Genomic DNA, 57,671 nt, shown 5'->3' with positions numbered 1-57,671 from the left:
CCCCAACTCCGCAAATGCCCGGCTGGTTACCTGCCGAATGGCTTCCGTATCCGTCACGTCCAGCGACGCCACCCAGAGGCGATCGCCGAATTGCTCTTTCAAGTCGTCGAGGGCGTGTACCTTGCGCAACGTCGCCGCCACGCGGTCGCCGCGCGCCAAGAGTTTCTCGGTCAGCACGCGCCCGAATCCGGAAGAGCTACCGGTAATAAACCATGTTTGAGCCATATGAATTGTCCCCAAAAGAGAGCCACGCCGCAGGTTTGCGACGTGCCTTGAAGACCATGCTAGACCTCGTCTATTCCTGATACTATCCGCACGATATTGGATGACTTGGTGAAAATTAGCCATGAATGACCGGCCCGCTCTGGGCGACCTGACCGCGTTGGCCGCGATCGTCACGCATCGCAGCTTCCGCAAGGCGGCGGACGAACTGGGGGTTTCGCCCTCCACGCTCAGCCACATGATGCGAACGCTTGAACTGAAGATGGGCGTGCGTCTGCTAAACCGCACGACACGCAGCGTCTCTCCCACCGAGGCTGGCGAACGTCTCGTCTCCCGCTTACACCCTGTGCTGAGGGAGCTTGACCTTGCGCTGGAAGAAGTCGATGCGGTGCGTAGTCGTCCTAGTGGATCGCTTCGTATCAACGCGAGTGAACCGGCCGCGCGCCTGCTCATGCAATCGGTTGTCCCGGCCTTCCTTGCGCGCTATCCGGACATGTCGGTCGATCTGGTAACGGAGGGCCGGCTGGTCGATATTGTCGCCGGTGGTTTCGACGCTGGTGTACGACTTGGCGAAGCACTGCCGCAGGACATGATTGCTGTGCGCTTCGGCGGCCCCGTGCGCTTTCTTGCGGTCGCGTCGCCCGCCTATCTCGCGAGACACAAGGCGCCGCTCGCGCCGGACGATCTCAAGGATCACGCTTGCATTCGCGTGCGCCTGCCAAGCGGCAAGTTTTATCGATGGGAGTTCGAGAAGCACGGCCAGGAGTTGACTGTCGATGTGCCCGGTCCGCTGACCCTCGATCATCCCGGGTTGATGACCGAGGCCGCCGCAGACGGAATGGGGATTGCCTACGTGCCGGACCACACTGCAAAGCCGTTTATCGATACCGGGAAGCTCGTGACGGTGCTGGACGACCGGTGCCCGTCCATCCCCGGATTGTTCCTCTATTACCCTGGGCATCGTCATGTGCCGTCAGGGCTAAAAGCGTTTGTCGACATGCTGCGGGAAATGCCGTGAGCAGGGTAGCCGGCAGCGCTCTGTTCTGGACGGACTTGGTGTCACGCTTCATGCGGTAGGATGCCAGATCGCAAAACGCGCTCAGCAGCGGCGCGCTGCGGCCTTAGCGGCACTTAACGCCGCGTTCTCCAATCGCTCATCTGCCGTCCGCATGACTGCCCATTCCACATTGCCTGATCGCCACCGTGTTTCATGCATCATTTGCGCATTTAACGAAGCCCCGCGGATCAGCGCGGTGCTGGCCGTTGCAACGGTACATCCGCTGCTCGCCGAGGTTATCGTGGTCGATGACGGCTCGACCGACGGCACCGCCGAGATCGTCAGGCGCTTCCCCTCTGTCAGGCTGATTACGTGCCCGGTGAACCGCGGTAAAAGCGCGGCGATGGCCGTGGGTATCGCCGCAGCCGAGAACGCGTTGCTGATGCTGCTCGATGCAGACCTCAAGGGGCTCGCCAGCGAACACATCACCGCACTCGCCGCCCCCGTTTTGAATGGCACCGCGGACGTCAGCCTGAGCCTGCGGCAGAACAGCCTGCTGCTGTTTCGCGCCATCGGCCTGGATTTCGTTTCGGGTGAGCGCGTGGTCAGGAAAGAACTGCTAAGCGAGGCGCTCAAGGAAATTCACCGCTTGCCGCGCTTTGGCATCGAGGTGTTCATGAACCGCCTGATCATCGAACGCAGGCTCTCGATTGCAGTCACCCACTGGCCGAAGGTAACGCAAGCGCGCAAGACCGAAAAACTCGGCTACTGGGCGGGCGTTCGCGCGGAATGGCGCATGATCGCCGACTTGTTGAAAGCCAGCTATCCGCTCGCGCTCCTGTCACAGACATGTCATCTCTTTTCGTTAAGGGTCGATCATGCCGGGCATGCGCCGTTCATTGTCAGAATCAGGAGCCCGCGCGACAACGTGGCTTGAGGTTCCTTTGAAGTACTCCTTCAAAGTATTCCTTTAAAGCATCAGTCGCGAGCGGGAACAGCCGTGGCCGCACGGCGGTGCCACGCAAGCGCGAGAAAGCCGACGACGCCCAGCATCAGCGGGCAGTAGAGTGTCGCGAATCGCCAAAGAACCAGGGCCGTCGCCAGGGCTGCCCGCGGAACCCAGGCCGCGAACGCGGCTGCAAGCGCCAGATCGCCACCGCCCCCACCTGCAGGTACGCCGGTCCAGAGAGCCGCGTGCAACACCACTGCCTGCACCGCGAGCACGAATCCAAGTGGCAACCGGTACCCGAGTTCCAGCAAGATGAACCATAGGGCGCTATAGCGAAGCAGCCATTGCAGCGTGGTCAGCAGCAACAGTGCGACTAAGCGGTCACGAGGCCCTGTGATGAGTAGCCGCCACTGCTGATGCACACTGTGGCGAAATTTGTCCCAGCGGGACCGCCGCGCCCTGAACCAGGGAACGAGATGGCCCGCTGCGCCAAGGGCGCGCGCGACATAGCGGCGGCACATCCAAAGAGCGCCCATCAATATGCCGAGACTTGCGAGCGTCGCGGTGACCGTGGATAAACTCACCCTCGGGAGCAGATAAGCCAGCGGGCCGATGGAGAACAAAAGCGCGATTGGGACCGCTACCCCGAAGAACGTCAGGTCGAGCGCCTGGTCAGCGCCGACAACCGTGGTGGCGATCGCCCACGACGCCCCCGCGCGCTGCAGCAAGGCGATATTAACCCCATACCCGGCGGCTCCCAGCGGTGACACCAGGAATGCAAAATCAGTCACGAGCGTGATCGCAAACGTGCGCATTAAAGGGATACGCACGCCAAGCGTGGTTTGCATGAGTTGCAGCTTGCCGGCTTTCGCTAGCGCGCTTACGGCGGCGCTTGCAGCCAGCACCAGGAATACATCTACGGGGACGGTGCTAAGGCCGGCCAGTAGCGCGTGCGAGCCCAATACCAACGGCACGCCCATTGAGAGACCGACCCCAAGCAAGGCAAACAGGATCGCGAGGTTACGTGTGTGCGCGGTCACAAGGACCGCCTGCAAACTTGCCGCTGGGGAGTGGGATTCGACGTGGGGGAACCGGATTGCGCTAACAACGCGATCGGCTTGTCGGTCACGATCTGAAGCATGAGAGGCCGAAGAATACGCATTCGATTGGATGATCCTTAAAGCAACGTCATTAGCTACGCGCGTGCGACTCAAGCACCCCAGGCTTGATATAACCGGGACACCGGTTGCGCTCGCACCCTCATTCTCCAGCACAATGATGTCAATCACGCTGCGATGCGTTTCGAAAAATGCAGGCTTGCCTTTCAACGAAGAGCCGATGGATTCTGCGCATTGCCTATGAGGTCATGTCTCAGCACGGGGCTTCCCCGACCACGTGGTCGGACGCCGAATTCTGCTGCGATGTATGTCTCGTTCAACGGCTAAGATTACAGCGCGCAGGCGTTCGCCGCCCGGCGCTTCGATTAGCCTGGAAGTCCTCACGTCACCGCGCGTCACATCCTGGTCGTCTGATCCGCGTAGCTTCATAAGACTGTCCGTTCGAGCGGTCTTATGTTCCCCCTTCAACACTTTAATGCCACGTTCAGCCCTCGCTCGCGTGTGCGTATCGGGTGAACGTGCCGATTATTCAGATGCGGGGCTTCTGCTTTTAATTATGTGCCTGACGCGGAAAATTAATATTTTTTTCAGCGAATGGCGGGACTACAGTGATCGAGGCTCGACAATTTATGAAAGGAGATGCAATGGTCTTTTATCATCATGGTGCGGCTATTCAACCGTCGGTAACAAGACTAGGCAACACGTTCCTCGCACGCGTTTCCATTCTGGAGGAGGATGGCGAAGCGACCTCGCTTGGCAATCTTGGACAGTTCGCCAATCGTGACTGTGCCTTCGAGTTTGCCGTACGTAGCGCCACGGCGTTCGTAGATGGCGAGCCCTTGCCGCGGTCCCCTTTTGAACAGCCAGGGACCAAGTAAATCAACGATTGGTTGCTACTCGGATGTCGCTTGCCAAGCGATATCCTGCGCCAAGCTGTAACGCATTCGCACGAGGCGTGCTAAGGCCTAACCAAGGGATCGTTGGTTCGGCCTTAGCAGGATCGACTGCCAGAAAGACAGTACGCGCTCGGAATAGTCACTGCCAGCTAACGAAGTCCTGCGCACAAGGAACCCCCATTAGACAAGCAGCGTCCCCACGCTATTGCATCGACAAGGAACCCGCGTCGCCTTTCATCCTCAATACCGCGGCTTGAGCCGGGGGCACCAGATTTTGCTCAGCAAGGCTGGCCTTAAGCACGGTAACCTGGTTTTCGCTTCCCTGATTGAAGTCCGCATCGAGCTCACTGATCCGACGGTTGTACCAGTTGATCACGCAGATCTTGTCCTTGCAGTTATGCTGACGCCACTGCCACTGCTTGACGCGGTCGTCCTCAAACGCTGCGGTGTCGGGCGTAACGTCTTTCGCGCGCTTGTAGGAGATCGCCAGTTTATCGTCAAGAGACGACAGTTCGGGATCGTTGCAAACGAGCTTTTCCGAGCTTGAAACCTTCTTGCCGCAATGGAAACTCGCGGCCTGCGCGGATCCGGAAAAGCCAGCGCCCAACAGCAATAACGCCAGCGTGGCAGTCCCGGCAGCACGCCTCACGTTGAACAGTTTCGATTCCAATTTTCCTGACCTTGTCATACCTGCCCCCGTTGATCCATCGTTGAAGTTGCGGTGATCGAACACGATGCCTTCCATTCGCCCGGCTAAGCTTTTTAAGCAGTAGTCTTGAAACGAACGGTCGCACGCCGACTCCCGGAAGCATGTCTGATGACGCGTCAAGGTTCACGTTTCATCGCCCACGTTTCCGATACCTGTCGACCATGCGCGGTTCGCCATCGCCTATGCGAGAGCGTCCTTTCGGCGCAGAACTAAAGGCTGAGTTCGTTAAGGGGATGATCCTAGTTTTCTAGCGAATGAACCGATCGAAAAGGAGGCGACCTTCTCAAGGCCTTACGCAATATTTCACGCGTGTATTGAGCACGCGAAATGACCCAGCGGTTCTAACGTGCCGCCGATCGTTTCGCATGCGTGGGTTTGAAGGGAGCAACGCAATACTTGTTGCTCCGGGAGCAATCTGCTCCGCTGTAGTGATCTCAGGCGACGTACGACCGCGACGCCAAGCCAGGCGTCATCCCACTCGTGCGTAATAAAGGTTCTGCGGATGCTTCGCCTCGGCGAAGAAGAACCATCGTTCCGCCACGAGGCCGGCGTACTGCACGAGACACGCCGCGCCCAGCAGGACGACCGAGACGCCGATTGAATGCACGCCAGCGCCCAACGCCATCAGCACAATGGGTGCCACGAACGCCGTCGCGAGAAATCCCCACTTGACCCCACGCAGCGTGCCTGCCGATTTACCGTGAAAGAACTCGCGCAGGTTGAATGCGCCGGCCGTGAAACCGCGTGATACCTGCACGACCTTGGCGTTCTTGATACCGGTTGCGCTCTGCACGGTGGACTTCGGCCGCAGTCGCGCATTGCGTACAAGCGATGCCGACCGGCTCGCGCAACCGGCAAGCGTCAGCGCGCACGCGCAGGCGGCAAGGCCGGCGGTCAGTGAAGGCGCGAACCACGCACTCAACGCAGTGACCGCCGTGAACCCGGACGCGCAGCCGAGCAGAACGAAGTTAGCCAAGGTAAGCGGCGTGGCCCACTCCTGCAGGAAACGCAGGCATGCATAGATCATGGCCGAGCACACGAACAGCGCAGCGCTCGCGAGCACACCCAGCGCCCCCAACGCGAGCGACCATGGCGAGGCGAACCAGTGCGCGACGCCGTAGAAAAACGCGCACGCAAGAAACGCCGGCAGGCAAAGGCATTCACGCGATAACCACGAGGTCCGCCACATGGCAACCGCTCGCCACGCGCGTTCAGGATGCCCGAGATGGAAGAACGAAGCGATGAGTCCAAGCCCGCCAAGTGCGACTGACAACGCGGCACCCGTGACATAGAACGCCGTTGGCGGCGCTGCGAGAAGACCAAGATGCGCTGCCGTCTCCACGCCGACGAGCGCGATCAACAGGCCCTGCGCAGCGCCGCTTAGAGTAGTGAGGAAGACGACTGAGAAAGCGGGGTTCATTGCGGAGTCCTTTAGATGCGCGTCGCGACCGACGCAAGATTCAATTGGCCACGCTCAAGTTGCGCGTCCACGGTTTGCGGCATGGACTCAGCCGAACCCGTCTTGCACGAGCAACCGCCTTCCCCACAACCCGAAGCCGACGTCATCTTGCGCGGCAAATAATGGTTCGCGGGTTTCGTGTCCCATTCAGGCATCAACTGATAACCGCCGCGCTCCTTGATCGCCTTCGATACCACGGATTCGGGATCGTGGATGTCCCCGAACAATCGTGCGGAGGTCGGACACGCGAGCACGCATGCCGGTTGCCGATCTCGCTCGGAGAGGTTTTCGTCATGGATACGATCCACGCACAACGTGCACTTCGTCATCTCCTTGCGCTCTTCATCCAGTTCGCGTGCGCCGTACGGGCACGCCCACGCGCAGTACTTGCAGCCGATGCATTTATCGAAGTCCACCAGCACGAGCCCGTCTTCCTTGCGCTTATAGCTCGCACCGGTTGGACACACCGGCACGCACGGCGGGTCCTCGCAGTGCAGGCACGACTTCGGAAAATGGATGGTCTCGGCGTTCGGATAACTGCCCGCCTCAAAGCTCTGGACACGATTGAAAAACGTGCCGGACGGATCGGCGTCGTAGGGATTCAGGTCGGCAAGACTGCCCGACTCGCCCGATGTGTTCCACTCCTTGCAACTCGTCACGCAAGCGTGGCATCCCACGCACACGTTCAGGTCGATCACCAGCGCCATCTGAGTCATTGCATGTCCCCTTGCTTCTTAGCGTCACTCTTGGAGTCACTCTTGGAATCACTACTTACGCCCTACCGCCCCGCGCAGCCGTGCCGCAAATTCGCCTTGCCCCGCGAAGTAGGTCTGGACGATCCGCGATATCACGCCATTCGAGCCCGGCAGCGCACGCATGGCGTCGAACTGCGGCAGCGTGTGCTGCGCGTCGGCCTCCGCTGGATAGATCCGCACACGCACGTCGTACCACGCGGCCTGCCCCGTCACCGGGTCCGAGTTCGAGACACGTCCGGCGGCTTCGTCCGCTTTGTCCGCGCCGGGCAGTTCATCGGTTATCAGGTGATTGAGCAGGAACCCACGTTGCGATTCACTCGCGTTCGGGCCAAGATTCCATGCACCCGATGCCTTGCCGATCGCATTCCAGGTCCATACCGTTCCGGGCTCGACCGTTTCACTGAAGCGAGCCATGCAGCGCACGCGGCCCCACTGCGACTCAACGTAAATCCAGCCACCGTCCGCAATGCCGTTTTCAGCCGCCATCAACGGATTCATGTATAGATAATTCTCGCCATGGATCTGACGCAGCCACGCATTCTGCGAGTCCCATGAGTGATACATCGCCATCGGTCGTTGTGTTACCGCGGCCAGCGGGAAGCGCTCAAGATCGGTCGAGTTGCTTTCAAGCGGCGCGTACCAGAACGGCAGCGGATCGAAGTATTTTTCGACGCGCTCGCGCAAGTGATCAGGAGGCTGCCTGCCTTTTGTTCTCCCTTGCGCGGCGAGACGAAACTTCTGCATGACATCGGAGTAAAGCTGGATGACGATAGGTTCGCGAAACTTGCGAAACCCGTTTTTCACCGCCCAGTCCAGATACGGCCCGTTGCAGTTGCGCATGTACTGCAGGTCTTCCGGCATCACGTGATGGAACACGCAGTTGTTCTTTGCGTACTGCTCCCACTGCTTCGGATTCGGCTCGCCGACCAGCGCCTTATCTCCGTCCTTGCCACGCCATCCAATCAGGAAACCCACCCCGGAATCGGGCGTCGTCGTGAAATTGACCACGAAGTCAGGGTAATCACGAAAGCGCCGCTTGCCTTCGGCCGTGGTAAAGGCCGGGAACTTCAAACGCGACGCGAGTTCGATCAGCACTTCCTGGAACGGCTTGCACTGCCCCGAAGGCGGCACGACTGGCACGCGTACGGAATCGGCTGGACCGTCGAATTCGGAGATCGGGCGATCGAGCATCGACATCGCGTCGTGGCGCTCAAGGTAAGTCGTGTCCGGCAAGATGAGATCGGCGAACGCCGTCATCTCTGACTGGAACGCGTCGCACACCACGAGAAACGGAATCTTGTAGTCACCGTTCGCGTGTTTGTCGACAAGCATCTCGCGCACCTTCGTCGTATTCATCGACGAGTTCCACGCCATGTTGGCCATGAAGATCATCAACGTGTCGATGGGGTACGGGTCCCCTCGCCACGCGTTGGTGATCACGCTATGCATCACACCATGCACGGCAAGCGGGTACTCCCACGAGAACGCTTTATCAATGCGAACGGGGCCACCGTTTTCATCGATGAACAGATCTTCCGGCGCCGCAGGCCAGCCCAGCGGTCCGCTTGCAAGCGGTGTGTTCGGCTTGACGGCGTCGGGACTGTTAGGCGGTTTCGCCGACGGCGGCACGGCACGCGGAAACGGCGATTTATGTCGAAAGCCGCCCGGCCGGTCGATCGTGCCCAGCAGCGACATCAGCACCGCGAGTGCGCGGATCGACTGGAAGCCGTTGGAATGCGCTGCAAGCCCGCGCATGGCGTGAAACGCGACGGGGTTGCCGGTCACGGTTTCGTGCGTCTCGCCCCACGCGTCGGTCCATCGAATGGGCAGCGTAATCCGGTGATCGCGGCTCGTCTGGATCATCTCCTGCGCGAGGCGACGAATGGTGCCGGCGGGAATGCCAGTAATATCAGCCGCCCACTCGGGCGTGCAATCCGCCACGCGCTCGCGCAGCAGCGTGAACGACGGCGCAACCGGCGTGCCGTCCTCGAGCGTATAGCGGCCATCGAGTGCGGGCGTCACGCCGGGTGAATGATACGGTACGGCGCGCGCCGTTTCAGCGTCCCACCACGCATGATTTTGCGGAAACAGCGGATTACCGGCAGGTGTATCGGGATCGCTCACGAACAGGCCGAAGTTCTCACTCTGTTCGTTCAGGTCGATAAGGTCGGCCGCGTTCGTATAGCGCCGCACGAACTCGTGGTCCCAGGCGTCGGCTGCAATCAGCTCATGGAGAAACGCCATGAATAGCGCGCCGTCGGTGCCGGGCTTGATCGGAACCCATTCGTCGGCAATGGCGGCGTAACCGGTGCGGATCGGATTGATCGCGATAAAGCGTCCGCCCCCGCGCTTGAACTTCGAGATGGCGATCTTCAGCGGATTTGAATGATGATCTTCCGCCGTGCCGATCATGAAGAACAGCTTGGCGCTGTCGAGATCGGGACCGCCGAATTCCCAGAACGAGCCGCCGATCGTGTAGATCATGCCGGCCGCCATGTTCGCTGAACAAAAGCCGCCGTGAGCTGCATAGTTAGGCGTACCGAACTGTTTGGCGAAGAGGCCTGTCAGCGCCTGCATCTGATCGCGGCCCGTAAAAAGCGCGAACTTCTTTGGATCGGTAGCGCGGATCCCGGCAAGGCGCTTCTCGAGGACATCGAATGCGACTTCCCACGACACCGGTTCGAACTGCGCGCTGCCACGCTCGGCGTCCGCCTTGCGCATCAACGGCTGCGTGAGGCGAGCGGGCGAATATTGCTTCATGATGCCGGACGCGCCCTTCGCGCAGATCACGCCCTGATTGAGCGGGTGTTCCGGGTTGCCATCGATATAACGCACTTCGCCTTCGCGCAAATGCACGCGAATGCCACAGCGACAAGCACACATGTAACAAGTGGTTGTCTTGATCTCAAGCCGCTCATCTTGCGTGCGGGCGTGATGTTCCATGCTGGGTCTCCCTTGCGGCTTCCGGTATGTCCAGGCGGTACTGATCCGATCCTGACCATCCTAATCGCCGCCAGTCGCCACGGGAAATCGTGATTTGCGAGAGGAACTATCCGCTACGCTGATGGTTTCAACTTGCCTTCAATTGTGCGATCAACGTATCGGGAATATCGACACCTTCCTGCTCCGACGCGTCGGCAAGACGTTCTCTTCTGTAACCGGGAAGCCGGACATCGTCGTCCATGAGCATCATTTCAATCAGTGTTTCCACGCGTGAAAGATAGGTGTCGTCGCCGGCCAGTGCGCCTGGATCGATCGCCCAGAATAAATGGCCGATGCGCGAACGTTCGCCCTCCTCCGTCAGGAACGAACCGGCTTCGTAACCGAAGTTCGCGCCGGTCAGCGCTGCTGCCAGCAACTCGACGACCAATGCCAGCATCGCACCCTTCGCCCCGCCGAACGGCAGCATCATGCCGTCGAGGGCAGCACGGGCATCGGTCGTCGGCTGGCCGTCGCGGGTGGTCGCCCAGCCTTCCGGAATTGGCTTGCCGTCACGGGCGGCAATGGCAACCTTGCCGCGCGCAATCTGCGAAAGCGCGAGGTCGATCACCAGCGGTTCCGCGTGACGACGCGGGAAGACGGCGGCGATGGGATTGGTGCCGAACAGCGCCCGCCGACCGCCCCACGCGGGCATGGCCGCAGGCGAGTTGCTGAACGCGAGGCCGACCATGCCCGCCGCGCCCAGCGCCTGCAGATGCGCGGCGCCAACGCCGAAATGATGGCTGCGCCTGACGCCCGCCACCGCGCTGCCGAACTGCCGCGCGCGTTCGATCAACGTGCTGATCGCGAGATCGCAGGCGGGATAAGCGAGTCCATCCGCGCCGTCGACGAGCACGGCCGCACCGCGATCCGAGACGATGACCGGTTGCGCCAACGGATCAACGCGGCCATTCCGGAGTTGCGCGCAATACATCGGCAGACGCGAGACCCCATGCGACGACAACCCGCGCAGGTCAGCATAAACAAGCGCACGGGCGGTTGATTCCGCAATCGCGGGCAATGCGCCGGCGGCAAGCAGCGAGTCGACAGCAAGCGTGGTGAGCGCATCGGGAAACAGTCGGGCCATCGATCATTCCTTTCAAGTTATAGATTTCAATCTGCAAGCGCGGCCGCGATTCATACCGCTACGAGCGAGCTCACGCATCCGCCGCCTTAAAAGTGCGCACGGTCGGTTGAGCCAGCGAAGTGATCAGCGCGGTTCTCAGGGAGCCTGGTTGAGAATCGCGTCCATGAGTCCCGGGAACCTGCTGTCGAGTTCAGCACGTCGCAACGTGTTTTGATGAACCGTGCCGGCCACACGCGTTTGAACGAGCCCCGCCTCGCGCAAGATGCGAAAGTGGTGGGACATGCTTGATTTCGGGCGGCCGCCGTCGAGCTCTCCGCAGGTGGCTTCGGAGACATGCGACAAATGCCGCACGATGTCGAGACGCACCGGGTCGCTCAAGGCGCTGAAGATCCGCTGGAGGGTGAAACCCTCGGGGCCAGGATGGTTATATATGCGCATACTGCAGATGGTACTGGTTTCTGTGATAATCGATAGTTCGAATTATATCGAACTATCGAACTAGATCATCCCACGGAGCCTGCCTGATGCCCACATTATTCGAACCGTTCAAGCTCAAAGACATCTCTTTGCGCAATCGCATCGCGATCCCGCCAATGTGCCAGTACTCCGCTATCGATGGCCTGATCAACGACTGGCACCACGTGCATCTGGCGGGTCTGGCACGCGGTGGCGCCGGCCTGGTTATCGTAGAAGCGACGGCCGTGTCGCCTGAAGGCCGCATTACCCCGGGCTGCACGGGCATCTGGAATGACGAGCAGGCACAGGCTTTTGTACCCGTCGTTGCGTCGATCAAGGCGGCAGGCTCGGTGCCGGGAATCCAGATCGCCCACGCGGGCCGGAAAGCCAGCGCCAACCGGCCGTGGGAAGGCGACGACCATATCGCCGAAGACGATGCACGCGGCTGGCAAACCATCGCGCCCTCGGCCATCGCCTACGGAGCTAACCTGCCCAAGGTGCCCGAAGCGATGACACTCGACGATATCGCCCGCGTGCGCCAGGATTTTGTGGCAGCTGCAAAACGAGCACTCGATGCCGGTTTTGAATGGCTGGAACTGCACTTCGCCCACGGCTATCTCGGTCAAAGCTTTTTCTCGACGCACTCCAATCAACGCGACGATGCGTACGGCGGGAGCCTCGAAAACCGCTGCCGTTTCATGCTGGAGACGCTCGCTGCCGTGCGCAAAGTATGGCCTGAGCACCTGCCGCTGACGGCTCGTTTTGGCGTGATTGAATATGACGGCCGTGATGAGGAAACCCTCGCGGAATCCATTGAGCTCACGAAAAATTTCAAGCGTGAAGGGCTGGACATGCTCAGCGTCAGCGTGGGTTTCTCCACGCCGACCGCCAAGATCCCATGGGCGCCCGCGTTCCTCGCGCCTATTGCTCAACGGGTGCGGCGCGAGGCGCAATTGCCCGTCTCTTCGGCGTGGGGAATCGATACGCCGGAACTCGCCGATACCGCAATCCGCGAAGGCCAGCTCGACCTCGTGATGGTGGGACGGGCCAATCTGGCCGATCCTCACTGGCCGTACTACGCCGCGAAAAAGCTCGGCATTGCGCGTCCTTCGTGGACGCTGCCCGCGCCTTACGCGCATTGGCTCGAACGCTACGCGCTCGGCTGATCACTCGCCCTTGCCACTGGCAATCGATTTGCTTTTTGCACACGGTTGCCGGAGAGAGGGACGAGAAACGCAAAAGCCGGCTTGCGGGTGCGGCGTTGTCTGCTGCCAACCCGCCGTTGGTGAAACACGGTCGTCACTCCCTGACCGGTCTTGTTCCTTCTGTTCGTATGACGAAGGATCAAAACACCTTCGTTGACGCCGCGCAGCCGTCTATGGGTATGGCGGTCTTACGCAGGAATACCGGTATCAACACGATGGTGGTTCCACGACGCATTCCTGATCTCAATGCAACGTGGCTGTTCCCAAAACGGCTCTCAAGTTTGTTCGGTCCGCGGCGCACGCGTGGACTCCATCACAATCAGTACATCGCCCTCTTCAATTGTGCGCGCCGCGTCCTCATAGAACGAGAACATACGGCCGTCGTGGACCAGCCCGACGATGAGCATGCCCGTTACCGCATTCGTCGCCTGACCGACTTCCCGCGGTGCGGCGGGCCGCTCCAGTAGCGTGACGCGTCCACGCGCCGACAACAGGTCGTTGACGAACGGAACGATATACCGGCTTTCCACGGCGTCAGCCAGAAGCAGTCCGCCGATCTTGGTCGACGACACAATCACGTCCGCACCCGCTTGCCGTAATTGCCGTTGGAATACATGCTCCTGAATCCGCACGACAATTTTTGTTTCTGGTGCAATGCTGCGAATGCTTAACGTGAGCAATATCGCGGTCGGGTCATCGGCGACCGCGACTATGACGGCCTTCGCAGAACGAATCCCCGCCTGTTGCAAGATGTCTTCGCGCGACGGGTCGCCGAGCAGACCTGCAACGCCCAGCGCCGTGGCCGATTCGAGCACCGATTGCTGCTGGTCGATCACAATGATCGAATTGGAATTCACGCCGCTTTCAAGTAACTCACGAACCGCGACCGAGCCAGTGAGTCCAAAGCCACACACAACGACGTGGTCCTGCAACCGCTTTTGCAGGCGTTTCATGTGAAGCTCCTCAATCACACGTTGAACGACGAATTGATACGCTGTGCCTAGAAAGACAAACCAGATGGTGATACGTATCGGCATGACGAGGAATGTGACGATCAGGCGCGCACGAGCTGTAACGGGCACTATGTCGCCATAGCCAACTGTTGCAACGGTGACCATGGTGAAATACATCAGGTCGATCACGCCGAGCGTCGGCTTGGTCGCATCGCGCAGCCCTTCTCGATCGATATACACCACGACAAAGGCAAGCACGCACAATCCGATCACAAGGCAAAAGCGAAGCAGCAGCACGCGTTGTGGGGAAGCCGTGGGCCGCATGAACAACGTTCGCGCACGCGGCGCGTGCCACGGTGAACGCGTTCGACGCGGCAAATGGAATCGACTCGATCTTCCGCGCTTCAAGCCCACGCGTGTCTCCTGAAAAAGGACATACGATTTTACGACACCGGTACTCGGGCCCAATGCCCTGTCCGCGCGGAGCGCAGCAGATTTTTAATCTGCGAGCACCTATATCTCAGGTTCACGAGCATGCTGCAAAATACGCAAATTGACCCGCACCACGAAAAGCAAAACGGTCGGCCTTGCGAGACAATAAACCGGTCTTGATCGGTCCGTGAACGCGACAACCTGACTGGCGCCGCCGTTCGCACGGCGAGGATCTATTATTAGCATTTCAATAGTGGTCCTTAGCCGATTGCTCCAATAAAAATATGTTTACTTCCTCCTTTTCGAGGCTTAGCTTGAAACCTTGATATGCAAACGTCTATGAGTCTTTTTAGGCTAAGGACACCGCTTGGCACGGCCGGGGTTTGTGACACCATCCCAGTCGTGCGCCCTTGGCCTATCACGAACACAACCATCGGACTGCCATGACTTACGCCAGCGAAAAGTGGGATCCGAAATATGCACTGTCGCGCGCATTGTTGATTGCAGTAGCCGTTCTCAGTTCGAGTCTTTTGCCTACGGCGGCACGAGCGACCGCAATGGTAACCGCGGAAGAAATCTGCATGCCTAAAGGGACCTATCCGACGGGAACCTATCCAACGACAGGCGACAGCACGACCACGTTCTCCCGCGACCAAACCTGTTTTAGCCGCCCCGTAACGAACCCCTTTGCGTGGGAGAAGAAAATCCCGCGCGCGAACAAGCGCACCCAGGATTCGTTCAACGGGGCGCGAATGATGCAGTACGACTACCACGACGCGCTGTATCACTGTGCGAAGCGTCATATGCGGCTACCGACGGTCGAAGAGCTGACTGCGCTGTTCGTTTACGGGAACACTGCCAACAATTCTGCACCGGGAGGCCAATACGCGATCGTCGCAGCAAAAGATGATCCGCGTTATCCGGGTGGTCTCTATGGATGGGGCGGTAGCAGCACCTATTGGTCACACACCTTCGCAGGCAAGGGCTTCCACAAGGTAGTCAACCTTGAAAACGGTCGAGTGAGCACTTACTACGATTCGCATAGGCGCTACGTGTCGTGTGTTCATTGACTTTATCCGTAAATGGGCAGCAGCAGAAACAACTTGATGACGATCGCGTTCGCAATGTCGATAAAGAACGCGCCTACCATGGGCACCACCAGAAAGGCCAGATGCGAAGGGCCAAACCGCTCCGTGATGGCCTGCATGTTGGCGATCGCCGTCGGCGTAGCCCCAAGGCCGAAACCACAATGCCCGGCAGCCAGCACCGCGGCGTCATAGTTGCGCCCCATGACCCGGAAGGTGACGAAGATGGCGTAGGCGGCCATGGCGATCGCCTGCACGATCAGGATGGCGAAGAGCGGCAGCGCAAGCGAGGCCAGGTCCCCCAGGCGCAGGCTCATCAGCGCGATCGCCAGGAACAGTCCGAGGCTGACATTCCCAAGGAGCGACACTTCGTCCTCGAAGACCTGATACCAGCCACGCAAGGCGAGACCGTTACGCAGAACAACGCCGACGAACAGGACGCACACGAACGCGGGTAACTCGAGTGCCGTGCCTGCCAGCCATACTGCAAGCGCCGAGCCGACCGCGAGGCAAACGGCAATCAGCGCTATTGTCTCGATGACAGCCATCGCCGTGATCGGGCGAACAGCCTTGGGTTGCTCAAAACCGCTCAGGCCGGCGGCGTTGGATTCCGGATTTGGGACCAGGCTGTGGCGTGTAATCAGAAAACGCGCGACCGGACCACCGATCAATCCCCCGAGTATCAAGCCGAACGTCGCGCAGGCAATGGCAATCTCCGTCGCTGACGCGAGCCCGTGACGTTCCGCGAACACCTTCGCCCAAGCGGCACCGGTGCCATGACCGCCGGAGAGGGTGACAGACGCCCCGAGCAGGCCCAGGAGACGCTCTTGTCCCAACGCCCAGGCAAGGACCAGACCCAGCGCATCCTGCATCACCAGCAAGCCCACTACAGCGCCGAGAAACATAATCAGCGAACGCCCGCCGGCTTTCAGCCCTGCCAGATCCGCATTGAGACCGATCGTGGCGAAGAACGTGAGCATCAGCGGCGTTTGCAGCGTTGTGTCAAAACGTACGTCGAGTTTAAAAACCGCGCGTAACGCGAACGCCAGGACGGCGACCAGCAGTCCGCCGACAACCGGCTCGGGAATACTGTAGGTCCGCAGTATCGCGGTCCTGGCGAGGATCATGCGCCCCAGCAAAAGAACGAGGGAAGCGGCCATCAGCGTTTCCAGGGTGTCGAGGGTCACGATGCGCTTCTCCTGTCGAGAGACCGATTAGTTTTCCATGCGCGATGGGGTCAACCTGGAATGACCCGGCGCGAACCTGAGCAACAGATAACCGGTCACACCCGATAGCGTAGAACCCGCGATCACGCCCAACCGGAGCGGCGTGAAATAGTCGGGGCTGTCGAAAGCGAGTGAGCCGATGAACAGGCTCATGGTGAAACCGACGCCACACAGCGCGGCAATACCAATCAGTTGGAGCCAACTGGCGTCCTCTGGAAGCTTGGCCAGGCCGAGCCGAATCAATATGGCGCTTGCCCCGCAAACGCCGCAGAGCTTTCCAGCAAAAAGGCCCACGGCAATGCCGAGGGGTAGTGGCTGTGCCAGCGCGCTCAGCGTCACGCCGGCGAACGAGACGCCCGCGTTCGCAAAAGCGAAGACCGGCAACACGCCAAAGGCCACCCAGGGGTGGAGACTGTGTTCAAGTTGGTGGAGCGGAGCAGTGCCTTGTGCGTTTTTCGTTTTCAACGGCACCGCGAAAGCGATCGCCACGCCTGCGAGCGTGGCGTGAACACCCGACTTCAGAACGAATACCCACAAGATCACGCCAACGATCATGTAAGGCGCAATTCGCGTGACTTTCCGCAGGTTCAAGGCGATCAGAACCGCTATGGCCACGGCCGCCAAAAAAAGCATTGCGATGGAAAGCTCAGCGGTATAAAACAGCGCAATGATGACGATCGCGCCCAAATCGTCCGCGATTGCCACTGCGGTCAGGAATATCTTGAGCGACACCGGGACCCGCTTGCCGAGCAGGGAAAGAACGCCGAGCGCAAACGCAATGTCCGTGGCCGTGGGAATCGCCCAGCCATTCAAGGCCGCGCCATTTCCGCGGTTGAAAATGAAATAGATGAGTGCCGGCACGACCATTCCGCCCAACCCGGCAACGACAGGCAGCACTATCTGCGCAGGCGTAGACAGTTCACCTTCAATCACCTCGCGCTTGACCTCCAGTCCGACCAGGAGGAAGAAGATGGCCATCAAACCGTCGTTGATCCACAGTAGAAGCGGCTTCGCCACCGCGAATGATCCGAAGCTTATCTGTACAGGGATTTTCAGCAGGTCGTCGTACGCGTGTCGAAACGGGGAGTTGCTGAAGACCAGCGCGAGTGCGGCTGCGGCCACGAGCAGCAAACCGCCCGCCGATTCCAGTTTAAGGAAGTCGGCAATGCCGTCGGTCCCCTTGCGAATCACGTTGCCGATCACAATACCCGGTCCGTTGTCTGCGCATCAACTCGTGAAGGCCAAAGCCGGCGCCGAGTGGTGTGTTCATTCGGGCGCAGCGTTTCTTCCAGACATGATGATAGTGCACCGGCGGAGTCATTGATACCGGTTTTCAATGTCGTTTGAAAGCGGCCACTGACCATCGTCAGACACATGAGGCAGGAGTGAAGCGAGATGGCATACGCGCAACGGTGGCGTGATCGGAGCGTACAACTGCGCATCGGCAGCATGGTGGCGCTCCTGGTGCTACTCGCGCTTAACGTGTTCGTCGTGCCCTTTACCATCGCACCGGGCAGCGTCTTCGCGCAAATAGTGAGAGACGTGCTCCTCTCAATGATCCTGATAAGCGGCGTAGCGACAGTATCGGACCATCATCGGCTGTTCGTGGCGATCGCGCTGGTCGCAGGCGTAGCGATCCTGGTGCGCTGGACAGGATGGTTCTATCCGCCGGGAAAGACGCCCGGGCTGCGTGATGAGACCGCGCTCTTTTCGCTTGCCATTCTTTGCCTGGTGATCGGCATCAAGGTCTTTGGCGCCGGCGTGGTGACGTTCGACCGGATCCTGGGCGCCATCGCGCTTTACGTATTGATCGGGGTTGTCTGGGCGGAGGCGTATCAACTTATCAACATCCATGTACCGGGAGCCTACGCCGGAAAGACGGACGACAGTGATTCACTGGATCGCTCATCCTGGATCTACTTCAGCTTCGTCACGCTTACCACATTGGGCTATGGCGACATCACGCCGGTCGCCCACGCAGCGCGGTCGCTTGCGATTCTCGAGGCGTTGATCGGACAGCTTTATCCGGCGATCGTGCTTGCGCGACTCGTGTCACTGCATGTTGCGGGCGGTGGCTCCGGTACGAATGAGGCTTGACGTCGCAAGGCCTGTATGTCACTCGTGCGACGCACCCTAAGTGTCCGGATTCTCGCGAACGGACGGTATCCGGAGTCGCTGATGGATGAGTAGCAGAAGCGGTGTCGTGACCATCGACAATGTGACCACCAGGGTCACGAGCGACGACAAGCGTTGGTCGATCACGTTCGCCGCCAATGATGCCGCCAGCACCACGAACGCAAATTCCCCGCCTTGTGACAGCAGCACTGCGAAGTAGGTACGTTGACCGGCCGGGACTTCGAAGCGGCCTGCGAGCAGCCACAGCGCAACCGTCTTGATGCCCACGAGCACCACCACCAGCGCAGCGACCAGCATGGGTTCCCGCGCCAGCACGCCGAAGTCGATCGACATCCCCACCGCAATGAAGAACAAGCCCAGCAACAAGCCCTTGAACGGCGCCATATCGATCTCGATCTCATGGCGATATTCCGAATCTGCAAGCAACATGCCGGCGACGAACGCACCGAGAGACATCGATAAATGGACGCTCTGCATGAGCAGCGCAATCCCGATCACCCAGAGCAAGGCAAAGGCGGTGAACACCTCGGGCACGCCGGTCCGCTTGATCACTCGAAGCAAAAAACGCAATAGGAAGCGTCCGGCGAGCACGACTGCCGCGAGCATCGCCAGCGCTTTCAATGTGACAAGCCAGCCTGGTTCGGCGGCGGCATTGGCCACCGCCGGTCCCAGCAGCGGCAGAAGCGCAATCAGCGGAATCGCGGCCATGTCCTGAAACAGCAGGATGCCAAATCCTGCCCGGCCGGCCGGCGTATCCATCAGCTTGTGTGTCTGGAGTTCAGCGATCACCATCGCGGTAGACGACAACGCCAGTGCAAGGCCGCCGGTCAGCGCAACGCGCCACGGCGAGCCGAAAACCAGGAACGTTGCTGTCAGGACCAACGCGCACAGGGCCATCTGCGCTCCGCCGTAGCCGAAGATCGTACGGCGTATGGCCCATAGCTTTTCGACCTGCATTTCGAGGCCGATCACGAACATCATCAATACTATTCCCAGTTCAGCGAAGTGGAGGATCGCGTCTACATCAGTGACGAGCCTGAGCACCCACGGGCCGATCGCCACACCCGCGAGCAGATAGCCGAGCACAGAGCCAAACCCCAGCCGCACGGACAGAGGGACGGCGATGAGCGCCGCTGCCAAAAAAATCACGACGTCGATCAGCATCCCTTCCATACATCAGGTCCCCTGGTCACGGCCGACGTATCGTGCGGATCGCTGCGGCGACGGCATTGCTGACCGCCGCCATCGCCTTGCTTTGGGCCGCAACGAGCGCGTCGTTACCCTGCGCGCCCGTCTGCACGCTGATTACGGTACGCCCGCTTACCGGCGCGCCCTCCTTCGGCGGCTTCACCGACCACAGTACTGAGACCGCCGCCACGTCGGGCGCCGACTCGAAGCTCTCTACATCGATGGATACGACGTACGTCACCGCGGGGTCCATATTTTGCGGAAAGGCGGACACGAGCGCGCCTGGAAACTGCACTGCAAGGTCAGCCGCGATAACCCGCCGGATCTGACTCTTCAGCGGCTCCGCCCATCGGGAGAACTCGTCGAGCGTGATCCGGTTGACGTCGGCTCGCATCACGAACTGCGGGCGATCGACAATCTCCGGTACCGTGACCGCGCCCATCACGATAGCCCACGTTGGAATGGGGGCCGGCGCGCTGTCTCCGGTCTGCACCTGCGGACCCTCCGCGCTCAACGTATAGAAGCTCGCCTGAGGCGAAGTCGTGCATCCGTTGGCAAGTGCCGCCGCGAGCACCACGGCTGTCGTTAAGAGGGTTCGCATCACTTCTTGTCCTCCGTCTTGCCGCGAAGCAGCGCTTCGGGATGGCGCTCAAGATAGTCGGCGAGCGCACGGAACGACGCGGCCGTGCGCGACAATTCACGCATGGTGTCAACGGTGCTTTGCGCCAGCGGGGAATTCGGTTGCAACGTGCTGTTGGCCGAGACGAGCGCTTCGTGCGCAGCGGCCAGCGTGGCACGCGCCTCCGGCGCGACTTGAGTGTTGAGCGTCTTGAGCAGACCGTCCGCGTCCGCCAGCGTCTGGTGCAAGTCGTTGCCGATCGTTTCGAACGGAATCTTGTTCAACTTCGCGACCAGACTGGTGATCGAATCCTGCAGCCCCTGCAGGTTGCCCGGAACGGTCGGCAATTCAGGCGGACTCTTGCTCCAGTCCATCGAGGCCTTCGAAGCAGCCGGAAAGAAATCTACGGCTACATAAAGTTGGCCCGTCAGGAGGCTTGCCGTTTTCAACTGGGCGCGCAAACCGTGAGCGACCAGATACTCGACGAACACCTTGCGATCCGGTGCGACCCGGCCGCCGTTTCCGGCCGCTTCTTCCTTCGTGTCCGAGTCATAGCGCGTGGTGAAGCGCTCGGGGAAAATACGTATCACGACCGGAATGCTGAACTCCTTTTTGACCGGGTCAAAGTGGGTATAGATCGCCGCCACCTCGCCGACGACGATACCCCGAAAATCGATGGGCGCGCCAACGGTCAAGCCGCGCACCGACTCCTTGAAGTTCAGTACATAGGTGTCGACGATAGTGTCGTGCCGCTTCATCGCCTCGGCGCGGTCGCTGAAAAGCTCGAACTGGCGCTGCGCCGCAGCTTCGGGCTTGACGGATTTGTCGGCCACGTTTGGCGGATCCTCGAATGCCAGGCCGCCAATCAGGATCGACACCAGTGATTCGGTATTGATCTTCACGCCGCTTGTATCCAGCGTCACGTCGACACCGCTCGCGTGCCAGAAGCGCGTGTTGTCCGACACGTATTTGTCGTAGGGCGCATTGACGAAGACGTGCAGCGTCATGCCGGCGCCGTCGGGGTCGAGTGCATAAGAGGTGATCTGGCCGACCTGCAGCCGCCTGTAAAACACCGGCGAGCCAATATCAAGCGAACCCATGTTCTCGCTCTTGAGCACGAACTCCCGTCCGGGTACGCCGGCCGAAAACACGGGTGGCGACTCCAGCCCGGTGAAATCGCGGCGAGTCTCGCTCTTCGAACCAATGTCCATGCCAATGAACGAGCCTGACAGCAGCGTGCCAATACCCGACACCGTGCCGCCGGATATGCGCGGGCGCACGACCCAGAAGCGGGTATCGTCGGCCAGCATGTTCGTGGCGTCGCGGTTCACTTCGGCGCTGGCTATGACCCGTTTGTGATCAGGCGACAAGACAACTTTCTTGATCACGCCAATATCCACGTTCTTGAATTTGATCTTGGTCTTGCCCGCTTCCAGGCCTTCACCGCTAATGAAGCTGATGGTGATCGTCGGACCTTTTTCGAGGATCGACTGCACCGCGAGCCAGCCGCCGATCAATACCGCCACCAGCGGCACGAGCCACACAAGCTGCACGCGCCAGCGTGAGCGAGGTGTGGCGACCGCTTCGGGGAAATCGGGCGGCCTATTCATGATCAGGCTCCATGGCGTCCCAGATAAGACGCGGGTCGAATGACATCGCGGCGAACATCGTCAGTACAACTACCGCACCAAATGCGATCGCGCCGGGTCCCGCCTTGATTGTCGCGAGCGCGTTGAACTGCACGAGGGCGACCAGGATGGTGATGACGTAGATATCGAGCATTGACCAGCGGCCGACCAGTTCCACCAGCCGATAGATGCGCGTGCGTCTCTCGGGCAGCCAGCGCCACCGCAATTGCGCCGTCAGGACGAGAAAGACAAGCGCGATGATCTTGAGCATGGGCACCGCAATGCTCGCGATGAAAACAATGGCCGCAAGCGGCCACGAGCCTGACGTCCAGAGATAGACCACGCCGCTCAGGATCGTGTCCGTTTGCGCGCCGAAGAGCGAACTCGTGTCCATCACGGGCAGCATATTGGCGGGGATGTAGAGGACCACCGCGGCAATGACGAACGCCCAGGTGCGTGCAATGCTGCCGGGCTTGCGAAAGTGCAGATGCGAGCCGCAACGCGGGCAGCGGCCTTCGTGCGCGTGCGATGCCGGCTTCGATAACAAGCCGCAGTCATGGCAGACGAACAGGCCGGCGCGGGCGGCCGTCGGTGCCGAGGCGCTGAACTGCGCGACGGGTGTGGCGGGTGTGACTGACGCCCTAACCGTGCTCCGCGCGATGTCGATGCGGGTCCAGATATCGTGATGATCGAAGGTAGCCGCAGCCGCGGCAAGCAGCAGCATCACCGCACCGAACGCCAACATGGCGATGCCGGGAACCACGGTTGCAATAGCCGCCAGCTTGACGAGCGCGACCAGCATTCCGAGGATCAGCACTTCGATCATGCCCCATGGCGTCACACGACGCAGCACCCGCAACACGATATCGGGCCGGCGCGGAACGTGCCCTGAGCGCAGAGGCAAAAGCACATACGTCACCGCCGCCATGTCGAGCAGCGGCATCAGCAGCGTCGTGACGAACACGAGGCCCGCGAGCGGCCAAACGCCGTCGTCGTACAGGATACGAGCCGCACCGAACAGCGTGGTCTCGACGAGCGTGCCGTTCACGGAAAGCCCGACGATCGGGAAGGCATTGGCCACCGCGAACAGGACCATTGCAGCAAGAGTGAACGCGAGTGCCCGGTCTACGCTTGCGGGCGGGCTTCGATACAGCGTCGCGCCGCAGCGCCGGCAACGCGCGACCGCTCCGCCGGTCAGCACCGTCTCGCGCTGCAGCAGGTCGCATTCGTGACACGCGATCAGGCGGGCGGCATTCATGGCGCAGCGCCACCGGTTTGCGAAGCGGCGGCGGGCGGATTCGCCATGGCCGTAGTCCCGTCGTAGGTGGTCGAGGTCATGCGTTCGGCGTCGGTGACCCAGCCGCCCCCCATGGCCTTGTAGAGGCTCACTGTCGACGTGAACACCGTACCTTGCGTCTGCGCGTAACTCAGTTGGGCATTGAAGAGACTACGTTCGGCATCGAGTACTTCAATGTAGCTCGTATAGCCGCCCTCGAAGCGCAGCCGGGCGAGGCGCGCATAGGTGCGTAGCGCATCGACCTGATTGCCCTGCACCACCAGTTGCTCACGCGTTTTCTGCAGCGACACGAGCGCGTCCGCAACTTCCTGGAACGCAACCTGGATCGCCTTCTGATACTGAAACAGCGCTTGTTGCTGCTGCGCTTCGGCTTGCTTTACCTGACCGCCGATACTGCCTGCCGTGAAGATCGGCAGCGTCACCGCTCCCGCATAGGACCAGACGCGCGCCGGACCGGTGAAGAGCGAAGAGAACTGTCCGCTTGCGGTGCCGAACAAACCGGTGAGCGAGATAGAGGGGAAATAGAGCGCACGCGCCGCGCCGATCAACGCGTTCGCGGCAACCAGGTCTTGCTCGGCCTGACGCAGGTCGGGACGGCGTTCGAGCAACTCGGACGGCAGCCCCGCTGGTACCGCGGGCAACGCGAGATCGTCCAGTTCACGGTCACGCACAATGACCTCGGGGTTGTGCCCAAGCAGGATGGACAGCGCGTCTTCCTGCTGCGCGATCTGCAACTCGATCTGCGGAATCGACGCGAGCGACGCCTGGTACTCCGACTGGCTTTGGGCCAGTTCCATTTGCGACACTTCGCCGCCCGTAAAGCGCAACTGAAACACACTCACCGAAGCGCCACGACTAGCGACCGTAGACTTGGCGATATCGAGCTGGCGGTCGAGTGAAAGCAAGTTCACATACGACGACGCCACCGATGACACCAGCGTCAGGATCGTTGCACGCCGGCCTTCTTCGCTTGCAAGGAGGTTCGCGCGAGCAGCTTCCGTCTGCCGGCGCAGCTTGCCGAAGAAATCGATCTCCCAGGATGCGGAGAGCGTCGCCTGATACTGGTTGAACACCGAACCGACTCCCGGCGGCAACTCCGTCGTGCCGAGCGGCACCCGCTGGCGTTGCGCGTCGATCCCTGCCGCCACCTGTGGGAACAATTGCGAACGCGTGGTCACGAATTGCCCGCGAAACTGCTCGACGCGGGCCGCCGCAGTCTTCACGTCCAGGTTGTCGGCCAACGCCGTGGCGATCAACGCGTTCAACCCCGGATCCTGAAACTGTTCCCACCATGCTGTATTGACGAGATCTTTCGCGTCTGACTCGGCAAAGCGGAACGAAGGCGGTGTATCGACAACTGGCCGCTGATAGTTCGGTCCGAGCAGGCAGCCACTGAGCGCAAGCAACGAAGACAACACCAGCAACGAGAGAGCGGAAGCACGCATGTCAGTCGCCCTCGCGTGGGGCAGACGGCGTAGCGGTCGGGGCGCCTGCGCCGTGATCTGGCGGGCTCACGGTCGGGCCTGGGGACTTCTTCCCGCTGCTGCGCTCCGACATCGTTTCGAGCACATAGAAGAACATCGGAATGAAGAATACCGCGATCACCGTAGCGCCAAGCATGCCGCCAATGACGCCGGTGCCAATCGAATGCCGGCTGTTCGCCGACGCACCCGTGGCGATGGCAAGCGGTACGCAACCGAGGATGAATGCAAGGGACGTCATCACGATCGGACGTAGCCGCTCAGTCGCCGCCGTCACCGCGGCGTCGTACACCGACTCACCCGACTCCCGGTTCAGCACCGCAAACTCGAAGATCAGGATCGCGTTCTTGGCGGCCAGTGCGACCAGCATCGTCAAGCCGATCTGGAAGTAGACGTCGTTTTCAAGACCTCGCAGCAGGATGGCGAGCAACGCGCCAAAGAGCGCGAACGGCACCGCCATCAGTACGCCCACCGGCAAGCTCCACTTCTCGTATTGCGCGGCGAGAATCAGGAACACCATGATCAGGCCGAACACGAACACGAGCCCCGAGGTACCGCCGGCTTGCCTTGCTTCGTACGCTTCACCGCTCCAGCCGACGTCGTAGCCCGCCGGCATCACCTCATGCGCTACCTCGTCAAGCGTGGAGAGGACCTGTCCCGAGCTGTAGCCCGGCGCGGCGTTCGCCGTGATCTTGACTGCGGGGAAATTGTTGAAGCGCGTCACCAGATCGGGACCGGTTGCGAATTGACTGGTCACCACGGCTTTGAGCGGCACCATGCTGCCGGTCCTGGCACGCACATAAATCTGATCGAGATCCTGAGGCTTGAGCCGATACGACGGCTCCGCTTGCAGGATCACCTGCCACAATCGGCTCGACCGGTTGAACTGCGATACGTACAACGAACCAAACATGGTCTGCATCGCGCTATAGACTTCCTCGATAGGAACTCCAAGCGTCTCCGCCCTGTCACGATCCACATTGACCAGCAGTTGCTGAGACGACGCATTGAACGTCGACGTGACGCGCGACAGTTCAGGCCGCTGTTTCGCTTTCGCTATGAAGTCGTTTACCACGGCCGCAAGTTGAGGGATGGTGGCGTCCCCCTTGCTTTGAATCCACATCTCGGTCCCCCCCGTCGTTCCCAGTCCTGGAATCGACGGCGGATTGACCGGCAGGATGATCCCCTCCTTCACCCCGGAGAGTTTTTCATATGCATCGATCAGGACGGCACGTGCGTTCTGCGTCCGGATGTTGGCGAACTTATAGCGCTCGTCAAAGCTCTTGAAACCGATAAAAAACGTCGATGCATTGTTCTTGCTCTGACTGTCCAGCAAGCTGTATCCATCGATTATGGTCACACTGCTCACGGCAGGCTGCTTCATGAAGTAGTCAGTGACGTGCTGCGACACAGCGCCGGTGCGATCAAGGCTCGCCGCATCCGGCATGATGACCGCGCCGAGCAGGTAGCCCTGGTCCTCCGGCGGGAGAAACGAAGTCGGGATCGACCTCATCATGATGACCGCGAGCGCGATCATCCCGGCGAACAGCAACAAGGCCACCACGAAACGCTTGATGGCCAGCCTGACCAAACGCGTATAGCCGGATGTCATCCGTCCGAACGCGTTATCGAACCATCTGAAAAAGCCCTTCTTTTCATGGTGTCCCGGCTTCAGCAGCAACGCCGCAAGCGCGGGCGACAGCGTCAACGCCACCACGCCTGAGAACACCACGGAGATGGCGATCGTGATGGCAAACTGCTTGTACAGTTGCCCCGTGATGCCGCCGAGAAACGCCACCGGCACAAACACCGCACACAACACAAGCACGATCGCCACTACCGGCCCGGAGACTTCGTCCATCGCCCGCTTGGCAGCGTCCTTTGGACTGAGCTTATGGACGTTCATGTTGCGTTCGACGTTTTCGACCACGACGATGGCATCGTCCACCACAATCCCGATCGCCAGCACCATGCCGAACAGCGTGAGCATGTTGATCGAAAAGCCCAGGGCCAGCATGCCCATGAAGGTTCCCAGAATGGACACCGGCACGGCGATCACCGGGATCAATGTGGCGCGGAAACTCTGCAGGAAGACGTAGACCACGATCACGACAAGCACGAGCGCTTCGAAGAACGTATGGATCACATCCGAGATCGACGCCCGCGTGAATTCAGTCGTGTCCATCGCAATGCTGTAATCCATGCCTTCCGGAAAGGACTTCTTCATCTGCTCGAGAGTTGTCCGCACCTGCTTGGATACGTCGAGCGCATTCGCGCCGGGTTGCTGGTATACCGCGATGATGGTCGCCGGCTTGCCCTGAAACTTGCTGCGAATCGAGTAGTCTTTTTGACCGAGCTGAGCCCGGCCAATATCCCTGAGACGCACGATCGCAGCATCACCACTCGCCGCCCGGATAATGATGTTTTCGAACTCGGCGGGGTCGCTCAGCCGACCGGTGGTCGTCACTGCAAATGATTGCTCGACCGGGGCGCCGGTTGGCGACTGGCCGATGCTGCCGACCGCGAACTGCTGGTTCTGATTCGATACGGCCTTCTGCACGTCGCTGGCGGTAACACCGAGCTGCGCCATGCGGTCGGGCTTGAGCCATATTCTCATTGCATAATCAGGTGTACCAAAGATACTAGACTGGTTGGCACCAGGCACTCGCTTGAGTGCATCGAGCACATAGATATTCGCGTAATTGGCTATGTAAGTCGGGTCGTAGCGGTCGGTAGGCGAATAGATGGCAATGACCATCATGAACGCCGATGACTTCTTCTGCACCTGGATGCCCTGCGCTTGCACCGACTGCGGCAATTGCGGCAACGCCAGGTTCACCCGGTTCTGGACATCGACCTGTGCAAGCTCGGGGTTGGTGCCGATCTGGAAAAAGACATTGAGCGTAAAGTTGCCCGTCGATGAACTCGACGAGTTCATGTAGATCATGTTGTCCGCGCCGTTGACCTGTTGCTCGATAGGCGCAGCGACATTGTTGGCGACCACGTCGGCGGTCGCACCGGGGTAATTAGCGGAGATCGTGATCTGCGGCGGGGTGATGTCCGGATACTGCGCGACGGGCAGGCTGAGCATCGACAGCGCACCACCCAGCGTGATGATGATCGAAATGACCGATGCGAAAATCGGCCGATCGATGCAGAAGCGGGAAATGTTCATTTCGGCCGCCGCTCAGTTCGTCGCAGTGTGTTCGGGCTGACGCTGTGCCATCGCCTGCGCGCCTTCGCTCTGTCCACCGGGCTTTCCGTCGTGCTGCTCGTCGGCGGTACTTGGCGCGGCAGGAGGCGCATCGGTAATCTTGAGCGGCGTGTCGGCAACTACTCGAATGGCGCCATCGACCACGATTCGCTCGCCAGGCTTCAGGCCGTCGGTGATGAACCAGTCGTCGCCGTGCCACGCGCCGGTTTCGACCACGCGTTGATGGCCTTTGGAATCGTTCTCGACCACCCAGACAAAATGGCTCTTCGATCCCTGCAACACGGCACGCTGCGGTACGAGGATCGCGTTCGGACGCACGGCCCCCGACACGCGTGCGCGTACGAATTGTCCGGGGCGCAAGCCGCCTTGCGTGTTCGCGAACGCGGCCCGCACGAGAAACGTCCCGGTTTGGGTACTAAACGCGGGATTGGCGAAATTGATGTGACCGCGAGCCGGGAATACGGTGCCGTCAGCAAGTACGACGGTCACTTCGAAGTCATCGTTCGCCGGAAACCGCAACTGCTTCTTATCGATCTGATCGCGGTAAGCCAGCAACTCATTCTCGGAAATGCTGAAGTTCACCCACATCGGGTCGAGTTGATACACGGTGGTAAGCAGGCCCGTTGCGGCTGCCGTTACGTAGCTGCCATCCTGCTGCCGGGCGAAGCTCGACAGACCCGTGAGCGGGGACTTGATCGTGGTGTAACTCAGGTTGAGTTCAGCAGTCTGGACCTGGCCTTTCGCAGCGATCACGGCGGCCTCTGCCTCCTTTTCGCTGCCGATCGCGTCGTCCCGTTCTTTCTGGCTCAACGCGTTCTGTGCGACGAGCGGAACCACGCGTGCGAGATTGGCTTTCGCCACCGTTAGCCTGGCCTGCTGCTGCGCGAGCTGGCCCTTGGCAGACTGGAGCACCGCTTCAAATGGCTTCGGGTCCATCATGAAAAGCGTCTGGCCGGCGTGCACCAGTTGCCCCTCGGTATAAACCCGCTTGTCCAGGAAACCGTCGACGCGTGCGCGGATCTCGACCTCACGCGAGCTTTGCGTCTGGGCGGTGAATTCGAAGTCGACCGGCGTATCACGCGTGGCGACCGTCATCACCGTCACATCAATCGCCTGACGCGGGAGTTCCGCTGCCGGTTTGCTGCAAGCAGCGAGCACCACCAGCACCGCACCGGAAAACAGACGATGCAACCCGGTGCAAATGCTTGCACACCGGCGATCACGATTCTTGATCCGCGAAGCTGACGTCACCATGTGAGTCTCCCATTGGGAACTCGGACTCGTGGAATACACCATGAGCAGGACCGGGCGCGTGGCCGGTTACGGCGTGCAATAGCCATAGACCACGTACGTGTCCTCGCGATTGACAAGCGTCATTGACAGGGCGCCGTCGGTCTTGTCGATGACAACCGTCCACGCATAGCCGAGCTCGGTGCCCTGCATCAGGATCTGATCCGCGCTGTTGTCGAGATAGCGGATCTGGGTCGTGCGCTTAGGCCCCGCGATCGTCTTTTCAGCGAAGTCGATGCGCATGAAACGCGGCACGCCAACGTCGTCCGGCAAGCCGCGAAGGCAGGTCTCGCCCGGGTCGCAAGCATGTGCGTCCACCGTCGCGCAGATCAGCCGCTTGCTGCCATCGAAGTCCGCGCTGAACGCGGCTGTTGCCGAGCAGAGCAACGCCACCAACGCGGTTTTTATTGCAGTTGTCGTTGTGATTTTCATTGCGGATTTCAACGCGCTCGCCAACGCTGTTCGCCTTAGTCTGGTCATCATGCTTGCATCTCCGCTGGCTGCGCTGGTCGACTCTATTGAACGGTGTATCCCCGGCCCGTCATGCAGGCGGCCACCGCCCGGCTGAACGTCGCCATCTGCTGCGATGCCTGTTGACTGTTAGCTTGCTGCTGGCCGGCAGCAGCCTCGTTCCTTCGGCGCTGACGCATCCCTCCCGCCGCCGTGCCGACCACCGCCCCGATCGCCGCACCCTTGCCCGCATCGCCTCCGATTGCACCGCCCATCGCACCCAGCGCAGCGCCGCCGGCCGCTCCCCTGAGCATGCCTCCTTGCTGTTGCTGAGGCGGCGGCTGGTTGGCGCCCTGCTGCGCTATCACGACCGGATCAACCCCTGTTGTTTGCTTCGCCCACAACTGGCATTCAGCGGTATCGGTGTTTTGCTTTTGCGCACTTTGCCCCCTGGCCGGATAGATGATCGGCTGCTGCGCGGCGGCTGCAAACGTCAGCGCCCAAAGCACCAGACCCATTGCGACTCGTTGCATTCGTTGTGTTTGCTCCATTCGCTGCATGGCTCTGCACCCTTTCATCAAATGAGCAACTCAACCGGTTCAATGCCTTTCGCCGCATGAAGCGTGGCCGCTGTTCAACGCAGACTTCCGTGTCACACGTGCATTGCGACCTAACTACCCGAAGCCAAGACGCTAAACGACGCTGGCGCCTCTCTTCGGGGTTAGCTTCGCTCTACTCGTCGAACTTGACGATCCGCTGCCCTTGTACGCCGAGTCCCGCCATCAAGCCCTGCTGACCGTAGATCATCGCGTAGACATCAGATTTAAGCGTCTCGGACGTCATCGATTTCGCCACGCCGGCATCCACCACCACGACGCTTGGGCCCACGCCGACAGACATCCCGGTACCACTGGTGACCGAATCAATTGCCGTGTCGGTCATCAGAAACAACGCTTCGGAGTACGTCTGACCGCCAGCCTGGAGGCCGTAGGACAGTCCGCGCACCCGGTAGTAACCAATGATCTTTCCATCCGGACTGAACATCACGCCTTTGCCGCCCTGCGCACCGACGATAAAACCCGCCTTGACGATGCTGGGAAATACCAGGACGGCCTTTGCCCGGTATTGCAGGCCTTGAGCTCGCGGGGCGTTCGCGAATAGTTGTTGAAGCGCTTCGCGAGCTTGCGCGTCCAGCTCTGGATCGCCGCCATTCGCGACAGTTGGGTTTGTCGAACACGCCATGGCAAACAGAAAGAGGGGAATCGCGAGAACCAGCCGAAGGTATCTGATCATGATGCGTGCTCCATTGGAAATGACTTCAAGAAGTAACCCTTTCGGTCGCCCTGATACTTCTTTAGGACTCCGTTTTTATGATGCAATCAATATTCATCTAAAACAATGGGACCTTGGTCCAATACCTTCGTTACAGGCGTGAGTGTCGAGCCTCAGGGCCTGGGTACGAGATCGATGGCGGAACGCACGGCCCTGATCAGAATTTCGTCATTGAATGGCTTGCGGAGGTAGCCTGCGGCGCCCGCCGCCAGCGCTTGCTCACGCACGACTCCGTCATCATGTGCCGTGATAAAAATGATCGGAATACCGCTGCTGGCCAGTCGCTGCTGGACCTCAAGCCCGTTCAGTCCAGGCATCTGCACGTCAAGCACGATGCAGGCTGGACGGTATGACGGTATCGAATCGAACATGTCCAGAAAATCGTTGCCCGTCTTGAAGGTGTCCGCTGAGAAGCCGGTAGAACGTAACAGCCGCTTGATGGCTCGACTCACCGATTCATCGTCATCCACTACTGCGACGAACGGCTTGACTTGGCTCATGGCGAATATCCCTAATACAGTCACCTCGGTACCAGACATGGTTCGACGCTGAATCCAGACTATGACAAATTGGGGGATCCTGATATGGGACCTTGGTCCAACATCAGCAGGGAGATATGCGCGGTTCGTGGCGACACCGGCTGTTCAGCGTCAGGCTGACTGGCCGTGTGCAAGGGGGATGCAGACTTTATCGATAACGCGCACCAGGTCGACAAGCGAGTGCGCCTCCATCTTCTCCATCACGCGGGCGCGGTGGACCTTGATCGTCTTTTCAGCCACACCCAATCTACACGCGACTTGCTTGTTGGGCCGGCCTTCAACGAGAAGCGCCAGCACTTCGCGCTCGCGCGGCGTAAGCCGCGCCATACGGCCGTGAATGCAGTCGAGTTCAGAGCGGCTCAAGAGAGCTCGCGAGGAGACCCGCAGCGCGTTTTCTATCGCTGGCAGGAGGTCAGAGTCGCTCACCGGTTTAGCCAGGAAATCAGTTGCACCGGCTTTCATCGCTCGAACTGTTGTCGCGATGTCGCTGTCGCCTGTGATGAAGATGATAGGCAATGCGCTGTTGGCGGCGTTGAGTTCGTTCTGCAATTCGAGGCCGTTGATGTCGGGGAGTCCGACGTCCAGTACAAGACAGGCACAATCTTCAAAGTGAGGATGGCATTCGAGGAATTCTTGTGCGGATCCGAAGGATTCAACGCAATAACCCGCAGCGCGTATCAGCCGCGTCAACGCGCGACATACCGCGGCATCGTCGTCCACCACAAAGACCGTTGACGTTGGCTCGCTCATGGCTGCCTCCTTGGAACGCTTCGCCCTGCCCTGGCGCCAGTGGGCAATGTGAAATAAAAGGTCGCCCCGTGATCCTCGTTGTTTTGCGCCCAGATGCGTCCTCCGTGCATCTCGACAATAGACCGGCTAATTGAAAGTCCAAGGCCCAGTCCGTCTCGCTTGGAGGTGAAGAACGGCAGGAACAGTTTGTCGAACGTGTTGCCGGCGAGGCCGGTTCCGCTGTCTCGTACCGCTACACGCAGGGTGTCGCCCTCTTCAAGGGTGACCGCAATAGCGACCTCACGATCGAGCGCGGGACGGGATTCCAATGCGTCGAATGCATTGAGCAATAAATTCAGCACGACTTGCTGCAATTGGACCTTGTCGCCGTCCACAGGCGGCAGCTCCGGGGTCACCGCCACCCGCATGCGAATTCCACGCACGATCGCATCGCTATGCACGAGCAAGGCCACGTCCCTGATGACGCTTGCCACACTCAGCGGTGCGGCTTCGAGGTCACCTTTTTTGACGAGGGCTCGAATCTTCCGGATGACTTCGCTTGCGCGATGAGTGTCATCCACAAGGTCATGCAATATCTCCCGCACCTCGCCAAGGTTGACCGGCTCTGTCGCGAGGAAGCGTTGCGCTGCCTGGGCGTTACTTAATATGGCCGTGAGCGGCTGGTTCAATTCGTGTGCGAGCGATCCGGCAAGTTCGCCCAGTGTGGAGACGCGAGTCAAATGGGCAAGCTGTTGGCGATTTCGCAGCAACTCGTATCGCTCAGTGCGATCGATCACGATCGTAAGCGTACCTGTTTCGCTTTCCCACGAAACTGGATTGATGGCGACTTCCGCCGGAAACTCCGTGCCGTCCCTGCGTCTCGCGACCAGGTCCCGGTGGCCGTCCGGCTCTCTGCCGCCGATCGCCAGTTCCACGCTGACGGAGTCCGCGCCGCTGACGTTGAGTTGCAATGCAGGAACCAGCTCGCGTACAGCTACGCCGATCAACTCTTCCCGGGAATAACCGAAGAGTTTCTCCGCTGCTGCATTGGCAAAGAGGGTTTTCCCTTGCGGATTAACCACCAGGATGGTCAGCGGCAACAGATCAAGGGTGGCGCCAAACCGTTCGTCGTACCGAGACTGCCGCTCGGCACTCCGCGAGCCACCGGCCGCCTCTGTGCGCGATTTGACGTGGCACGGTTGCAACTCGTTCTCATTCGCTGACGAGGTCCGACGAAAACGCCCCCTGGACAGCAGGGCGAGATGCGTGTGGACGATATGGCGGCCAGATAGTCTTGGCGGGCGGAGACCCGCACTGCGGCGAATGTTTGTCTGATCCAGACCAGGCTTGGCAGGCTGTTCCCTATCCGCCGCTTCATCAGCTGCCGCGAAGGCATAGTTGTTATATCTCTGCCGAGACAAATCAGCGTCGACAGGCGACCCAACCGCGGGCGCCAGCGAGTGTATTCGTCTAAGTTGCAAAACAATCAGTAGTACGATCAATACCGCCACTGCAACAGCAGCAGAAAACGTGGTCATGACGCCGTGCTCCCTCAGAAGCTCGAGCAGGCGTGCGAGAACCCGGGCGCGCCGGACTTCGAAAGGTCCGACTTCGCGAGGGCTTGTGTCCGCGCATGCACCTGCCGAACAAGCATCGTGCGACATCGCAACGAGAACGCCGTAGATTCCTGTTCCACGATGTCTCGAGCGGGGTATTTAATTTATTTCTTGCGGCGTGTTTGCTTGAAACCAATAGGCAATAACCGCCTACGACGCGAAACGGTGCGTCAGGAAAACCACTTCTCATGATCCGTATCTGACCGGCCTCATGCCGACGGGTAACGAATACTCATCCAGAGCTTAGACGCTGCATTTGTTTCCGTAAAGCGTTTCGTTGCATTCCGTAAAGCAATTTTTCTCAATCGGTCGCCGATACCGGTCGCTGGCGTTTTTCCGCCTCTGCAGACACATTAAACAAATAGCTAATGGCCCCCGTATAGGACCAAGGTCCAATTGCTTGAGCTCTGGCACTCGGCTATTTTGAAACAGGGACCCGGGCTCAAATAGTCGGTAAGCGCAGCCCCTTAAATGCGGGCAGGTCCGCAATGAACTGATGATAATCAAATTACTTAATACAAAACCTCGACAATCCGATCCGCGCTTCTCAAGCGCACCGTTATCCGAATTCGATTGACGCTGGGAGGCGCTTGAACATGGCGATGCTCGTAAAAAGCCGCTCAGCAAAGCGCATCGCTTTGGCGCTCACGCTCGTTGCGTCAGGTTTTCCCGGTCGCGCGATGGCAACCGATGCGGGTTGGCCCCGTGAGCGCGAACAAGACGGCACTCGCCTTGTGCTTTATCAACCGCAAATTGACGACTGGAAGCAGTTCAAGCAAATAAACGGTCGGATGGCCATTTCGCTGACTCCGAAGGGCGGGCAGCCGCAAATCGGCGTGGTGACGCTGCAGATGGACACCGAGACCGACATGGACAGCCGTACCGTTCTTCTCAGCCATCCCACCATTACGGGCACCTCATTCCCGGGGGCGGACCCGGCGGCGTCCGAAAAACTTGATCGACTGGTCCGGACCTTCCTTAAGCCCGACGCGACGCTGACGATATCGGTGGACCGTCTGGTCGCGAGCGTCGATCAGAAAAACGATTTGCCAGCCATCGCCGTCAAGAACGATCCACCGGCTATTTTTGCCAGTTTCGGACCCGCGATTCTTTTATTCGTTGATGGCGATCCCGTACTCGCTCCAGTCGCGGGCACTGATATGCAAGCGGTGATTAATGCGAGTTGGCCCCTCTTTCTCGATAGCGCCACGCATCAGTATTATCTTTTCACCGGGCAACGCTGGGTTATGTCGAGCGACCTGAAAAGTGGATGGAAAGAAGCACCAAACCTCCCCGCGAAAATGGCAAAAATTTCGGCCGACCCGCAATGGGCGTCGCTCAAACAATATATCGGCGCGACGTCCCATCATGCGGGAAAAGCACCGGCTGTGTATTACAGCCAAGTGCCAGCGGAACTTATTACCTTTTCCGGCAAACCCGTCTTTATTTCGATTCCCGGCACAAAGCTCACATTCGCTACAAACACCGACAGCGATTTGTTTATTGATTCGCCAACCGGCGCGTATTACTACCTGAGTGCCGGACGCTGGTTTTCGGCGCCTGGGCCCACTGGCCCATGGAGTTACGCGACAGACCAGTTGCCGGCGGATTTCGCCAGGATCCCGCCGAATAGCCCGGCGGGAAGAGTGCTGAGTTCAGTACCGGGAACACCGGAAGCGAGGGATGCGGTATTGCTCGCGCAGATTCCCACCACGGTCGAGATCAATCCCGCCGCAGCGGCGGCTGCAGTCAAGGTTTCGTACAGCGGCGAACCTACGTTCAGCCCGATTTCCGGAACTTCGATGTCCTATGCATCCAACACACCGGCGAAAGTGATCAAGGTGGAGCAACGCTACTACCTCTGCTCACAAGGTGTATGGTTCGATTCCAGTTCGCCGGGTGGTCCGTGGCAGACGACTAGTGTCGTACCGCAGGTGATCTACACGATCCCGCCCAGCTCGCCCGTCTACAACGTGGTCTATGTGACGCAACAGGTGACACCCACGGGAACGGTCCAGGCAAGCTATACGGCGGGCTACCTGGGTGTGTTTATCGCGGGAGCGGCGCTGGGTGCGATCGTCGCCCAGGGCAACGGTTACTACTACCCTCCTTACGTCGCCATCGGTCGTGGACCTTATCCGGTTTATTATCCGCGTCCCGCCCCTTACGGCTATCGCACCTATAACCCTTATACCGGTGCAAGCGGCGTACGGGGCGCGGCTTACGGCCCTGCGGGAAGCGCGCAATGGGGCAACTCATACAACCCCTACACCGGAACCTACGCACGGGGAGCAACCGCTTCCGGGCCTGGCGGAAGCGCGTCCGTGGGGCAGGCATACAACCCAAGGACGGGCGCGTACGGCGCCACGCAACAAGGCTCGAACGCCTATGGTCAGTGGGGAAGCTCGGTCGTCACGAAGGGCAACCAGTGGGCCGCGACACAACACACCACAACGTCGAACGGCACGGCCGGCAGCTTCCAGAACTCCGCGGGCGGCAAGGCGGTCGCTGGCCAAGGCGCCAACGGCAGTGCTGCCGCGGGCAAGACCGCTAACGGCAATATGTACGCAAGTAAAGATGGCAACGTGTACAAAAACACCAATGGCAGCTGGCAAAAATACGATAACGGCTCATGGTCTGCAGCCAACAAATCGAATGCGCCCGTGTCGTCTGCCGCGCAGCAAAAGTCTCCATCGACCCAGACACAACGCAGCGCGACGGCAGCGGGCGGCAATCCCCCGCAGGCTAGACCCGGTGCACCGGCGAATCAGCAACCGCGCCCCTCTACGGCCACCGGGGGAAAGACCGCTCAGGCAGCCTATCAGCCACAGCGCACCGCTGCTGCCCCGAGTGGGAATGCGCAACGCCCGACGCAAGCGCCGATGGCTCAACAGGGAGCCGCAGGCGGCCAAGCGCGACCGGCCAACACGGGCGGGGGAGCCTATGGACAGTTGAATCAGGATATGCAGAACCGGCAACGAGGAGCGGCCCAGAGTCAGCGTTTTTCGCAATCCGGGAATGGTGGCGGCAGAGGCGCGGCCCTTCGTCGATAAGTGAGCATGGCAACGCTCACGTCCACGCCGATATTGGACCAAGGTCCAATATCGGCATTCCGGCCCGTGTTCTAGTCTTCTCTTACCGAAGCATGCTTGATGACATCGTTTCGGGCGCGCAGCAGCAGCGGAAAAAGTTGCCCTCCCTTAAAAAGTGACGACCCCGGCGTGGGGACGCCCAGCACCCAGCGCGACACATTCTGGAGGAACTCATGAGCAGGCATCTCTTATGGTTTGCAATCCTACCGATGTTGCTAGCCAGCGAAACCGCCTCAGCTCAATATCCAGTGCTGGACGCGGTCGCCGGCAAGGTCATCCAGAAGTACCAGGGCTCGTCCTGCGAGCAGTTATGGCAAGAGAAAGCTCAGCAACAGGGGCGCCCGCGGCCTCCACGAGAGGAACAGGCCGTGCAGTTGCTGCGCAACGACCCTCAGATGCGCGCCCTGTTCATCGATAAAATCGCCGCTCCTGTTGCCAACAAAATGTTTGAGTGCGGCATGCTCCCGTGAGTATTGCCGGCGCGCCGCTAAAACGGGTTCAGTCAACGACGAGGCCGCGAGTGACCTACGAGAAATTGCTGTCGCGCATCACTGTTGCCGCGCTGTTGGCGTTCGTGGTCGCGAGCGGCAACGCCCAGCAGTCGCAGCCGGCGCACAAGACATCGAAAGCAGTCTCCACCAGAGCAGCTAATGCGGCCGGCCTTGCATTCCAGCCCGGCCTCGAGCCACGGGCGATTGAAGTCCTGAAGACCGCATGCGCCAAACTTGCCGCCGCTAGATCGATGACTTTCACAGCGGTCGTCTCCTACGAAAGCCCGAGCCGCCTAGGCCCCCCGCTCGTCTATTCCACTCAGTCGGAAGTCAGCATGGTGCGCCCGGACCGGCTTAAGGTCATCACCGCCGGCGATGGTCCCGCTTCGGAATTTTATTACGACGGCAAGACGATGAAAGCATTTGCTCCGTCGCAGAATCTGCTCGCCGTGGCTGATGCGCCACCGACTATCGACGCTGCGTTGCAGGTGGCCTTCGACTCCGGGTCCATCTATTTCCCGTTCACCGACGTGATCGTGGCTGATCCCTACAAGGATATCGCCGATGGACTGACGACCGCATTCTACATAGGGCAGTCGTCCGTTGTCGGGGAGACCACCACCGACATGGTGGCGTATGTCACCGGGGATGTGTTCGTGCAGATCTGGATCGGGCGGGACGACAAGCTCCCCCGCCGCATCTATGCCATCTACCTCAACGATCCCGCCCGGCTGCGTCATGTCCTGGAACTGTCCAACTGGGCGCTGGATCCCGTCCTTCCCTCAGATGCCTTCGTTGTCAACGCTGCCAGCGCTTCACGTATTGCGTTTGCGCGTCCGGACGCGAGTGATGCGCAAGGGATGAGGCCGCCACCGAAGAAGCGTACGTCCACCAAGACCCAATGACCAGGAGACGCATCATGAAGACCGGCGTCATCCGCCTGCTGAGTCTGCTTATTCCGGCGCTCGTGTCAGGTTCCGCGGGAGCGTGGTCTCACGCTAACGCCTATGGTGGCAGTACTTCGCATGCCTATGGATCAGGGTCGACCACCCGCAGCGACGCAGGCGGAGGTAGCGAAACACACACCTACGGCCAAGGCACGACTGCGACCGGACGCTACGGCGATACAGCAACCCATCAGGAAGGATCGGGGCAAACGACCGCCACCAATCACTACGGAGGGAGCGCGACGCACACCTACGGTCAGGGCACCACCGCCACCAACGGCTATGGCGGGACCGCAACCCATGCAACCGGGTCCGGCTATTCGACCTACACGAACGCCGCGGGCGCGACCGCGTATCACAGCCCCTATTACGGCGCCAGATATCCCGCCTATCATCCGCCGACCACGGTGAACAACTATGGCTCCGGCTGCTACAACTGCGGCGGTTGGTCCACAGCGGGAGCGGCCGCCGCAGGTGCCGCAGTCGGTGTCGTGGCCGGTGTTGCCGTGGCGTCGGCCAACAACGCAGCAGCCACCTCCAATGCCTACAATGCCGGCGTGATGGCTGGGGCAACGGCTGTTGCTGTGCCTGTGAGCTATCCGGTACCCGTCGTCAGTGCAAACTTCGCGATGGGCGCGATCTATGCAACGTTACCCGGCGGCTGCATCTCACCCCAGGTTGCCGGCGGCACCTACTACTTGTGCGGTAACACATGGTTCCGGCCGTCATACGGCGCAAACGGTATCTACTACCGTGTAGTGCCCGCACCCTGAGGTCGTCATCCATCAGGTCCCGGTAATACGACAACCATCCCAGGTCCGATGGACTTTGCCTCCCCGATCAAGGCCTGCGCTCAGACCATGACAGCTGCCGAAGGTACCGTTTGCTGGACCACGGTCGCCCTGTCAGATACCCATACGCGCACAACACGCTCGACCTAAGGCGGAGGATTCAAGGGTGGACCACCTCGTTATCGCGTCGATCGTGTTTGTATGTGTCTTTGGTAGCGGGCTGCTTGGTCTGTATCTGCGCGCACTGCTCCCGGCACACCACCTGAATGACGAGTCGATCGGTGTCATCAAACTGGCGACCGGCCTGATCGCGACCATGGCCGCGTTGGTGCTGGGGCTGCTGATCTCGTCGGCAAAAACGTCATTCGACACAGCCAACAGCGAGGTTATGCAGAATGCAGCCACCGTCGTCCAGCTCGACCGCGTATTGGCGAGGTATGGACCGGAAACCCAGGAGATTCGTGCGTCGCTCAAGCGGAACTACGCCGGCGCGGTCCAGGTACTCGCATCAGGCGATGCTGCGCAACTGGCAAAACTCAATAGCCCTGACGCCATCAACAGGTCAGAAGATTTCGAACGCAGAGTGGAGGAACTTGCTCCATCCAATGACACGCAGCGCGGACTTAAAGCGCGCGCCATCCAGCTCGTCGATCAGGTATATGCGGCACGCTGGCTCACGCTGCTACAGGCAAAAGGCTCGATCCCTGCACCGCTGCTGATCATTCTCGTGGCGTGGTTATCCATTATCTTCGGCACCTTCGGCCTGTTCACTCCCCGCAACGGGACGGTCGTGGCAGCGATGGTCTTGTGCGCCCTGTCGACGTCTGGCGCGTTTTTCCTGATTCAGGAAATGAGCACGCCGCTTAGCGGCACGGTGAGAGTGTCAATCGCGCCCATGCGCGACACGCTGGGCCGCCTCGACGAATAACAACCACGCGACCGAGATGGTTCGAAAAACGTTTGAACATTTCCCATGACATCCGGAGGTCACCATGAGAATTCTTGCGCTGTTAGCGTGCATCGTGTTTTCCACCAGCGTATCCGCGGAGTGCAGAACCGCTGCGACTGGCCGTACCGTTTGCAATAACGGACAACAGGCTGGCGGATATAACCCGAACAGTGGCACCGCGTGGAAGTCCGACAGGAATCAGAACGGCGTAGCGACAACTCAGACAAGCAAGGGCGGAGAAGCAAAGACCAAGAACGGCAAGGGTGTCTACAAAAGCCCGTCCGGAAAGACCTGCATGAGGACCGCCAACAATCAAGGCTGCAATTGAGCGTGCGTGTCAGCACGGCCCGGTGTGATGCAAGCGTAGCGACGGCAGCCCTTGCAGTCTTAACAAGGATAATATGATAAAGGTGACGTATATAAGCGATGAGAAAAATTGTTGAACGGCGTTAGGTTTCGTTTCCTCAGCGTTCAACCTCCTCTCCTTCCAGAGCATGCCCATCCATCCGTGAAGGACAGGCTCTCAGGTGCAGCCCGCGCACGAGAGACCTGACGAGAGAGGCCGAGCAATGCCCAGGCACAACCCAGCGCTTCATCGCAGTCAGAAAGCCCCCATGACACCGGGGCGCAGGTGGTTCCTCATCATTGGCGCCATACTGCTGATTGCCGCTCTAGGCTGGGGGCTGGCGATCGTACTGAAGCCTGCTATCCAGCGCACCATCGTCATTACAACAGGGGCGGACAACGGTATCTATCGCGGCTTTGCGGATCGGTATGCGCCCCTCTTGAAGCGCGACGGCATAACGCTTGATATCCGCAGTTCTTCGGGCTCGATCGAAAACTATCAGCGACTGAAGGATCCTGACAACGAGTATGAAGTTGGCTTTATCCAGTCAGGCACCACCCGCCCGAAAGAGGCGGACAACTTGCAGACGATCGCTGCCGTTTCATACGAACCGATCTGGGTGTTTTATCGTGGCAATGCGAGCGGTACAACCGATATAACCATCAACCGGCTGGCACAGCTACGCGGCAAAAGGATTGCCATCGGCGTTCCTGGCAGCGGCCTGCTCAACGTCGCCCAGGTATTGCTCTCTTATAGCGGCATCACCGGCGACAACACCACGCTGCTGGAAATGGATGCATCCAAGGCGTATGAAGACCTCGAAAATGGCACGCTGGATGCGGCTTTCTTTATTGGCAGGCCCGATGCTTCCATGCAGCAGACGTTACTGAACAGCAATCTCAAGCTGATGAGTTTTGCCCAGGCCGACGCCCTGGTGCAAAAATTCCCGTCGCTCTCCAAGATCATCTTTCCGCGTGCATCGACCAGCGTCGTCAATGATCTTCCGCAGGCCGATGTCACCCTGCTGGCCGCAACAGCCCTGCTCGTGGCCAAGGACACGCTGCACCCTGCTCTCGCCTACCTTCTGCTGGAAGCGGCTAAAAACGTGCATGGCGGCGAAGATTACTTCACGCCGCTCGGCGCGTTTCCCAACCTGAACACCGATGAATTTCCCATCTCCGATGAAAGCACGCGCTACTTCAAATCCGGCCGTCCTTTTCTGCAACGATACCTTCCGTTCTGGCTGGCCAGCTTTATCGAAAGACGGCTGCTAATCCTGCTGCCCTTCATGGCCTTGCTGATAGGCTTGCTGCAAGCATTGCCGCGCATGGCACAGACACGGATTAAGAACCGGCTCGTGGTCTGGTATAGGGAGATCAAATCGCTGGAAGATGAAATATGGAGAACCCCGCAACCCACCCCGGACCAGATTGCGCAATGGCGCGAAGAGATCGAGAACATCGATGCGAACGCCAGCCAGATAAGGATGCCTCAACGTTATTTTCAGGACGTTTATGCCCTCAAGCAGGCGATCGGCATTGTGCGGGAGCGGATTTTACAGGTGGCTGGAAAGGTTCACTGACTGGTGTTTCTGTTCGCGAGGTCGGCCGCGCCGAAGCGAGCTGCGCATCATCACAACGGGTGACTGTCGATGCGTAAGTCTGCGAGTGTTTGTGTGGTGACCAAGGTCGCTTGCGCCTGCACCACGGTCACGGCAATGACGTAATAAATATCCTCTGCGCTGCAGCCGCGTGACAGATCGTTGGCGGGCTTTCGAAGGCCCTGCAATAACGGACCGATCGCCTTTGCGCCGCCCACCCTTTCCGCCAGTTTATAGCTGATATTGCCGGCCTCCAGACTCGGAAAGACCAGCACGTTGGCCCGGCCGTGGACGTTCGAGTGGTCTATCTTGCGTTCAGCGATCTCCGCGACGAGCGCCGCGTCGAGCTGCACATCGCCGTCGATAGCAAGGTTCGGGCGCTGCTGCCTGACCAGGCGGGTTGCTTCCACCACCTTGTCGACCGCTGCATGCCGGGCACTGCCGCTCGTCGAGAATGACAGCATGGCCACGCGCGGCTCATCCATCAGAAGGTTCTGCGCGCTATCCGCTGCCGCCATCGCGATCTGCGAGAGCTCATCTGCATTCGGGTCCACGACCAGCCCGCAATCGGAGAAGATAAGACCGCCTTTGAGCGTGTGAAAGGGTTCACACAACATCATCAGGAAGAAACTGGAAATCAGCTTGAACGACGGGTCGACGCCGATAATCTGGATCGCGGTGCGAACCACGTCGGCCGTGGTATTGACCGCGCCTGATACCGACCCATCGGCATAACCTAGTCGCACCATCAGGTTAGCAAAGCAAAGGGGCTTAAGCACTTCCCGCTTGGCCTCGTCCAGCGTCATGCCCTTGCCGGATCGAAGTTCGAAGAGGCATCGGCACACGGATGGCCCGAGCGGCGAAGTAGTCGGATCCACCATTTCGATGCCGGCCAGATCGATACCCTCACTGGCCGCCACTTGCAGAATGTGCGGTACATCCCCCACCAGAATCACTTGGGCAATGCGCTCTGTGGTCACGCGTTGCGCCGCCTGGAGAACCCGCGGATCCTCCGCTTCGCTCAGTACGATGCGCATGGGATGAACGCGGGCGCGCTCGATGATGCGGTTAATCGGCTTCATGGGTCACTCAGTCACGGCTGCCAAAGACAATAGCCTAGTGCTGGAAACGGCAGCGGCCCGTTTCCAGCATGTCAGGTTCCACGAGAGCCTGATAAGGCCAAGCCCCCGTAAGTTGGAACGTTCACACGTAGTCTTTGTACTTATCAAGCAACCGCACGGGTTTAGCGAGTGCATCACGGCGGAACGGATCGCCGAGTTCGCGTGTACACATGATCTCGATGATCGTGGTCTTGCCGTGATTCATCTGCAAATCGATGGCACGCTTGAGCGCAGGTCCCACGTCCTCGAGCTGATTCACCACGATCCCTTCGGCGCCCATCGCCTTGGCGATCTCCGCAAAGCTCTGGTTATCCAGTTCACCCGCCACGAAACGCCGGTTATAGAAATCGACCTGGTTCTTCTTCTCCGCGCCCCACTGCCGGTTATGAAACACCACCGCCGTCACTGGAATGTTGTGACGCACGCAGGTCATGGTTTCCATCAGGCTCATGCCCCAGGCGCCGTCGCCGGCATAGGACACCGCCGGCCGATGCGGCGCTGCCACTTTCGCCCCGATGATGGTCGGAAACGCGTAACCGCAGTTGCCCCAGCTCATCGCGGCGAAGAAGCTGCGCGGCTTGTTAAAGCGCAGATAACTGTTGGCCACCGAGTTGATGTTGCCAATGTCAGTGGACACCATCACGTCCTCGGGCATCGCCTTCTCCAACTCGCGCAACACCTGACGCGGGTGCAGATACCGGCCACCGCCCGGGGGCCGCTCGTGGCTCTGCTCCTCGATCATGTCCAGGCTGTAGGCATCGCGCTCGTGCGTCCACTCGTCGAGTTCCTTCTCCCATGCCGCCTTCTCCGCCGCGATCTGGCGGGCGCGTTCTTCACGCGTGGCATCGCTTACCAGCGTGCGGCCATCGAGCCGCTGGCTCAGTGCAATAGCTGCCGCTTTCGCATCGCCGCAGATGCCCACGGAGATTGTCTTCACGAGCCCGAGCATCTTGTGATCGGCATCGATCTGGATGATCTTCGCGTCCTTGGGCCAGTAGTCCATACCATGCTGCGGCAGCGTGCCGAAGGGTCCGAGACGCGAACCGAGCGCGATCACGACATCGGCTTGCGCCAGCAGCTTCATGGCCGCCTTGGAGCCCTGATAACCGAGCGGGCCGCACCACAGCGGGTGCTTCGCCGGAAACGAATCGTTGTGCAGGTAGCTGTTGACTACGGGTGCGCCAAGACGCTCGGCCAGCGCCTGGCACTGCTCGATGGCATCGCCCATCACCACGCCGCCGCCTGAAATGATGACCGGGAACTTGGCCTGCGCGATCAATTCTGCCGCTTCGTTCAAGCTCTGTTCACCGCCGGGGCCGCGATCCAGGTTCTGGGGTTTCGGGATCTCGGCCTTGATCTGGCCGTAGAAGTAATCGCGCGGGATATTGAGCTGGGTCGGCCCCATTTCGGCCTTGGCGCGATCGAAACAGCGTCCGGTGAATTCAGCCATGCGCGCGGGATGCGTGACGTGGCCCTGATACTTGGTGAACTCCTGGAACATCGGCAACTGGCGGGCTTCCTGGAAGCCGCCCAGTCCGATACCCATGGTGCCGGCCTCAGGCGTCACGATGACCACCGGGCTATGCGCCCAATAAGCCGCAGCAATGGCGGTCACGCAGTTACTGATGCCCGGCCCGTTCTGACCAATCACTACGCCGTGGCGCCCGGAGACGCGCGAATATCCGTCGGCCATGTGACCCGCGCCCTGTTCGTGGACCACGGGAATCAGACGAATACCGGCTGGCGCGAAGATGTCCATCGCGTCCATGAAGGCCGAGCCCATGATGCCGAACATCTCGGTGACGCCGTTGGCGGCGAGCGTTTCAACGAACGCTTCAGACGGGGTCATGGCCTGGGGGCCGGTGCGCGCGGCGGCGGTGGCGGTAGCGCTGTTGGCTGCTGGGTCTTGCTCGCTCATGGTGGTGTCTCCGGATTTATCAATAAAACGGAACGAAAGGTTCCGAAAAGCTCGTTTCATGAGCAAAGATAAAATAAGATCGATCCACCGTCAATCCACATTTACAATAAACGGTATGATTTGTATCTAAAAAAGAAGAAAGCTATGATGAACACCCAGTAAGCCGGCCGCGAGACAAACACGTTGCCGCGCTGACACAAGAGAGGAGACGGCAGTGACTGATGGCGCGACGAGCGGTGCAACGGGCGTGACGGGAGCAATGAACGAGCCGGACAAAATGGTCTCGGTACGGGCTGTGTTCGGCATCGATTCCGATCTGATGGTGCCCGCGTTCAGCGAGCCCGACGACCACGTTCCGGAAATCGACGAGGTTTATCGCTTCAATTCGGAAGTGACAACGGCGATCCTCGCCGGCTTCGCACGCAACCGCCGGGTCATGGTGCAGGGGCTGCACGGCACGGGCAAATCGACGCATATAGAACAGGTGGCGGCCCGGCTCAACTGGCCGTGCGTGCGCATCAATCTGGACGGTCATATCAGCCGCCTCGACTTGGTGGGCAAGGATGCGATCGTGGTGCGCGACGACATGCAGGTGACGGAGTTCCAGGAAGGCATCGTGCCGTGGGCGCTGCAGCGGCCGGTCGCGCTGATCTTCGACGAATACGACGCCGGCCGCCCGGACGTGATGTTCGTGATCCAGCGCATCCTGGAACGCGATGGCCGGTTCACGCTGCTTGACCAGAACCGCGTGATCCGTCCGCACCCGTACTTCCGCCTGTTCGCCACCACCAACACGGTGGGGCTGGGCAACATAAATGGCCTGTATCACGGCACCCAGATGTTGAACCACGCGCAGATGGACCGCTGGAATGTGGTCGCCACGCTTAATTACCTGCCGCGTGCAGAAGAAGCGGGAATCGTGCTCGCGCGCGTGCCGGAGCTTGCCGATGCCGCCGGCCGCGCGTTGATTGAATCGATGGTGAGCGTGGCCGAACTCACGCGCAAGGGCTTCACGACGGGCGATGTATCAACGCTCATGTCACCGCGTACGGTGATCGACTGGGCGGAGAACTGCCAGATCTTCCACGATCCGGCGCGTGCCTTTCGTCTGACGTTCCTGAACAAGTGCGACGAGGCGGAACGGCCGATCGTTGCGGAGTATTTCCAGCGTTGCTTTGGCGAGGAGCTGGATGACATGTCCGAGCGAAAGAGTCTCTCAACGGAGCTTCGCTGATGGAGACGGACAGGCAGGCAGTTCGCCGCCGCGAGCAGCGCGAGAACCTCTGCGCATCGGCAGTACGCGCCCTCACAGGCGATGCCGCACTCGACTACCGTAACGGCCGCTTGTGCCGTAACTTGCGCCCGCTGCCGCTCAATGCGCCACATCTGCGCCGCGATACGGTGGCGAATTGCCTCGACTCCCTGCGTGGTGCGGCCGATGGCGCCGCCCTGCGTCTCATGCGCTCCGATGCAACGCTGCATAGCACCTTATGTCCTACCGATCCGGTCGCGCGCCTCGTGTTCGAACTGCTTGAGCAACTGCGCTGCGAAAGCCTGACGCCGCCCGGCATGCCGGGTCTCGTGAGTAATCTTCGTCAGCAGTTCGAAGCATGGTCGCGAAAGTTCTATCGATCTGGACAGGCGGAAAACCATATCGGCAACCTGCTTTATACCGTCGCGCAGATTTCCTGGTCGCGCCTCTCGGGTTGGCCCGTGCTCGAAGAAACCGAGGGCCTGATCGAACACACGCGTGGTGCAATCGCGCCGGTGCTGGGCGTTTCTTTGGCGGGGCTGCGACGGCATCGCGCGGAGCAAAGTGCGTTCGCGGTGCACGCGCTTCAGATGGCGCACCTCGTGAGCGAAATGATCCGCGACGCGCGCGATCAACACACGCTGGACGATTCATCGAATGAGACGGATGACGAGGCCACACGCACCGCGTTATCGTTATGGTTCGATTTCGATGACACCGAGACCGCCGATGAAGACGAGTCGGTGGCGGCTGCCGTCACCGGCGTGGGGCGCGTTCCGGGGGCGCCCGGCGACAACTATCGTATCTTTACCACGCGCTACGACCAGGAGATTTATCCGGGTGCGCTCGTGCGCAAGTCGCTGCTTGCGGAGTATCGGGTACGCCTCGACGAACGAATCGCGACGCAAGGCATTAACGTGCCACGGCTGGCCCACGCGCTGCGCATTGCGCTGGCTATCCCACAGCGCGACGGCTGGTCGTTCGGAGAGGAACATGGCCGCATCGACGGCCGGCGTCTTGCGCAACTCGTTAGCTCTCCTGCTGAGCGACGTTTGTTCCTGCTGGAGCGTAAAACGCCGCTGGCCGATTGTGCAGTCAGTTTCCTGATCGACTGCTCGGGCTCGATGCGCGCGCATATTGAAGCAGTGACCGTCATGGTGGATACGCTCGTGCGCGCCCTTGATCAGGCAGGTGTGACCACCGAGGTTCTAGGTTTCACTACAGGCGCCTGGAACGGGGGCCTGGCCCGTCTCGACTGGCTGGCTCGTGGGCGGCCACCTCATCCCGGCCGGCTCTGTGAACTCTCGCACATGGTGTTCAAGGATGCATCCACGACCTGGCGGCGGGCTCGCGCCGATATCGCCGCGCTCTTCAAAGCGGATCTGTTTCGCGAAGGTGTAGATGGCGAGGCGATCGACTGGGCGTGCACACGGCTGCTTGCGCGCGACGAGCGTAGACGAATCGTGATTGTCATTTCAGACGGCAGCCCCATGGAAGGCGCCACGGTCCTCGCCAACAACGCGAGTTATCTCGACAATCATCTGCGCGAGGTTATCGCGCGCCATGAAACCGCGCGGGATGTGGAGGTGCTTGGATTAGGCATTGGGCTGGATCTCAGCCCGTACTACCGGCATTGCCTTGCGATGGATCTGTCCGTGCCGCCCACCATGGCGATGTTCGGCGAACTCGTGCGATGGATTGGCGGACGAAGACATACGGTAGGTGGCCGGTAACGGCGTGATGGAAACCAAACGCGCTTACGTCGAGCATGTCGCCCGACAAAGCGCATCAGCCTATCGTCGTGTTACCAAGCCTCCTCTCTACGCAGCCGCCGTGGCGGTCAAACTATTCACACCCATTTCATCCAGCACATCACGTACGGCCGCTATCAAGCCATGCATCTCCTTTTCGTAAAGCCGGCCGATACAGCCAATACGAAACGATTCCGCGATCGTCAGCTTGCCGGGATAGATCACATAACCACGTGCTTTGAGGCCGTCGTAGAAACGCTCGAAGACAAAGCCCTCATGGGCGGGCATCCGGAAGGTCACGATAATCGGCGCCTGCAAATCCTCTTTCAGCAAGAGCTCGAAGCCGAGCGCCTTCATGCCGTTGACCAGAACGCGACAGTTGTTCCTATACCGCCCCCCTCGCCCGCCAACGCCCCCCTCCGCATCAAATTCCTGAAGCGCTTGGTGAAACGCCACGATCACATGCGTCGGCGGTGTGAACCGGTACTGCCCGGTCTTTTCGAAATTCGCCCACTGGTCGTGCAGGTCGAGGACCAGCGTGGTGGCATTGCCTTTGGTTGCCACAAGCGCGTCGCGCCGGCACACGACGAAGCCAAGCCCCGGCACGCCTTCAATGCACTTGTTCGACGACGCGGCCACCGCGTCGGCGTGGATCGCGGGCGCATCGATCGGCAGCGCGCCGAAGGCACTCATTGAATCGATGAGATAGCCCTTTTTGTACTTGGCCGCGAGCGCGCCGATCTCGGCAATCGGATTGAGGATGCCGGACGTCGTTTCGCAGTGGACCACGAAGATATGCGTGATCGAAGGCGTGCGCTTCAGAATCGCCTCGACCTTCTTCAGGTCCGGCGGCGCATCTTCGGCCGTTTCATGGGTGACCGTCTTACGCCGGGCGATGTCGAGAATGCGTTTCGCGCGCTGACCATAAGCGCCGTTGATCAGCATGAGGACCTTGCCCGCCGGGGGCACGAAACTGGTCAGCATGGCTTCGACTGCAAAGGTGCCGGAGCCTTGCATAGGCACCGTTACATAGTCGCCCTCGCCATGAACAATCTCAGCGAGTCGCGCGAGCACCGCCTTGTTGATCGCGACAAAACTCGCATCGCGCGAGCCCCAATCGTGTGCCATCGATGCCTTGACAGTACACGAGGTAGTCAGGGGTCCGGGCGTCAGGAGAAAGGGATCGCCCGTTTCGGAAGCGGCTGGTTTGAGGACCGCGGATTGATTCATGGGAAGGGTGTCCAGTATCGATGTGTGGCGTGTAAAGGCTGCACGAAGAGTCAATGAGCGTGTGATTTTGCAGGCTGCGAGGCGTTCACGTCTGGCAAGGCCCTCAGCGCGTGCCGACATTTTAACCGCCCGTCGTCTTTTTTGAGGTCCCAGCCATGTTTCGGCATGCAATCCCACCATTATTGGATACAAATCATACCGTTTATTGTAAATGCGGATTGACGGTGGATCGAGGGTATTTTATCTTTCATAAATATGCATTTTTCGGAATATTATGTTCCGTTTAATTTATAAAACAGAGACAACCCCGGATTCAACGTGCCGACCGACTACTCCGAAACGACCGCTACCAAGGACCTGTCCGACGTCGATGACGCGCGTTCTCGAATTCAGTTTGGCGCCCCCAATCAAAGCCGCCACGTCACCGCTCAAACGACCGAAGCCAAAAGCTTCACCTACGACTTGAACGACCCGTTTTCCGGCATGACGCAGATGAAGGAAGCAGACACCCCGACGCTGCGCACCTTCGCACTGCTCGAACATCTGGTCGCCGCAGAGGGACCGGTGTCGCTAGCCGACATTGCAGACGACGTGGGCTTGCCGAAGGCATCGCTGCATAGGATGCTGGCTTCTCTGGAAGCGAGTGGTCTCGTGATTCGCGCACCTGATCAGAAGAACGCCTATGTCATCGGGCCACGCCTGGCTCAACTGGGACTTGGCGTGATGATGCACTCCTGCGCACGCCGCCTGCGTCATGCGATCCTCGCTCACCTCGTCGCCGATCTCGGCGAAACCTGCAACCTGACCATGCTTCACGGGGCGCAAGTGCTCTATCTCGACAGGATGGAAGCACCCTGGCCGTTGCGTCTTGATCTGAAACCTGGCTCTCACGTACCCGTTTATTGCAGCGCCAGCGGCAAGCTGCTGCTTTCAATGCAACCGCGCGAACAGCGCAGTGCGATCGTTCGCGCGTTGAAATTTGAGCGGCTCACGCCAAACACCATCACCGACCCTGAGCTACTCGACGCCGAACTTGACCGGACCTCGCACAAGCGCATCGGTATCGACAATGAGGAGTTCGTGGTTGGCATCGTTTGCGCGGCCGCGCCCGTGACGGATGCAAGTGGCCAATGCATTGCGGCCATCGCCGTGCATGCGCCCGTCTCACGGGCTCCGCTGTCACGCGCGCTCGAATTCGTCCCACGGATGCAGGAAGCTGCGCGGGCGCTTGCGAAGACTTTCTAGTTCTAGTACATCCGGGTAGCGGGAAATGGTCGCCGGTGCTGATATTTAAGGATCGATGCAGTCGCCTAGCGCTCAAGACGGGGGCAGTGCAGCAGGCGCCTCGCATCGCTGGGATAATCGAGTTTTCTCTCTCGACCCTGAAAGGATCCACCCGTGACCGAACCTGCAAACTCCTCTTCAAGCAGCCCCGTACGCCGTGTCGCGTTTCTTGGCTTGGGCGTGATGGGTTATCCGATGGCCGGCCACCTTGCCAAAGCCGGCCTCGACGTCACGGTGTACAACCGAACCTACGCCAAGGCCGAACAATGGGTAGCCGAGCACGGCGGACAGGCGGCGCGGACACCGCGCGAAGCCGCGTCGAAGGCAGACCTGGTGCTGGCGTGCGTGGGCAACGACGATGACCTGCGCAGCATCGCGCTAGGCGACGACGGCGCTTTCGCCGGCATGATCGCGGGCGCCGCCTTCGTCGATCACACCACCGCATCCGCCAACGTCGCGCGTGAACTGGCGGAGATTGCAGACGCCCGCGGGCTGGCCTTCATCGACGCGCCTGTGTCGGGCGGCCAGGCGGGCGCGCAAAACGGCAAGCTCACCATCATGTGCGGCGGTGCGCCGGAAGTGTTTGAACGCGTCCACGCTACCCTTGATCACTACGCGACGGCCGTTACGTTAATCGGACCGGCCGGCGCGGGACAACTCGCGAAGATGGTCAACCAGATCTGCATCGCCGGCCTGGTTCAGGGCTTGTCCGAGGCTGTTAATTTCGGCCAGCTGTCGGGCCTCGACATGCCGCTCGTACTCGATGTAATCGGCAAAGGCGCGGCAGCAAGCTGGCAGATGGACAATCGCGGCAAGACCATGATCGACGGCAAATTCGACTACGGCTTTGCCGTCGACTGGATGCGCAAGGACCTGGGCTTCTGTCTCGACGAAGGGAAGCGCAACGGCGCTTCCCTTCCCGTGACAGCGCTTGTCGACCAGTTCTATGGCGACGTACAGGCGCTCGGTGGGAATCGCTACGATACATCGAGCCTTATCTGGCGCCTGCGCAAGCTCAAGGGCTAATCTCAAGGGCTAACTGCAAGCGCTGAACGTCACTTGCGCCAGCGCAACGGCCGGCGCAGGTGATGCCGCTCCAGGCGCAAGCCGGGTGCTGCCTGCAAGAACGCGGGCACGCCGCCAAGCGAACCGGCCTCGGTGCGGTCGCGTTCCTCGTCGGCATCGACCGTCTTCAGCGGGTTGATGAACAATGCCGCCACCATGCCTACTGCGAGCAAGCACGCCGAGATGGTGAAGGGCACGTTGTAGCTGCCCGTCGTTTCGATCAGGTAACCAAACACAACCGGCGAGACCATGCCGGCTACGCCGAAGCCGGTATTCATCATGCCGCCAGCGGTGCCCGCATACTTGCCCGCGATATCGAGCGGCAGTGTCCAGAGCACGGGATTGGTGATCTCCAGGAAGAAGAACGACGCGGACAGGAACAGCACGGCCGTCACGGGATTCGCTGTACTAACCATTGGCATCAGGAACGCGAGCGAGCCGCCCAATCCAACTACCAGCACGGAACAGCGTGCGAAGCGCAGCCGGCCGGTCATCTTGAAGATCTTGTCGGACAGCGTTCCGCCAAGCGTGTCGCCAATCACGCCCGCCAGCAGCGGCAATGCGGTGAAGAGCGCGAGTTGCTTGAGATCGAATCCCCGCGATTCCTTGAGATAGGACGGCAACCACGTTAAATACACCCACAGCAGCCAGCCGTAGCAAAAATCGACGAAGGTCACCAGCCACATGCGGTGCATCAGCTTTCGCCACGGCGTCGCGCAATGTTTGGCACGGTCGCAGTCGCCTACGTGATAACCGATCTCCGCCGTTTCTTGCGGCGTGATGCGCCGGTGCTGTTCGGGAGAGTTCGTGAACACGAACAAATAGAGCACGGTCCACGCAAGACTGGCGACACCGAGCAGAATGAACGCATCGCGCCATCCGCCTGTTGCCACCACCGCGAGCACGAGCGGCGGCGTCACGGCCCCGCCAAGCCGGGCGAAGCTATGCGTGATGCCTTGCGCAAAGCCGCGTTCGGCGACGGGCATCCAGTAGGTAAAGGCACGGGTAGCCGTCGGGAATGCACCGCCCTCGCCCACACCAAGCATGAAGCGCAAGCCCACGAGCATCGCCACGCTGCCGGCAAAGCCGGTCGCAAGCGTCGCGACGCCCCAGATGAGCGAAAGCACGGTCAGCACGCGCTTGGGTCCGTACTTGTCGGCAAGCCAGCCACCCACGATTTGCATGACGGCATACGGATACGCGAATGCGGAGAACACAAGCCCGAGCTGGCCCGACGTCAATCCCATCTCATGCCGGATGATGGGCCCGGCCACGGCAATGTTGACGCGATCGATGTATGAGATGAAATACATCAGGCACATGACTGCGAGAATGATGTGACGCGTCTTGATACGCCGCGGTTGCGTCGCTTGCTGTTCCATGCTGTCTCCTGTCTCTTCCATGTGACGTCTTTGACGTTCGTGATCGGTGCTTCTGTATTGCCTGTTCCGTATTGCGTTTTTTGCGTTCGGTGCTTCCGTTGCGTGGGTCGATGGTGTTCGGACTTTGCGGATCAGCTCTCCAGCAACTTCAGCCGCTGTACCTTGCCCGACGGCCCGCGAGGCAGTTCATCGATCAGGCGGAATTCTTTCGGCGTCTTGAAGCGGCCGAGTTCGCGCAGACAGTGATTCCTGAGATCGGCGAGATCAAGGGCGAGCGGACCGTCGAGCGTGCGCGGAACGACGAATGCGACAATCTCCTGTCCGTACGCGGGATCCGGCAAGCCGACCGCCGCCGCATCAAGCACGCCCGGGTGCTTCAGTAAGGCCTCGTCAATTTCGCGCGGCGCGATGTTCTCGCCGCCCTTGATAATCAATTCCTTCGAGCGGCCATTGATATAGAAGTAACCCTCCGCATCGCGGTAACCAAGGTCGCCGGTGCGCAGCCAGCCGTCATCAGTGAACGCCGCTCGCGTCTCTTCCGGGCGCTTGTAGTAGCCACTCATCACCTGTTCGCCGCACAACACGATCTCGCCGCATTCGTCGTTGGCACAATCGCGGCCTTGCGCGTCGATCACGCGGGCGCTCGCACCGGAGGGCAAACCGATGCTGCCAATTCGCCTCTTATTAATGTCATATGGATTGCTAAATACTGGAGCAGCGGTCTCAGTCATGCCCATCGTTTCGATCACGCCGACACCGAAGCGTGCCTCGAACGCCCGGTGATGCTCGACCGGCAGCGCAGCCGACGCGCTGCGGCAAAACTTGAGCGCTGACAGGTCGAAGGCGCGATCGTCCTGCTGGTTGAGCAGATAAGCGACGATCGTTGGCACGACGTTGATCCACGTGCAGCCGTGGCGCGTGACATCGCGCCAAAACGTTCGGGCGGAGAAACGTGGCGCGACGACGACGGAGCCGCCGTGATGCAGCGGAGCGAGAAGTGTCACCACCAAGCCGTTGATGTGAAAAAGCGGTAGTGAAGCGAGCACGCGATCATCGGCGGTGAGCCGGTGCTCGGCTGTGATCGTGCGCGCATTCGCCATCAGGTTGTGATGCGTAAGAAGCACGCCTTTAGGCAAACCGGTCGTGCCGGAGGTGTACATCAGAAGCGCGACGTCTTCCGCATGCGGCGGGTTTTCACTGACGGTATCCAACTGCGATGTCATAGGCCGCGCCGAAAACTCCCTTGCGGCATCGGCGAGCGCGAGTTCCGGTGGCGCGAACACCGGCGCCTCAAGCGTGTCAGGCTCGGTGGTAACGACCAGGATCTCGCGGTTGAAACCCTCGTTGCGCAACGCGGCGATAGCAGTCGTGATCGCAGTTCGCGACTCCTCTGAAACAAATATCGCCCGCGTGTCGGAATGCTCGACGATATAACGCACCTGCGACGGCTGGCACAGCAGGTTCAAGGGGTTCGCTACGAGCCCGCTGTACATCGCAGCGAGGAGCAGCGTGGCCGTCTGGATGCCGTTGCCCATGAACACAGAGACAACATCGCCCGGCTTCAGGCCCACGTCGCGAAAGCGGACGTCAAGCGTCTGGCAAGCGTCGCGCAATTCGCGGAACGTCAACACGCCCGCGCGGCTGGCATTCGAAATCGCATTGGCATCTTCGTCGGCTGGCGCGAGCAGGAAGGGCTTGTCGGGGAACTGCGCGGCGCGTTCGTCTATCAATGCGCGCAAGGTGGCAGGCGTGTTCATCGGCCATACCTCCTGAAGAAATCGCCCAGTAAATCGTCCATCTCCGGCACGCGTTCTTCGATGGGGTACGCGACCCGCGTGATGTTCAGGTAATGGCGAAAGCCGAGGTTCTCGGAGAAGTTGTTTCGGCCCCACGTGCCGCAACCCATCGACAAAGAAAAAGGCAGACCATTGTCGAAATTGCCCCCCGTTGCGAGGCAATGCGCCTGATTGGAAATAACGCGGGCAACAGGCAAATTCATGCCGAGTTGCACGGCCTCGGCGGGATCGGCCGAGTGCAGGCCGACCGAGTGACCCGCGCCCATGTACGCGTAGATGCGTTGCACGACAGCCGCCGCGTCGTTGAAATCCCTCGCGCGGTAAACCGTCAGCACCGGTGAAAGCTTTTCGCCCGAAAACGGATGCTCCTCGCCGAAGCCCTCTTCCTCGACCATCAGGAAAGCGGGCGCCTTGGCCGCGACGTCATCGAGACCCGCGAGCCGCGCAATTTCAACGGCTGATTTCGCGGTGCAACACGCTGAGAGCTTGCCGTCGGTCCACATCGCCGCTTGCAGGCGTTCCTTTTGAGCCGCATCGAGTAACACGCCGCCGTTTTCAGCGAGCGCTTCGAGGGTCGGCCCATACACCGCCTCCACGATCACGACACTGTTTTCAGACGAACAACTGGTGGCGTTATCGAACGTCTTGGAGAGCCGGATTTTCCGCGCCGCGTCATTCAGATCCGCCGATGCAGCAATGATCGACGCCACGTTGCCCGCACCTACGCCGAACGCGGGCGTGCCGCTCGTGTATGCCATGCGGACATTGGCCTGCGATCCCGTTGCGACAACCAGGTCGCATTGGCGCAAGAGCGCGGCTGTAGCAGCCTTGGTGATGGGTGGCGGCAGTACCTGAACAAGATCGCGGGACAAGCCCGCCTTGGCGAATTGCGCGTGGATGAATTCGATCAGCAACGCGCACGACGAATACCCCTTCGGCGATGGCGCAACGATTACTGCGTTGCCGCATTTCAGCGCGTTGATGATCTTGTTGGCGGGCGTAGCGGCGGGGTTGGTCGACGGCGTAATCGCCGCTACCACGCCCACCGCTCGCGCGATCTCGACAATCCCTGTGGCTGAATCCTCGCTGATCACCCCGCAGGTTTTAGCGTTGTGCAAATCGCGCAGGAGACCGAGCGTCTTCCGATAGTTCTTGCGGAACTTGTCGTCGGCGTTGCCCAGGCCCGTGTCTCGTACGGCGAGGTCTGCCAGTCGCCGGTTGCGGCCCGGCTCCATGATCGCCCACGCCGCGGCGGCAGCCGCTGCGTCCAGGACCTCCTGCCCCGCGTGCTCGAAATTTTTCTGCGCCGCTCGCGCCCGCGCAACCTGTTCCGCCACATTCCGTTCCATGTTGCTGGCAACGGCGACCGTCTCTACTTCTGCTGCGCTGATATGTCCGTTCATTACGTGTTGCTCCGGCTAAATGAATCACGATGATTTGCAATCTACTCAGCCACGCGCACAGCGAAGTCCCGTTTTCCGATCTAACGCTCGCTACCCCTCCTGCAGCCGAGGAAAATGCAGATTTCGGGACATTTCGTAGTCCCGAAAAGCGATAAAATTGATGCAAATCCTCCATAAAAATTTACGACGTTCAGGAGACGGAATGTCGACGTCCAATCAATCCAACGCAGCCGCCGTGCGTGCGTTTCGGGTACTCGAAACATTGGCTCAGGCGGGCCGGCCTCTTTCGCTGACCGATCTCGTCGACGCGCTCGCGCTGCCCAAGCAGACCGTGCATCGCATCCTTGTGCAGTTGACGGATGCGTACCTCATCACGCGCGGCGCTGGCGACCGGTTGTATGAATGTTCGCCGCGCGTGCGCTCGCTTGCGGTCAACGTGCTGATGCATGCCGGTCCTGCGGCGGCGCGCCATGCGCTACTCGAACAACTGGTGGAAAAGATCGGGGAGACGTGCAACCTGACGATGTTGTCGGGTAACGACGTGGTCTATGTCGACCGCGTGGAGACGGAGTGGCCGTTGCGGATGCATTTGCAACCGGGTTCGCATGTGCCCCTGCACTGTTCTGCAAGTGGGAAGCTGCTGCTGAGCTTTATGCCCCGTGAGCGGCGCGAGCGGATGATCGAGACACTGCCGTTGCGCGCGTACTCGGAACGCACCATCATCGACCGGGACGCTTTGCGCCGCGAGTTGAGCACGACGCGCCGGCGGCTGCTCGCGATCAACAATCAGGAGCACTTGCAGGGGCTGATCGCTATTGCGGTGCCGGTGATGCTCGATCGTAATCGCGCGTGTGCGGCTATTGCGGTGCAGGCGCCAATCGGCCGGGTTGCGCTCGACGACCTGCTCGCGTTTGTGCCCGATCTGCGTCTTGCTGCCGAAGAGACGGCGAAGACTTTTCATGATTGATTGTAGTGGGGTTGGGGGTTAGTGGTCGGGGTTATGCTGGGGTGCTAGGTTTTGGGGTTAGTGGTCGGGGTTATGCTGGGGTGCTAGGTTTTGGGGTTAGCGGTCGGGGTCAGTGCTGGGGTGGTGCTTTCGGCGTTAGTGGTCTGCGTGAGTCGGATATTCTCTTTATCACTGTTAGCCACTGTGCGTGGCAGCACGTCATTTCTTTGTCCAAAGCGACAAAGAAACGAAGCAAAGAA

The 57,671-nt window shown here is 60.1% G+C and carries 47 protein-coding genes (1 of these 47 running past the window's edge); 17 read left to right on the top strand and 30 right to left on the bottom strand.

Translation table 11 applies throughout. The features are described from left to right. Window positions 1-225: the 5' portion of an SDR family oxidoreductase gene (locus GSQ93_RS11675; RefSeq protein ID WP_158935800.1), read on the bottom strand. The gene continues 609 nt to the left of window position 1, outside the view; 225 of the gene's 834 nt are visible here — the first part of the coding sequence; its start codon is at window positions 223-225; its stop codon lies beyond the left edge, outside the window. 121 nt (window positions 226-346) lie between these two features. Between GSQ93_RS11675 and GSQ93_RS11670 the strand changes: the two genes are divergently transcribed. Continuing rightward, window positions 347-1,240, top strand: a complete 894-nt coding sequence (locus GSQ93_RS11670; RefSeq protein WP_158935799.1) for a LysR family transcriptional regulator — start codon at window positions 347-349, stop codon at window positions 1,238-1,240. 151 nt (window positions 1,241-1,391) lie between these two features. Next, window positions 1,392-2,156: a glycosyltransferase gene (locus GSQ93_RS11665; protein WP_158935798.1), complete on the top strand. Its 765-nt coding sequence runs from the start codon at window positions 1,392-1,394 to the stop codon at window positions 2,154-2,156. 41 nt (window positions 2,157-2,197) lie between these two features. On the opposite strand, the gene GSQ93_RS11660 is transcribed toward GSQ93_RS11665, so the two are convergent. After that, a complete protein-coding gene (locus GSQ93_RS11660) occupies window positions 2,198-3,208 on the bottom strand; it encodes a flippase-like domain-containing protein (RefSeq protein WP_158935797.1) in 1,011 nt (336 codons plus the stop codon). 722 nt (window positions 3,209-3,930) lie between these two features. Between GSQ93_RS11660 and GSQ93_RS11655 the strand changes: the two genes are divergently transcribed. After that, window positions 3,931-4,164, top strand: a complete 234-nt coding sequence (locus GSQ93_RS11655) for a hypothetical protein (protein ID WP_031361641.1) — start codon at window positions 3,931-3,933, stop codon at window positions 4,162-4,164. Between the two features lie 220 nt (window positions 4,165-4,384). Here GSQ93_RS11655 and GSQ93_RS11650 read toward each other — a convergent pair whose 3' ends face one another. The 6 genes from GSQ93_RS11650 to GSQ93_RS11625 form a co-directional block, all read right to left on the bottom strand. After that, window positions 4,385-4,927: a lysozyme inhibitor LprI family protein gene (locus GSQ93_RS11650; protein WP_158935796.1), complete on the bottom strand. Its 543-nt coding sequence runs from the start codon at window positions 4,925-4,927 to the stop codon at window positions 4,385-4,387. Between the two features lie 433 nt (window positions 4,928-5,360). Continuing rightward, a complete protein-coding gene (locus GSQ93_RS11645) occupies window positions 5,361-6,311 on the bottom strand; it encodes a DmsC/YnfH family molybdoenzyme membrane anchor subunit (protein WP_158935795.1) in 951 nt (316 codons plus the stop codon). An 11-nt stretch (window positions 6,312-6,322) separates the two neighbouring features. After that, complete coding sequence (locus GSQ93_RS11640; protein WP_158935794.1) at window positions 6,323-7,066, bottom strand: 4Fe-4S dicluster domain-containing protein; 744 nt, start codon at window positions 7,064-7,066, stop codon at window positions 6,323-6,325. A gap of 51 nt (window positions 7,067-7,117) precedes the next feature. Further along, on the bottom strand, window positions 7,118-10,048 hold the full coding sequence (locus GSQ93_RS11635; RefSeq protein WP_158935793.1) for a molybdopterin-dependent oxidoreductase: 2,931 nt from the start codon (window positions 10,046-10,048) through the stop codon (window positions 7,118-7,120). A 127-nt stretch (window positions 10,049-10,175) separates the two neighbouring features. Next, entirely contained in the window at window positions 10,176-11,171 is a 996-nt protein-coding gene (locus GSQ93_RS11630) for an Ldh family oxidoreductase (RefSeq protein WP_158935792.1), read from the bottom strand. A gap of 135 nt (window positions 11,172-11,306) precedes the next feature. Beyond that, entirely contained in the window at window positions 11,307-11,609 is a 303-nt protein-coding gene (locus tag GSQ93_RS11625; protein WP_158935791.1) for a helix-turn-helix transcriptional regulator, read from the bottom strand. Between the two features lie 86 nt (window positions 11,610-11,695). Here GSQ93_RS11625 and GSQ93_RS11620 point away from each other — a divergent pair, with 86 nt between their 5' ends. After that, on the top strand, window positions 11,696-12,793 hold the full coding sequence (locus GSQ93_RS11620; protein WP_158935790.1) for an NADH:flavin oxidoreductase/NADH oxidase: 1,098 nt from the start codon (window positions 11,696-11,698) through the stop codon (window positions 12,791-12,793). 314 nt (window positions 12,794-13,107) lie between these two features. Here the strand turns inward: GSQ93_RS11620 and GSQ93_RS11615 are convergent, their stop codons facing one another. Beyond that, a complete protein-coding gene (locus GSQ93_RS11615) occupies window positions 13,108-14,199 on the bottom strand; it encodes a TrkA family potassium uptake protein (protein WP_254073847.1) in 1,092 nt (363 codons plus the stop codon). Between the two features lie 461 nt (window positions 14,200-14,660). Between GSQ93_RS11615 and GSQ93_RS11610 the strand changes: the two genes are divergently transcribed. After that, the gene (locus GSQ93_RS11610) at window positions 14,661-15,287 is read left to right on the top strand and encodes a hypothetical protein (protein WP_158935788.1); all 627 of its coding nucleotides are present in this window, start codon (window positions 14,661-14,663) and stop codon (window positions 15,285-15,287) included. Between the two features lie 2 nt (window positions 15,288-15,289). Here GSQ93_RS11610 and gltS read toward each other — a convergent pair whose 3' ends face one another. Both gltS and nhaA read right to left on the bottom strand, forming a co-directional pair. Continuing rightward, window positions 15,290-16,492: a sodium/glutamate symporter gene (gltS, locus tag GSQ93_RS11605; protein WP_158935855.1), complete on the bottom strand. Its 1,203-nt coding sequence runs from the start codon at window positions 16,490-16,492 to the stop codon at window positions 15,290-15,292. A gap of 24 nt (window positions 16,493-16,516) precedes the next feature. Next, entirely contained in the window at window positions 16,517-17,734 is a 1,218-nt protein-coding gene (gene nhaA, locus GSQ93_RS11600; protein WP_158935854.1) for a Na+/H+ antiporter NhaA, read from the bottom strand. Window positions 17,735-17,923: 189 nt separating this feature from the next. On the opposite strand from nhaA, the gene GSQ93_RS11595 reads away from it, so the two are divergent. Beyond that, entirely contained in the window at window positions 17,924-18,625 is a 702-nt protein-coding gene (locus GSQ93_RS11595) for a potassium channel family protein (protein WP_158935787.1), read from the top strand. 36 nt (window positions 18,626-18,661) lie between these two features. Here GSQ93_RS11595 and GSQ93_RS11590 read toward each other — a convergent pair whose 3' ends face one another. From GSQ93_RS11590 to GSQ93_RS11530, 13 genes are all read right to left on the bottom strand, one after another. Continuing rightward, window positions 18,662-19,837, bottom strand: coding sequence for a monovalent cation:proton antiporter-2 (CPA2) family protein (locus GSQ93_RS11590; RefSeq protein ID WP_158935786.1), 1,176 nt, complete (start codon window positions 19,835-19,837; stop codon window positions 18,662-18,664). Between the two features lie 16 nt (window positions 19,838-19,853). Further along, window positions 19,854-20,453, bottom strand: a complete 600-nt coding sequence (locus GSQ93_RS11585) for a membrane integrity-associated transporter subunit PqiC (protein WP_158935785.1) — start codon at window positions 20,451-20,453, stop codon at window positions 19,854-19,856. Beyond that, a complete protein-coding gene (locus GSQ93_RS11580; protein WP_158935784.1) occupies window positions 20,453-22,081 on the bottom strand; it encodes an intermembrane transport protein PqiB in 1,629 nt (542 codons plus the stop codon). The genes GSQ93_RS11585 and GSQ93_RS11580 overlap by 1 nt, the downstream gene beginning before the upstream one ends. After that, on the bottom strand, window positions 22,074-23,357 hold the full coding sequence (locus GSQ93_RS11575) for a paraquat-inducible protein A (RefSeq protein WP_158935783.1): 1,284 nt from the start codon (window positions 23,355-23,357) through the stop codon (window positions 22,074-22,076). The genes GSQ93_RS11580 and GSQ93_RS11575 overlap by 8 nt, the downstream gene beginning before the upstream one ends. Then, complete coding sequence (locus GSQ93_RS11570; protein ID WP_158935782.1) at window positions 23,354-24,841, bottom strand: efflux transporter outer membrane subunit; 1,488 nt, start codon at window positions 24,839-24,841, stop codon at window positions 23,354-23,356. Before GSQ93_RS11570 ends, GSQ93_RS11575 begins: the two co-directional genes overlap by 4 nt. Before the next feature lies 1 nt (window position 24,842). After that, on the bottom strand, window positions 24,843-28,052 hold the full coding sequence (locus GSQ93_RS11565) for an efflux RND transporter permease subunit (RefSeq protein WP_158935781.1): 3,210 nt from the start codon (window positions 28,050-28,052) through the stop codon (window positions 24,843-24,845). A gap of 12 nt (window positions 28,053-28,064) precedes the next feature. Continuing rightward, on the bottom strand, window positions 28,065-29,345 hold the full coding sequence (locus GSQ93_RS11560) for an efflux RND transporter periplasmic adaptor subunit (RefSeq protein WP_254073846.1): 1,281 nt from the start codon (window positions 29,343-29,345) through the stop codon (window positions 28,065-28,067). A 66-nt stretch (window positions 29,346-29,411) separates the two neighbouring features. Further along, window positions 29,412-29,813, bottom strand: coding sequence for a hypothetical protein (locus GSQ93_RS11555; protein WP_158935780.1), 402 nt, complete (start codon window positions 29,811-29,813; stop codon window positions 29,412-29,414). An 83-nt stretch (window positions 29,814-29,896) separates the two neighbouring features. Next, entirely contained in the window at window positions 29,897-30,364 is a 468-nt protein-coding gene (locus GSQ93_RS11550) for a glycine zipper domain-containing protein (RefSeq protein ID WP_158935779.1), read from the bottom strand. 199 nt (window positions 30,365-30,563) lie between these two features. Continuing rightward, complete coding sequence (locus GSQ93_RS11545) at window positions 30,564-31,124, bottom strand: YSC84-related protein (RefSeq protein WP_158935778.1); 561 nt, start codon at window positions 31,122-31,124, stop codon at window positions 30,564-30,566. 152 nt (window positions 31,125-31,276) lie between these two features. Beyond that, a complete protein-coding gene (locus tag GSQ93_RS11540; RefSeq protein ID WP_158935777.1) occupies window positions 31,277-31,663 on the bottom strand; it encodes a response regulator in 387 nt (128 codons plus the stop codon). Window positions 31,664-31,813: 150 nt separating this feature from the next. Continuing rightward, entirely contained in the window at window positions 31,814-32,422 is a 609-nt protein-coding gene (locus GSQ93_RS11535) for a response regulator transcription factor (RefSeq protein ID WP_367889749.1), read from the bottom strand. Between the two features lie 26 nt (window positions 32,423-32,448). After that, the gene (locus GSQ93_RS11530) at window positions 32,449-33,969 is read right to left on the bottom strand and encodes a nitrogen regulation protein NR(II) (protein WP_158935776.1); all 1,521 of its coding nucleotides are present in this window, start codon (window positions 33,967-33,969) and stop codon (window positions 32,449-32,451) included. A 674-nt stretch (window positions 33,970-34,643) separates the two neighbouring features. Between GSQ93_RS11530 and GSQ93_RS11525 the strand changes: the two genes are divergently transcribed. The 6 genes from GSQ93_RS11525 to GSQ93_RS11500 all read left to right on the top strand — a co-directional run bounded on the left by GSQ93_RS11525 (window position 34,644) and on the right by GSQ93_RS11500 (window position 42,245). Next, window positions 34,644-37,100 (top strand): hypothetical protein, encoded by a 2,457-nt coding sequence (locus GSQ93_RS11525; protein WP_158935775.1) that lies wholly within the window; start codon window positions 34,644-34,646, stop codon window positions 37,098-37,100. A 212-nt stretch (window positions 37,101-37,312) separates the two neighbouring features. After that, complete coding sequence (locus GSQ93_RS11520) at window positions 37,313-37,609, top strand: hypothetical protein (protein ID WP_158935774.1); 297 nt, start codon at window positions 37,313-37,315, stop codon at window positions 37,607-37,609. A 50-nt stretch (window positions 37,610-37,659) separates the two neighbouring features. Continuing rightward, a complete protein-coding gene (locus tag GSQ93_RS11515; RefSeq protein WP_158935773.1) occupies window positions 37,660-38,535 on the top strand; it encodes a DUF2092 domain-containing protein in 876 nt (291 codons plus the stop codon). Window positions 38,536-38,549: 14 nt separating this feature from the next. Continuing rightward, a complete protein-coding gene (locus GSQ93_RS11510) occupies window positions 38,550-39,350 on the top strand; it encodes a hypothetical protein (protein WP_158935772.1) in 801 nt (266 codons plus the stop codon). A gap of 184 nt (window positions 39,351-39,534) precedes the next feature. Then, window positions 39,535-40,296: a hypothetical protein gene (locus GSQ93_RS11505; RefSeq protein WP_158935771.1), complete on the top strand. Its 762-nt coding sequence runs from the start codon at window positions 39,535-39,537 to the stop codon at window positions 40,294-40,296. A gap of 635 nt (window positions 40,297-40,931) precedes the next feature. Next, complete coding sequence (locus GSQ93_RS11500; RefSeq protein ID WP_158935770.1) at window positions 40,932-42,245, top strand: TAXI family TRAP transporter solute-binding subunit; 1,314 nt, start codon at window positions 40,932-40,934, stop codon at window positions 42,243-42,245. 50 nt (window positions 42,246-42,295) lie between these two features. Here GSQ93_RS11500 and pta read toward each other — a convergent pair whose 3' ends face one another. After that, on the bottom strand, window positions 42,296-43,345 hold the full coding sequence (gene pta / locus GSQ93_RS11495; RefSeq protein ID WP_158935769.1) for a phosphate acetyltransferase: 1,050 nt from the start codon (window positions 43,343-43,345) through the stop codon (window positions 42,296-42,298). A gap of 121 nt (window positions 43,346-43,466) precedes the next feature. Continuing rightward, the gene (xsc, locus tag GSQ93_RS11490; RefSeq protein ID WP_174254606.1) at window positions 43,467-45,302 is read right to left on the bottom strand and encodes a sulfoacetaldehyde acetyltransferase; all 1,836 of its coding nucleotides are present in this window, start codon (window positions 45,300-45,302) and stop codon (window positions 43,467-43,469) included. 259 nt (window positions 45,303-45,561) lie between these two features. On the opposite strand from xsc, the gene GSQ93_RS11485 reads away from it, so the two are divergent. Both GSQ93_RS11485 and GSQ93_RS11480 read left to right on the top strand, forming a co-directional pair. After that, window positions 45,562-46,536 (top strand): AAA family ATPase, encoded by a 975-nt coding sequence (locus GSQ93_RS11485; RefSeq protein WP_158935851.1) that lies wholly within the window; start codon window positions 45,562-45,564, stop codon window positions 46,534-46,536. Further along, a complete protein-coding gene (locus GSQ93_RS11480) occupies window positions 46,536-48,287 on the top strand; it encodes a cobalt chelatase (protein ID WP_158935768.1) in 1,752 nt (583 codons plus the stop codon). The genes GSQ93_RS11485 and GSQ93_RS11480 overlap by 1 nt, the downstream gene beginning before the upstream one ends. A gap of 87 nt (window positions 48,288-48,374) precedes the next feature. Here the strand turns inward: GSQ93_RS11480 and GSQ93_RS11475 are convergent, their stop codons facing one another. After that, the gene (locus GSQ93_RS11475) at window positions 48,375-49,535 is read right to left on the bottom strand and encodes a 2-aminoethylphosphonate--pyruvate transaminase (protein ID WP_158935767.1); all 1,161 of its coding nucleotides are present in this window, start codon (window positions 49,533-49,535) and stop codon (window positions 48,375-48,377) included. A 492-nt stretch (window positions 49,536-50,027) separates the two neighbouring features. Here GSQ93_RS11475 and GSQ93_RS11470 point away from each other — a divergent pair, with 492 nt between their 5' ends. Together GSQ93_RS11470 and GSQ93_RS11465 are read left to right on the top strand one after the other, a co-directional pair. Continuing rightward, window positions 50,028-50,780 (top strand): IclR family transcriptional regulator, encoded by a 753-nt coding sequence (locus GSQ93_RS11470; RefSeq protein WP_158935850.1) that lies wholly within the window; start codon window positions 50,028-50,030, stop codon window positions 50,778-50,780. A 153-nt stretch (window positions 50,781-50,933) separates the two neighbouring features. Beyond that, a complete protein-coding gene (locus GSQ93_RS11465; RefSeq protein WP_158935766.1) occupies window positions 50,934-51,845 on the top strand; it encodes an NAD(P)-dependent oxidoreductase in 912 nt (303 codons plus the stop codon). A 29-nt stretch (window positions 51,846-51,874) separates the two neighbouring features. On the opposite strand, the gene GSQ93_RS11460 is transcribed toward GSQ93_RS11465, so the two are convergent. From GSQ93_RS11460 to GSQ93_RS11450, 3 genes are all read right to left on the bottom strand, one after another. Beyond that, on the bottom strand, window positions 51,875-53,266 hold the full coding sequence (locus GSQ93_RS11460) for an MFS transporter (protein ID WP_158935765.1): 1,392 nt from the start codon (window positions 53,264-53,266) through the stop codon (window positions 51,875-51,877). 131 nt (window positions 53,267-53,397) lie between these two features. Beyond that, window positions 53,398-55,023 (bottom strand): AMP-binding protein, encoded by a 1,626-nt coding sequence (locus GSQ93_RS11455; RefSeq protein ID WP_158935764.1) that lies wholly within the window; start codon window positions 55,021-55,023, stop codon window positions 53,398-53,400. Further along, on the bottom strand, window positions 55,020-56,465 hold the full coding sequence (locus tag GSQ93_RS11450; protein ID WP_158935763.1) for an aldehyde dehydrogenase family protein: 1,446 nt from the start codon (window positions 56,463-56,465) through the stop codon (window positions 55,020-55,022). The genes GSQ93_RS11455 and GSQ93_RS11450 overlap by 4 nt, the downstream gene beginning before the upstream one ends. A gap of 202 nt (window positions 56,466-56,667) precedes the next feature. Here GSQ93_RS11450 and GSQ93_RS11445 point away from each other — a divergent pair, with 202 nt between their 5' ends. Continuing rightward, window positions 56,668-57,432, top strand: coding sequence for an IclR family transcriptional regulator (locus GSQ93_RS11445; RefSeq protein WP_158935762.1), 765 nt, complete (start codon window positions 56,668-56,670; stop codon window positions 57,430-57,432). Window positions 57,433-57,671: the final 239 nt, after the last annotated feature.

The organism is Burkholderia sp. S171, from assembly GCF_009766085.1.
GTDB lineage: Bacteria > Pseudomonadota > Gammaproteobacteria > Burkholderiales > Burkholderiaceae > Caballeronia.
The sequence above is the reverse complement of the archived record's forward strand: the minus strand, read 5'-3'. Positions and strand labels throughout refer to the sequence as shown.

What these genes read in the sequence shown, in the direction of transcription:
- GSQ93_RS11670 (WP_158935799.1), top strand. Translation starts at nt 347, where the DNA reads ATGAATGACCGGCCCGCTCTGGGCGACCTGACCGCGTTGGCCGCGATC.
- GSQ93_RS11665 (WP_158935798.1), top strand. Translation starts at nt 1,392, where the DNA reads ATGACTGCCCATTCCACATTGCCTGATCGCCACCGTGTTTCATGCATC.
- GSQ93_RS11655 (WP_031361641.1), top strand. Translation starts at nt 3,931, where the DNA reads ATGGTCTTTTATCATCATGGTGCGGCTATTCAACCGTCGGTAACAAGA.
- GSQ93_RS11650 (WP_158935796.1), bottom strand. Translation starts at nt 4,927, where the DNA reads ATGGAAGGCATCGTGTTCGATCACCGCAACTTCAACGATGGATCAACG.
- GSQ93_RS11645 (WP_158935795.1), bottom strand. Translation starts at nt 6,311, where the DNA reads ATGAACCCCGCTTTCTCAGTCGTCTTCCTCACTACTCTAAGCGGCGCT.
- GSQ93_RS11640 (WP_158935794.1), bottom strand. Translation starts at nt 7,066, where the DNA reads ATGACTCAGATGGCGCTGGTGATCGACCTGAACGTGTGCGTGGGATGC.
- GSQ93_RS11635 (WP_158935793.1), bottom strand. Translation starts at nt 10,048, where the DNA reads ATGGAACATCACGCCCGCACGCAAGATGAGCGGCTTGAGATCAAGACA.
- GSQ93_RS11630 (WP_158935792.1), bottom strand. Translation starts at nt 11,171, where the DNA reads ATGGCCCGACTGTTTCCCGATGCGCTCACCACGCTTGCTGTCGACTCG.
- GSQ93_RS11625 (WP_158935791.1), bottom strand. Translation starts at nt 11,609, where the DNA reads ATGCGCATATATAACCATCCTGGCCCCGAGGGTTTCACCCTCCAGCGG.
- GSQ93_RS11620 (WP_158935790.1), top strand. Translation starts at nt 11,696, where the DNA reads ATGCCCACATTATTCGAACCGTTCAAGCTCAAAGACATCTCTTTGCGC.
- GSQ93_RS11610 (WP_158935788.1), top strand. Translation starts at nt 14,661, where the DNA reads ATGACTTACGCCAGCGAAAAGTGGGATCCGAAATATGCACTGTCGCGC.
- GSQ93_RS11595 (WP_158935787.1), top strand. Translation starts at nt 17,924, where the DNA reads ATGGCATACGCGCAACGGTGGCGTGATCGGAGCGTACAACTGCGCATC.
- GSQ93_RS11590 (WP_158935786.1), bottom strand. Translation starts at nt 19,837, where the DNA reads ATGGAAGGGATGCTGATCGACGTCGTGATTTTTTTGGCAGCGGCGCTC.
- GSQ93_RS11585 (WP_158935785.1), bottom strand. Translation starts at nt 20,453, where the DNA reads ATGCGAACCCTCTTAACGACAGCCGTGGTGCTCGCGGCGGCACTTGCC.
- GSQ93_RS11580 (WP_158935784.1), bottom strand. Translation starts at nt 22,081, where the DNA reads ATGAATAGGCCGCCCGATTTCCCCGAAGCGGTCGCCACACCTCGCTCA.
- GSQ93_RS11575 (WP_158935783.1), bottom strand. Translation starts at nt 23,357, where the DNA reads ATGAATGCCGCCCGCCTGATCGCGTGTCACGAATGCGACCTGCTGCAG.
- GSQ93_RS11570 (WP_158935782.1), bottom strand. Translation starts at nt 24,841, where the DNA reads ATGCGTGCTTCCGCTCTCTCGTTGCTGGTGTTGTCTTCGTTGCTTGCG.
- GSQ93_RS11565 (WP_158935781.1), bottom strand. Translation starts at nt 28,052, where the DNA reads ATGAACATTTCCCGCTTCTGCATCGATCGGCCGATTTTCGCATCGGTC.
- GSQ93_RS11560 (WP_254073846.1), bottom strand. Translation starts at nt 29,345, where the DNA reads ATGGTGACGTCAGCTTCGCGGATCAAGAATCGTGATCGCCGGTGTGCA.
- GSQ93_RS11555 (WP_158935780.1), bottom strand. Translation starts at nt 29,813, where the DNA reads ATGAAAATCACAACGACAACTGCAATAAAAACCGCGTTGGTGGCGTTG.
- GSQ93_RS11550 (WP_158935779.1), bottom strand. Translation starts at nt 30,364, where the DNA reads ATGCAACGAGTCGCAATGGGTCTGGTGCTTTGGGCGCTGACGTTTGCA.
- GSQ93_RS11545 (WP_158935778.1), bottom strand. Translation starts at nt 31,124, where the DNA reads ATGATCAGATACCTTCGGCTGGTTCTCGCGATTCCCCTCTTTCTGTTT.
- GSQ93_RS11540 (WP_158935777.1), bottom strand. Translation starts at nt 31,663, where the DNA reads ATGAGCCAAGTCAAGCCGTTCGTCGCAGTAGTGGATGACGATGAATCG.
- GSQ93_RS11530 (WP_158935776.1), bottom strand. Translation starts at nt 33,969, where the DNA reads ATGACCACGTTTTCTGCTGCTGTTGCAGTGGCGGTATTGATCGTACTA.
- GSQ93_RS11525 (WP_158935775.1), top strand. Translation starts at nt 34,644, where the DNA reads ATGGCGATGCTCGTAAAAAGCCGCTCAGCAAAGCGCATCGCTTTGGCG.
- GSQ93_RS11520 (WP_158935774.1), top strand. Translation starts at nt 37,313, where the DNA reads ATGAGCAGGCATCTCTTATGGTTTGCAATCCTACCGATGTTGCTAGCC.
- GSQ93_RS11510 (WP_158935772.1), top strand. Translation starts at nt 38,550, where the DNA reads ATGAAGACCGGCGTCATCCGCCTGCTGAGTCTGCTTATTCCGGCGCTC.
- GSQ93_RS11500 (WP_158935770.1), top strand. Translation starts at nt 40,932, where the DNA reads ATGACACCGGGGCGCAGGTGGTTCCTCATCATTGGCGCCATACTGCTG.
- pta (WP_158935769.1), bottom strand. Translation starts at nt 43,345, where the DNA reads ATGAAGCCGATTAACCGCATCATCGAGCGCGCCCGCGTTCATCCCATG.
- xsc (WP_174254606.1), bottom strand. Translation starts at nt 45,302, where the DNA reads ATGAGCGAGCAAGACCCAGCAGCCAACAGCGCTACCGCCACCGCCGCC.
- GSQ93_RS11485 (WP_158935851.1), top strand. Translation starts at nt 45,562, where the DNA reads ATGAACGAGCCGGACAAAATGGTCTCGGTACGGGCTGTGTTCGGCATC.
- GSQ93_RS11480 (WP_158935768.1), top strand. Translation starts at nt 46,536, where the DNA reads ATGGAGACGGACAGGCAGGCAGTTCGCCGCCGCGAGCAGCGCGAGAAC.
- GSQ93_RS11475 (WP_158935767.1), bottom strand. Translation starts at nt 49,535, where the DNA reads ATGAATCAATCCGCGGTCCTCAAACCAGCCGCTTCCGAAACGGGCGAT.
- GSQ93_RS11470 (WP_158935850.1), top strand. Translation starts at nt 50,028, where the DNA reads ATGAAGGAAGCAGACACCCCGACGCTGCGCACCTTCGCACTGCTCGAA.
- GSQ93_RS11460 (WP_158935765.1), bottom strand. Translation starts at nt 53,266, where the DNA reads ATGGAACAGCAAGCGACGCAACCGCGGCGTATCAAGACGCGTCACATC.
- GSQ93_RS11455 (WP_158935764.1), bottom strand. Translation starts at nt 55,023, where the DNA reads ATGAACACGCCTGCCACCTTGCGCGCATTGATAGACGAACGCGCCGCG.
- GSQ93_RS11450 (WP_158935763.1), bottom strand. Translation starts at nt 56,465, where the DNA reads ATGAACGGACATATCAGCGCAGCAGAAGTAGAGACGGTCGCCGTTGCC.
- GSQ93_RS11445 (WP_158935762.1), top strand. Translation starts at nt 56,668, where the DNA reads ATGTCGACGTCCAATCAATCCAACGCAGCCGCCGTGCGTGCGTTTCGG.